A 48,350-nucleotide genomic window follows, 5' to 3' on the forward strand; every position below is an offset into this window, starting at 1 on the left:
ATCGAGGAGACCCTGCTGGCCGCGCGCGGCCCGGAGCTCCTGCTCGCGGTCGACAACGTGAAGTCCCTCGGCGACGAGGAGATGAAGGTGACCCTGGACGCCACCGGGCACCTCACCAGGATCACCAAGCTCATGGACCCGGCTGAGGCCGCGGGCGAGTACATCGGCGCCACCCTCATCGAGGGCTCGATCGCCGGCCGCCTCGCCGACGCGCTGAAGGCCACCTGGGAGCGCGACCCGCAGCTCTACTACGAGGACGGCTACCAGGAGCTGGTGAACCGCGGCGGCAAGGTCGCCACGGCCCCCATCGGCAAGGTCGACTGGGTCGAGGTCGACGACCACACCGACCTGGAGCGCGCCCGGGAGATCGCATGCCGCTACTAGCCCGGATGCTGCCCTCACCCCTCACCATCGACGTCCGCCGCGGGGCCATCGCCTCGCTCGGTTCGGTCCTCTCCGACCGGCGGATCGCGACGGAGGGGCGCATCGCCGTGGCCGTGGGGCCCGGCCAAGGGGCCCAGATCGCCGCCGACCTCGACCTGCCCAACTGCGAGGTGTTCCAGGTCGAGGGCGGCAGCGTGGACACCGCCGCCGACCTCGGCAAGAAGCTGCGGGCCGGCGCCTACGAGGCGGTGGCCGGCATCGGCGGCGGCAAGACGATCGACGTCACCAAGTACGCGGCCTCCATGGCCGGCGTGCCGATGGTCGCGGTCGCCACCAACCTGGCGCACGACGGGATCTGCTCCCCGACGGCGTCGCTGGAGCACGAGAGCGGCAAGGGCACCTACGGCGTGTCCATGCCGATCGCCGTCGTCATCGACGTCGACTACGTGCGCGCCGCGCCGCAGCGCCTGGTGCGCTCCGGCATCGGCGACGTGATCAGCAACCTGTCGGCGATCGCCGACTGGGAGCTGGCAGGCCGCGAGCAGGGCGAGCCGGTCGACGGCATGGCCGTCACCTTCGCCCGGGTCGCCGCGGAAGCGGTGCTGCACCGGCGCGACTCGGTGGAGGACCAGGAGTTCCTGACCGTCCTCGCCGAGGCGCTGGTGCTCTCCGGCATGGCGATGTCGGTCGCCGGGTCGTCCCGGCCGGCCAGCGGCGCCTGCCACGAGATCCTGCACGCGATCACGCACCTCCACCCGGGGGTGAGCAACCACGGCGAGCTGGCCGGCATCGGCGCGCTGTTCGCGTCGTTCCTGCGCGAGCGGTACCTGCCCGAGTCCGGCGGCCCGCGCGTCGCCGACCTGCGGGACTGCCTGCTCCGCCACGGGCTGCCCACCCTCCCCGCCGACGTGGGCCTGGACCTGGACCAGTTCGTCCAGGCGGTCGCGCACGCACCGGCCACCCGCCCCGGGCGCTACACCGTGCTCGAGCACCTCGACCTGTCCGAAGCCGAGATCGCGCGGATCGCGGGTGAGTATGTCGAAGCCGTCGGTCGCTGAAGTCCGCGCCGGCGGGCAGCCGGCCGGGATCAAGGAGCGCGTCAACGAGGAGCACTGGGCCGGCCGCCTCTACATGCGCGACCTCTCGCCCTACCTCAGCGCGTTCTTCATCCGGCTCGGCGTGCCGCCGAACCCCATCACCTACCTGATGATGGCGTTCGGCGTGCTCGCCGGCGTCGTGGTCGCCTTCGGCGGCCTGGGGGCGGCGATCGCCGCCTTCCTGATGGTGCAGATCTACCTGCTGCTGGACTGCAGCGACGGCGAGGTCGCGCGCTACACCGGGCGGACCAGTGTCGCCGGCATCTACCTGGACCGGATCGGCCACTACCTGTCCGAGGTTGCGCTGCTGATCGGCCTGGGCATCCGCGCCCAGGGCGAGTTCGCCGCGGGCGGATGGGTGATCGCGGGCATGGCGGCGGCGCTCGGCGCCGCCCTCATCAAGGTGGAGACGGACAACGTCGTGGTGGCCCGCGCGAAGGCGGGGCTGCCGGAGAAAATCTCCGAAGCGGCGATGGCGCCGCGCTCGGCGGGGCTGGGGCTGGCCCGCCGCGCTGCTGCCGCGCTCCGGTTCCACCGCGCGATCCAGGCGGTGGAGCTGTCCATCCTGGTGCTCGCCGCGGCCGTCGTGGACGCCTTCCTGGGCGACCTCGCGGCAACGCGCATCCTGATGGCGGTCTGCGTCGCCATCGCGGCACTGCAGACCGTGCTGCACCTGGTCAGCGTCCTGGCGTCGCGGCGCCTGGAGTAGCCGCTGCGCCGGCGCCGCCCTCCAGCGGCGGCGCGGGCGCCGCCGGCCGCGCTCCTGCGGCGCGGCACCGCCCGGCCCGCTCCCCGCTGCGCTCCGCAGCTCTGGCCGGCCGGCCGCGCCCCCGGCACGGAAGCAGCCGCACGCGCTCCGGTGCGCACCCCGGCACGCCCCGCAGTACCGCCGCGCGCCTTATCCGGCCGTTAGGGCGCGGCTGCGAAGGTAACCTTGGGTCCGACCGCTGCGCACGCCGCATTCAGCGGCACGCCACCCGGCGTCCGCCTGCGAGCCCGCGCGCGGCCTGCCCACCCAGACTCTTCCCTGGTCCCTGTCCGTTCGTCGATCGGTGGACATGCCTCGCCCTGCTTCGGAATCCACAGTCCCGGGAGCCGCCGTCTCCGAGCCCGCTCCGTCGGACCCGGTGCCCGACCCGGCCCGCGGGCCGGCCGGCGCGCGCCGCGACCGGCCGTCGATCTCCTGCATCGTGCTCACCATGGGCAACCGCCCGGCGGAGCTGCGCCGCGCGATCGACAGCGTGACCGAGCAGCGGGACGCTGAGATCGACGTCATCGTCGTCGGCAACGGTGCTGACCTGCCTGAACTGCCGGACGGCGTGTCCACCCTGCGGCTGGCCGAGAACGTCGGCATCCCCGAAGGGCGCAACCAGGGCGCCGCCGCCACCGATGGCGACATCCTGCTCTTCCTCGACGACGACGGCTGGTACCGCTCCCGCGACCTGGGCCGGCACATCGCCCGCCGGTTCGCCGAAGACCCGCGGCTGGGCGCGCTGTCGTTCCGCATCGCCGACCCGGACGGCGGCCCCGACCAGCGGCGGCACGTGCCGCGGCTGCGCGCCGGGGACCCGGCCCGGTCCAGCCGGGTCACCACGTTCCTGGGCGGCGCGTGCGCGATCCGCCGGACCGCCTTCGAGGCCGGCGGCGGGCTGCCGGGCGACTTCTTCTACGCCCACGAGGAGACCGACCTCGCGTGGCGGATCATCGATGCCGGCTACGACATCGAGTATGACGCCGAGGCGGTCATGTACCACCCGGCAGTGGCACCCACCCGGCACGCCGACTTCTTCCGGCTCAACGCCCGCAACCGCGTCTGGCTGGCCCGCCGCAACCTGCCGTGGCCGGTCGCGGCGGTCTACCTGGCCGACTGGGCCGTGCTCACCGTGCTGCGCGAGCGCTCGGCGGCGAAGCTGCGCCCGTGGTTCGCCGGCTTCCGCGAAGGCTGGCGAGAGGAGGCGGGGCCGCGTACCCCCATCTCCTGGTCCACGGTGTGGCGGATGACCCGGCTCGGCCGCCCGCCGGTCATCTGACCGGCAGCGGCGGGCGTCCGGCAGCCCGACACGGAAAGGCCCCGCAGGGCACGATCCCTGCGGGGCCTTCTGCTTCCGGCAGGCCGTCAGAACTCCGTGTAGACGTCGTCGAACTCGAACCGGGGCAGGCGCGGGAACTGCGGGTGGTCGGCGCCCGGGTTGCCGATGTTGACGACCATGAAGGTGCGGTGCTCGGTGCCGGCGAAGAACTCGGCGTCGATTCCGGCGGCGTCGAAGCCGGCCATCGGGCCGGCGGCGAGCCCCGCCGCGCGCACGCCGATGATGAAGTAGGCGGCCTGCAGGGCGGCGTTGAGGCCGCCGGCGCCGGTCCGCGCGGCCGGGTCGGCGAATGCGCCCGCGATCACCTCGCCGCGGCCCGGGAACACCTCTTCGCCGCGCAGGTGGAAGTCGTGGTCGGTGGCGAGCACCGCGACCAGCGGCGCCCCGACGGTCTTGGCCCGGTTCCCCTCGGCCATCAGCGGGCCGATCCGGCGGCGGCTCTCCTCGGAGCGGAGCAGGGCGACGCGCAGCGGCTGGATGTTCATCGCGGTCGGGCCGTACTTCACCAGGTCGTGCACGGCGCGCATCTGCGCGTCGCTGACCGGCTCTGCACTGAAGGTGTTCGCCGTGCGGGCCGCGCGGAACAGCAGGTCCTGCGCGTCCTTGCCGAGTGCGAGCAGGTCATCGGTTGACGCGTCGGCGGTGGTATCGGCGGCGGGGTCGTGCAGCAAAGCGGGATCTCCATCAGTGGCGGCCCACAGGGGCCGAGCGGTCACGGACGAAGATCAACAACATGCCGCCCCGGCGGGTTGTTCCAGGTCAGGGGCTCGTGTGACGACTGTCTCCGCGACTGCTGCGCCGGCACCGGCGCGGGGGCGGCCGGGGCGCTGCGCGCCTGGGCCGCCCAGCGCTCCAGCGCGCTGACGAATGCGGGCGCCTGGGTCGGCCAGTGGTAGTGCCCGCGGGCGATCGCGTGGCCCACCCGGGCGAACCGGGCCCGCAGTGCCGAGTCCCGGCGCAGCAGCAGCGCCGCACGGGACGCCTCGGCGGCGTCGCCGAACGGCACCACGATGCCGCACGGCCCCTCCGGCCGCCCCGCCACCAGTGCCTCGGCGACCGGCGACGGGGTGGTGATCACCGGCAGGCCGTGCGCCATGTACTCCACCACCTTGGTGGGCAGCGAGTGCCGGTAGTTGGGGGTGTCGTGCAGCAGGCTCACCCCGGCCAGCGCGCCCGCGGCGATCCGCAGCGCCTGGTCGTTGGGCACGAAGCCGTACCAGTGCACGGCCCCCTCCCGCTGGGCGTCCCGCAGCAGGCCGCGCACCTGCTCGTCGGCGGGCCCGATCACGTCGACCCGGATGCCGTGCGGGCGCAGCCGGCGGCCCAGCGCGACGATCTCCCGGGCACCGCGCGCCTCGGAGAGGTGGCCGAGGTAGACGACCCGCTCGTGGCCGGGCGGCCGGCCCGGGCGCTCCGGTACCCGGGTGGTGTTCGGCACCACCGGGTGGTCGAGCCGGAACCGGTCCCGGTAGCCGTCCTCGGCGAGCAGCAGGTGCATGGCGCTCTCGGCGCGGCGCTCGAACGAGCGGACCACCGGGCCGAGCGGCCGGCGGAGCGGCTGCGGCAGCCACGGCTTGGTCAGCAGCGCCGCGGCGGCGTCCTCGTGGACGTCCCAGACCACCGCGGGCCCGCCGGCGCGGCGCCGCGGCAGCGCCAGCATCAGCTCGGGGTCGTGGAAGAGCAGGACGTCGGCGTGCTCGGCGTGCTCGGCGATGGCGGCCCGCGCGGCGCGCAGCGCCCGAAGCCGCCGGCGGCCGGCCGCCCGGGGCACGTCGACCGCGGTGAGCTCGGGCCACGGCGCGACGCGGCGTTCCCGGAACGGCGCGATGTAGGTGACCTCGTGCCCGGCGTCCAACAGCGCGCGGATCTGCCGGTGCAGGATGCGGGCGTCCTCCGGGTGGTGCACCACGGTGGCCACGAGTACGTGCATGGATTCACCGTAAGCAGCAGGGGAGAACGGAGAGTGAAGCGCTGGCATACGCCCGCCTTCGACCCCGAAGCGCCTCGGGGCGGGACCCCGTGCGCGCAGCCCGGCGGGCGGTCGCGGCCGGCACCGGATAGCGCAGCGGGCCGCACCCCGTCCGGGATGCGGCCCGCCGCGGTGCAGTGGGCGGTGCTGGCGCGGCGCAGCGGCACCGCGCCGAACAGCGGCCGGGGGCGTGTTCGGCGGGTGGCGCCGGCGCGCGCAGCAGGGCAGGTGTCCGCCTGGAACTAGAGGACCTGGACGCCTTCGCGCTCGATCGGGGCGGTGGTGCGGTCGGCCGCCGGGCCGTCGGAGTCCAGCCGCCGCATGACGCCGCGGGTGTCCAGCAGCAGCCGGGCGTGCTCGGCGAGCAGCTTCGGCCGGTAGTCCGCGTGGTCGGTCAGCAGGATCGTCAGGTCCGCCTCGGCGAGCGCCCGCTCCAGGTCCTCGCCGGCGTGCGGCACGTCCGCGCCGTTCACCGACCACTCGGCGACGTAGGGGTCGTGGAAGGTGATCTGGGCGCCCTTCGCGGCGAGCTTCCTGGCGACCGGGCGGGCCGGCGACTCCCGCTGGTCGGCGATGCCGGCCTTGTAGGTGACGCCGAGCAGCAGCACCCGGGAGCGGGACAGCGCCAGCCCGGTGTCGTTGAGCAGCTCCTGGGCGCGCTGGGCCACGTAGGAGGGCATCCGGGCGTTGATCTCCTGGGCCAGCTCGACGAAGCGGAACGGGTAGCCGAGAGTCTTCACCTTGTAGGAGAGGTAGTTCGGGTCGATCGGGATGCAGTGTCCGCCCACGCCCGGCCCCGGGTAGAACGCCTGGAAGCCGAACGGCTTGGTGGCGGCGCACGCGATGGAGTCCCACAGGTCGACGCCGAGCTCCTGGCAGAACACCGCCATCTCGTTGACCAGCGCGATGTTCACGTGGCGGTAGGTGTTCTCCAGCAGCTTGGCCATCTCCGCCTCGCGGGTGCCGCGGGCCCGCACGACCCGGTCCACGAAGCGGCCGTACAGCTCTGCGGCGCGGCGGCTGCACTCCTCGGTCAGGCCGCCGACGACCTTGGGGGTGTTGGCCACCCCGAAGGACGGGTTGCCCGGGTCGATGCGCTCCGGCGAGAAGGCGAGGTGGAAGTCGGCGCCGGCCACCAGGCCGCCCTCCTCCAGGATGGGCCGCACGACCTCTTCGGTGGTACCGGGGTAGGTGGTCGACTCCAGCACGACCAGCGTGCCGGGCGTCAGCCGGGTGGCGGCCGAGCGCGCTGCGGCGGTGACCGCGCCCAGGTCGGGGCCGCCCTCGTCGGACAGCGGCGTGGGGACGCAGATCACCACGGCGCCGGCGCCGGACAGCGCATCGGGGTCGCGGGTGGCGGTGAACCCGCCGTCCAGCATGGCGCCGACGTCGGCGTCGGACAGGTCGTCGATGTGCGAGCGTCCGCCGTTCAGCCCGTCCACCACGGCCGGGTCCAGGTCCAGGCCGGTGACGGCCAGCCCGGCGCGGACGGCTTCGTGGGCGAGTGGAAGCCCGACATAGCCGAGGCCGATGACAACGAGGTCGGTCGTTCCGGTGCTGCGCGGAGTGGCGACGTCCACGTGGCCCCTCACCTTCGTAGAGCGCTGCGAGTGCAGTTCGAGCGGTTCGGACAGTTGGGAGGTTCGTGCGCACCGCGCGATTCAGCGGGGAGCCGCGATGCGCGGATCAAGCGGAGACGTGCGAATGCAGACGGGCGGATCGGGCGGCGAATGCGGATTTCTTCCGCACGGCGGTGTTGATTTCTCCCGCGATGCGTAGACGCCCGAGAGTAGTTCCGAGTTGGCACCATCCCCACGGTCTGGCCTGGTTCGGACAGGTGCGACCGAACCATCCCGGTGTCCCGGTGCCGACTGTAGAGCGATTTCTCCCGGTGGTGGAGCGGTGTTCCGAATGAATCGACGGAATTCACCGCGGAGTCGCTTCCGGTTTCACGCTGCTTTCGGTGTCAACGGAAGTTCACTTGCGTTTCACGAGCCGGGTATAGGCCCGTTCGTAATTGCGGGCAGCGGCCGCCCAGGTGCGGTCGGTGCCGATCCGCTCCCGCCCGGCGGTGCCCAGCCGCGTCCGCAGCGCCGGATCTGCGGCGAGCCGCGCCAGCGCGTCCGCGAGCGCCGCCGGGTCCTCCGGCGGCACCAGGAGGCCGGTCGCGCCGGGCTCGACGGCCTCGCGCAGCGCAGGCAGGTCCGAGGCGACCACCGGCAGGCCGCCGGCCATCGCCTCCACCGGCTTGAGCGGGGTCACCAGCCGCGCCACCCGGTCGTCCCGCCGCGGCACCGCGAACACGTCGAGCGCCGCGTGGTGGGCGCGCACCTGGTCGGCCGGGACCCGGCCGGGGAAGTAGGCGGCGCCGCCCAGCCCGGCCTCGGCGGCGCGGCGCCGCAGCGCCGGCAGTTCCGGACCGTCCCCGACAACGACCAGCGCCGCGTCCACCTCGCGGGCGCGCAGCAGCGCCACCGCGTCGACGAGTGTGTCCAGGCCCTCGTAGGAGTAGCAGGACGTCGTCGTGCCCACGGTGAACGTGTCCGGGCCCGCGCCGGCCGCGGCCCGCACCGGGCCGCCGTCCGGAAGCGGCTCCAGGAACGGCTCCGCGACCGCGTTCGGCACCACCAGCACCCGGTCGGGGTCGATACCGCGGGCGGTGATCGCGTCGCGCATGGCCGAGCCGAGCGTCACCACCAGGTCTGCGGCCGCCATGCAGGCCGTCTCCGCGGCCCGCTCGGCCCGGTAGTAGGCGTCGCCGGTAGACCTGGCCGGATCCCGGGACAGCCACGACTCCTCCAGGAAGCCGCGCACCTCGTAGACGACCGGCAGGCCGCGGGCGCGGCCCAGCTCCAGCGCGAGCCGTGCGTTCCGGTGCCCGCTGGCGGCGTGCAGCACGTCCGGCTGCAGCCGGTCCACGAGCGCGCCGGCGAGCTTCACCGCCGCCGCGTGCTCGGCGGCGGCATGCCCCGCGGCGCCCGGCAGCGCCGCGCCGCGCGGCGCCCGCCAGCCCAGCAGCCGGTGGTAGCAGACGCCCTCCACCTCCACCCGCGGCCGCGGGTCCGCGCTGCCCGCGCTCACCGGGTGGCCGGGCCACGTCGCCACCTGTGCGTCGATGCCGAGCGCGCGCTGGGCCGCCGCGATCCGCTGGGTCCGCTGCGTGTAGCCGGCGTTGGTCGCCGGAAGGGCGTTGGTGACCAGGTGGAGGGCACGGAGCGTACCCGCCCGGTCAGTTCCGGGTGATCGCCCGACGTTCACCGTGCGGTAGCGCCGCGTTCTCCGCCCCCGGTCTACGGTGGCCGAGGCTGCCTCGCCAGAAACGGGAGGCAGCGGGTCGGGCGCCCGGCGCCCGGCAACCAGGTCCGAGCGCAGCGCCAGCGCGGCCCGGCGGCGGCCCTTCGGCAGCGCCGACACCAGCGCGTCCGCCGTCGCGGTGTCGCGCAGGGCGAGGGCGAACGCGGCCATCCGGGCCAGTGACCGGGGGGAGGAGCCATGGGCGGCTCGGCGCAGCAGTGCCGCCGCTGCGGCGGTGTCCCCGGCGTCGGCCAGGGCGTGGGCGCGGGCGAGCGGCCCGCCGCGCGCTGCGGCTCCGCGCACCCGGCGGCGCACCCCGGCGGGCAGCACCCGCAGGGCCAGCAGCCCGGCGCGGGCCGGTTCGTCGCGGAGATGGCGGACGGCCAGCGAGGCCGCGTAGGAGGCGGCCCGGGTGCGCTGCAGCGGTCCGGGCCTCGTCACGGTGGTCTGCACGGTGGGCATCGAACCACCCCGGGATGGACGGCGGGTGACCGCGCGCCGTCCGACGCACGACATCCGAGAGGAACGCAGTGTCACCGAAGAACCCAGTGGCACCCGGCAACCCGACGTCAGTGAGGAACACAGTGTCATCAGCGGGGTCCGCAGCCGGGCCGGCAGCAGTGGCGGGCCCGTTCCTGCACGTGGTGGGCGCGCGGCCGAACTTCGTGAAGGCCGCCCCGGTGGTCGCCGCCCTTGAGCGGCGCGGCGCCGAACAGCGCGTCGTGCACACCGGGCAGCACTACGACGAGCGCATGTCCGGGGTGTTCTTCCGCGACCTGGGGCTGCCGCGCCCCGACACCGACCTCGGTGTCGGCTCCGGCAGCCAGGCCGAGCAGACCGCGGCTCTGCTGACCGGGCTGGAGGACGAGCTCGTCCGGCAGCGCCCCGGCACGGTCGTCGTCTACGGCGACGTCAACTCCACGGTGGCGGCCGCCTTGGCGGCCGCGAAGCTGTCGGTGCCGGTCGCCCACGTCGAGGCCGGGCTGCGCTCCTTCGACCGGACGATGCCCGAGGAGGTCAACCGGCGGGTCACCGACGCGCTGAGCGACGTCTGCTTCGCGACCAGTCCGGAAGCGGTCGGCCACCTCGCCGCCGAAGGGGTCCCGGTCGACCGGGTCCACCTGGTCGGCAACCCGATGATCGACACCCTGCTTACCCACCTCGACCGGTTCGACACCGACGGGCTGCGCGCCCGCATCGGACTGCCCGAGCGCTACGTCGCCGCCACGCTGCACCGGCCGGCCAACGTCGACCGGCCGGACGCGGTGGCGCGGCTGGTCGCGGCGGTGCACGAGGTCGCCGACGCGGTCGACGTCGTCATGCCGGTCCACCCGCGCGGCCGGGACGCGTTCGCGGCCGCGGGCCTGGACAGCCACCCGCGGGTGCACCTGCTGGAGCCGCTCGGCTACATCGACTTCGTCGCCCTGGTGCGCGGCGCCGCGGCCGTGGTCACCGACTCCGGCGGCGTACAGGAAGAGACGACTATCCTCGGGGTGCCGTGCCTGACGCTGCGCCCCAACACCGAGCGGCCGGTGACCGTCAGCCACGGCACCAACCGGCTCGTCCCGCCGGACGAGCTCGGCGACCTGCCCCGGCTGGCCGCCAAGGCCCTCGAGGACGGGGCCGGCACCGGCGCCGTTCCGCCGCTGTGGGACGGCCGGGCCGGCGAGCGCATCGCCGCCGTGCTCACCGGCACGCCGGTACCGGCGGCGCCGGCGCAGAGCGTGCCGGCCGCGGAAGCCGGTGCGCACGCCGCGCCCCGAGACATCCCCCGAACCGACGCAGCGAGGTAGGCGAGACGTGAAACGGCGCGAACAGAGCCAGACCGAGCAGCTGCGCCGCGCCCTCTCCGAGCGAGAGGCCCAGCTGCAGGAGGCCCAGGCGCGGCTGGCCGCCCTGGAAGGATCCACGTCGCTGCAGGTGGGGCGCGCGCTGACCGCGGCGGCCAAGAAGCCCGGCCGCGGCCTGGTGCGGCTGCCCGGCGACCTGTTCCGGCTGTGGCGCCGCGCGGGCGGCACCGTGCAGGCCACTGGCCGCCGCCGGCCCGACCCGGTGCGCTCGTATGAGACCGAGCGCCAGGAGGTGCGGCTGCTCAGCGGCACCATCGGCGTCCGCGACGACCGGCTCGCCGTCGCCGGCGTGCTCTCCCCGGAGATCGCCGCCGACGTCGACCCGTACCTGCGCGTCGTGCCGCTCCGCCCGCAGGACGCCCAGCCCGTGTTCGAGTCGGTCGACGTCGACGCGGTCCTGGTCTCGGCATCGGCGGCGCTGCCCGGCGTGGGCAGCTCCTGGGCGCACGCCGGCGATCCGGCCGCCGCCGACCGGACCCGCGTCCTCGCCTGGGTGCTGGAGGCGGCCGCGGCGCGCGGCGTGCCGACGGTGCTCATCGTGGACGCGCCGGCGCCGCCGGCCCTGCTCAACCTCGGCTTCGACACGGTCCACCACGGCGACGCCGGAGTTCCGCTGCACCGGTTCAACCCGATCGCCGCGGACGGCGAGCGCGCCGAAGGACCGGTCCGGGCCCCCTCGCCGTGGCCGCTCGGCCCGGTGGCCGGCCGGCTCGCCGACCGGATCGGCGCCGCCGAGGCCGCGGTGGGCTGGGAGGAGCTGCCGGCGCTGCTGCGCGGCGCCACCACCGCCGTCGTGGCGGACGAGGCAGCCGCCGACCGGGCGCTGGTCTGCGGTGCCCGGGCGCTGGTGCTCGGCGGCAGCGGCGCCGCGGACGCGCGCGGCACCGGTGTTCCCGCCGACGTCGGCGCGCTCCGCTCCGACGCGGCCGAGCGCGAACTCGCGCGGCTGCAGGAGGCCGGCCCGCTGTCGCCCGCCGAAGTGCGCTCGGTGCTCCGCTCGGTGTTCTTCACCGACGCGGTCCCGGTCCGGCTCGCCGAGGTGTTCGCCGGCCTGGAGGCGGCCGCCGGCGCCGATATGCCGCTGGCCGGCCGCCGCGCCGCCGTGCTCGCCGAGCCGTTCGACGACACCGAGGCGCTCGCCCTCGCCGACGACGTGCTCAGCCAGACGCACCCGCCGGCCGAGGTCGTCGTGGCGCGCAGCGCCGAACCCTTCACCGGGGTCCAGCGTCTGCGCAGCTTCGGCATGGCGGTCCGCGTCGCCGACGTGCCGGCCGAGGCGCCGCTGGCGCGGCGCCGCGCGGCGCTCGCCGCAGCCGCCACGGCGCCCTGGTCGCTGCTGTGGAGCGGCGCACTGGGGCCGGGCGGTGCCGACCGGCTCGCCGACCTGGTGTGCGCCGCGGAGTGCTCGGGCGCCGACGCGGTCGGCGAGGCGGCCGGCGGAGCCGGCGGCGCGCACGCCTTCACCGGAGCGCTCGCGCCCGAACTGGTGCGGACCCGGCTGGTGGAGCGCGGGCTCGACCCGCAGACGTGGAACCGGCACGGTGCACGGCTGCTCGCCCTGGGGGTGGCGCCGTGACGGCGGCCGGGAGTGGAAGAGCGGAGAGGGCGGACGTGGTGAAGGAGTACAGCGGGGGCAGCCCACGGCGCGCCCTCGTCTACGGTGACGTGGACATGAACGTCATCGACGGGTCCGCGGTGTGGGCCCAGTCGACGGTGCAGGCGCTGGCCGCCGCGGGATGCCGGGTGACCCTGCTGCTGAAGGCGGAGGTCACCACCGACCGGCTGATCGCGCCGCTGGCGGATCTGGACGGCGTCGACGTCGTCCGGCCGCACGAGCAGGGGCTGGTGCGCGACGCCGGGCCGCGCGGCCTCACCCCGGAGCAGGCCGTCGGCCTGATCACCGGGCTGGACGCCGACGCGCGCTTCGACCTGGTCGTGGTCCGCGGGCGCCGGCTCGCCGTCGCGGCGGCGCAGGAGAGCGCGCTGGCCGGCCGGCTGTGGACGTACCTGACCGACGTGCCGCAGAGCGTGCCGGAGCTGACCGCCGGCGCGGTCTCCGAACTCACCGACATCGCGGTCGCCTCCCGCTACCTGCTCTGCCAGACCGAGGACCTGCGCTGCTTCCTGGAGTCGGCGGTTCCCGCGGCCGGGGGAAAGAGCGTGCTGACGCCGCCGGTCGTGGTCGTGCCGGACGATGCCGGCGCTGCCACCGCGGGCCCCGGCGGCGCCCCCGCCGCGGACGCGGCCGCCGGTGCCGCCGGTGCCGCTGACGGGCCGGTCGGCGAGCGGCGCCGTGCGCTCCGCCTCGTCTACACCGGAAAGTTCGCGCCGCGCTGGAACACCCTGGAGATGGCCGAGCTGCCCGCCGCGCTCGCCGACCGCGGGATCACCGCCGAGCTCGACATGGTCGGCGACAAGATCCACGGCGACCAGCCCGAGTGGGCGCGGGCCATGCAGCGCGCCCTGGAGGGCACGTCCGGCCTCACCTGGCACGGCGGTATGGCCCGCGCTGACGCCCAGCGCATCGCCGCGGCGGCCGACGTCGGCCTGTCCTGGCGCGACCCGTCGCTGGACGCCAGCCTCGAACTGTCGACGAAGGTGCTGGAGATGGGCGCCTCCGGGCTGCCCGTCGTCCTCAACCGCACGCCGGCGCACGAGGACCTGCTCGGCGCCGACTACCCGCTGTTCGCCGAGCCCGGCTCGGAGACCGGCGACGTCGCCGACGTGATCGCCCTGGCCACCGACCCGGAGCTGCGCGCCCTCGCGGCCGGCCGGTGCGCCGCGGCCGCCGCCGGCTTCCGGCTGGAACGGGCCGCGGAGCGGTTCGCCGCCCTGCTGGACGCGGCCTGCCCGCAGGGCCCGCCCGGAACCGACCCGCTCCGGCCGCTCAAGGTCGTCATCGCCGGGCACGACCTGAAGTTCTTTACCCGGCTCGCCGACCACCTCACCGCGCTGCCCGGGCTCGACGTCCGGCTGGACGAGTGGGAGTCGCTGCGCGCCCACGACGCCTACCGCAGCAAGGAACTCGCTGCCTGGGCGGACGTGGTGATCTGCGAGTGGTGCGGACCCAACGCGCTGTTCTACGCCAAGCACAAGCGCCAGGGGCAGCGCCTCCTGGTCCGGCTGCACCGGTTCGAGCTGTACGCGGAGTGGCCGCGCCGGCTCGACATCGAGAAGGTGGACGCGGTCATCTGCGTCAGCCCCTACTACGCCGACCTCACCCGGGAACGGGCCGGCTGGCCGCAGGACAAGGTCGTCACCCTGCCCAACTGGGTCGATGCCGCCCAGCTCGACCGGCCGAAGCTGCCCGGCGCCGAGTTCGCGCTCGGCATGATCGGCATCGCGCCGTCCCGCAAGCGGCTCGACCGCGGCCTGGAGGTGCTGCGCGAGCTGCGCCGCCGCGACCGGCGGTTCACCCTCGCGGTGAAGTCGAAGCAGCCGTGGGACTACTGGTGGATCTGGAACCGGCCCGAGGAGCGCGCCTACTACGAGCGCACCTACCGGGAGATCCGCCGCGACCCGCTGCTCTCCGACGGCGTCATCTTCGACCCGTTCGGTCCGGACGTCGCCGCGTGGCTGCGCCGCATCGGGTTCGCCCTCTCCACCAGCGACGACGAGAGCTTCCACCTGGCTCCCGCGGAGTGCGCCGCCTCCGGCGGCGTGCCGGCGGTGCTGGCCTGGCCGGGCGCGGACACCATCTACGGGCCGCGCTGGCTGCACCAGGACACCGCGGCGATGGCCGACGCGATCTACCGGACCGTCGCCGAGGGCCGCTTCGACGAGGCGCGCGCGGCCGCCAAGGCGGAGGTCACCGGCAACTACGCGCTGGACGCCGTCTGCGACATGTGGACCCGCCTCATCGTCGACGGCACTGCGCCCGAGCCGGTGCAGCTGCCCGCGCCCGAGCCGGCCGCCGTCTGAGCCGCAGAGCACTCCGCGGCACACGCAACGGGGCGGGCCCGGCACCGGAAATCCGGTGCCGGGCCCGCCCCGTTACGTGCTGTGCTGCCGCGGGAGGCCGCAGGGCCGGGGGTCAGCAGGCGGTCTGCGCGTCCGCTGCGCTCTTGCCGTCCGAGCCGGCGCCCCCGCCGCCTCCGCCGCTGCCTCCGCCGCCGGCTCCCTCCTTGAAGCCGTCCCAGTCCTGGGAGACCACGAGCTGCAGCGTGTCGCCGAGCACCGCGTTCTCCTCGGTGGTGGCGTTGGTCAGCTTCGCTGCGACGGCCTCGGCCTCCGCCTCCTTGCCCGGCGGGTAGTAGACGGTGGTGGCCGCAGGCACCTCGCCCATCGGGTTGCCGGTGCCGGCGGGCTGGAAGCCCATCCCGACCAGCCCGGCGGAGACCTCGTCGGCGAGGCCGGTGATGTCAGTGCCGTTCAGCACCTCCACCGAGATCGCGGACGGGTCCACGTCCGGCGCGTCGCCACCGCCGCCGGAGCCGCCGCTCTCGCCGCCTCCGCCGCTCTCGCCGCCGCCTTCGCCGCCACCGCCGCTGGAGTCGTCCTTGCTGCCGCCGCTGATCTCGTCGCTGGCGACCGACTCCCACAGCTCGGTGGCGTCCGGCTCATGCCAGGCGATCCGGTTCGGGTCGGCCGGGTGCGGCGTGTTGGGCACGGTGACGAACTCGATGTCGCCGAGGTCGACCTCGCGCATCGCCACCGCGATATCGCCCATCGCGGAGACGGTGAGCTTGTCGTCGGTGGTGAGTGAGTCGGCCACCGACCCGAGGAAGCCGTTGAGCGAGGTCGGACTGGACAGGATGTCGCCGCTCATGACCTCCTGCAGCATGGCGCCCATGAACTCCTGCTGCCGGTCGATCCGGGACAGGTCGCTGCCGTCGCCCTGGCCCTTGCGGGAGCGTACGAAGCCGAGCGCTTCCTCCCCGTCGAGCTTCTGCTCGCCGGCGTCCAGGTCGAGGTGGCCGGCGTTGGGGTCGTTGATCGGCTCGGGCACGCACATGGTGACGCCGCCCAGGGCGTTCACCATCTCCTTGAAGCCGATGAAGTCCAGGCTGACGAAGTGGTCGATGTGGACGTTGGTCAGGCCCTCGACCGTCTTCCACAGGCATTGCACGCCGCCGTTGTTCATCGCCTCGCCGACCATGGCGGTGTGCGCGTCCTGGCCCGGCTTGTCGTCGGTCGGGTTGCAGGCCGGCTGGTCCACCACCGAGTCGCGCGGGATGTTCACCAGGGTGGCGCTGTCTTTGGCCGGCGACACGTGGGCGATGGCGAGCGTGTCGGGGCGCTCGCCCTCGGCGTCGCCGTAGTCGGCGTTGTCACCGCTGCGCACGTCGGAGCCGATGACCAGGATGTTGACGACACCGTCGAGCCGGGTGGGACGGTCGCCGAAGGCGTCGGTGTCGATGCTCTCCTGGTCGATCTTGTTGTAGATGTTCCAGTAGATGCCGTAGCCGGTGAGCATGCTGCAGATGAGCAGGCCGGTGGTTACGACCGCGATGATGCGGCGCGGCGAGAGCGCCCGCCGCGCTGCGGCGTGTCCCCGCGAGGACGCACGTGGTGAGGGGCGATTTCGTGGCATCGGGAACCAAAGGGTGAGACGTCAGGACAGGGGCCGGATGTCGCCCGAGGGCGGGGGGAGTGCCTCCGACAAGCTGGCGGGGGACGCACCGAGGAGGGCGGTGGCGTGCTCCATATCGAGCCGTGATTGCAGGTTATCCGAATCGATACCCGGGGTGAGGATGAGCGGAGTCTCGCTGACCAGGGCGGCGAGGAGGGCGTCTGCGAGCGCTGCGGGGGGCAGCTCCGCGGACGCCGCGGCGGTGTCCGCGCCGTCCGCACCGCCGGCTGCGGTGAGGATCGCCACACGGTCGTCCGCGGTCAGGGCCCACTTCTGGGCGCGTTCCCGGGCCGCGGCCGCCAGCTCGGCTCCGGTGCTGGCCGCCGGAAGGCTGCCGCTGGCCACCTCCAGGGCCAGCGCGGACGCCGCCGGCGGGGGGCCGGTGAAGGCGTCCGGATACACGCGCACCTCGTCGGCGTAGTCGAGCGCCGCGGGCGGGCAGTCCGGCAGCGGTGCGCCCAGCGGGTGCAGCGACACCGCGACGGCCTCCTGCGCCGGGCCGTCCAGCGCCGCCTCGATGCGCCCGCCGTGGGTGACCTCGATGTCCGCCTCCGGGAGCGCCGCCCCCGAGGCCCCGGGCAGCACCGGGACGACTCCCGTGTTCCAGCAGGAGACCAGCCACACCAGGGTCTGCCAGTGCGCCGGAAGTACGATCGCGACGCGGTCGCCCGGCGCTGCGCCGAGGCCGTCGAGCAGCAGGTGGGAGGTCTTGGCGACCCAGTTGCCGAAGGTGGCGCAGGAGAGCTCCACCCGGCCTGAAGTCCGGGCGTCATAGGCCGTGACGAACGGGCGGTCGGGGGCCCGGGCTGCAGCGCGCCAGAGCTCGGCAGGGGTGTCCGCGGACAAAGTGGGGTCCTTCGCTGGTGCGGGTCGCCTCGCGGGCTCACGGGGGGCGAGACGTCGCACATGCTACTCGCCGGTCGCACCAGTGGTCACAGTCTGCCCATGCCGCCGGACCCGGAGTTGTTGCGCGGGGCGGCGGATCGCGGTCCGGTACCTTCGCTCGGGGGTGCCCGCCGGGTGCCCCGCCCGGATCGCGGGAAGCACTCGCGGACGGCGCCGGCAGCGCCGGCGCGCCACCGCCCGGCACCGCACCGGGCGGCGCGGAAGTGCCGGTTCGGCGGGGCGGCCCTGCCGCGGCGCCGGATGAACCGGCAGACTCGGTACCGGCGGCGCGGCACTGCGCCGCATGAGGGGGCGGTACGACGGCGTTCCGCGCGCCGCTGCTCCGGCCCGGCGCCCGCGGCCGCACCCGAATATCCGCACCGACCGCCCATCCAGAACACCGCCGGGCCCCGCAGCGGGCCGGCGCCTGCCGACGAAGGACCCGCCGTGAGCGAGCCCCGCCCTCTGACCGACGCCGACCCGCGCCGGATCGGCCCGTTCCGCCTGCTCGGCCGGCTCGGCGAGGGCGGCCAGGGAACGGTCTACCTGGCCGAGGCGCCGGACGGCGCCCGGGTCGCGGTGAAGACCCTCGCGCCGTCCGCGCTCGACGCCCCCGACCAGCGCCGCCGGTTCCAGCGCGAGGCCGAAGCCGCGCGCACCGTCGCGTCCTTCTGCACCGCCGCCGTGCTCGCCGCGGACTTCGACGCATCGCCGCCCTACATCGCCAGCGAGTACGTCGAGGGCCCGTCGCTCGGCGCCGCGGTGCGCGACCGCGGCCCGATCACCGGCTCCGACCTGGACCGGCTGGCCGTCAACATCGCGACCGCCCTGGTCGCCATCCACGAGGCCGGCATCGTGCACCGCGACCTCAAGCCGGACAACGTGCTCCTCGCCCAGGGCGGCGCGCGCGTCATCGACTTCGGCATCGCCCAGCTGCCGGTGTCGGCGGCGACCCGAACCTCCAGCACCGTCGGCACGCCGGCGTTCATGGCGCCCGAGCAGATCGACGGATCCGGCGCAGGCCCGGGCACCGACGTCTTCGCATGGGGCTGCGCGGTGGCCTACGCCGCCACCGGACGGCTGCCGTTCGCCGGGCAGACCGTGCCCGAGGTGCTGCACCGCATCGTCTCCGGAGCCCCCGACCTGGCCGGCGTTCCGGCGCGGCTGCTCGGCCCCGTTCAGGCCGCGCTCGCCAAAGACCCGGCGCAGCGGCCGCCGTCCCAGGACCTGCTGATGATGCTGCTCGGCCGCAAGGCTCCGCCGCCGGCCGCGGTGCCGGTGGAGTCGGCGCCGACCCGGGTTGAGGGGGCGAGCGCCGCGGACACTCGGGTCGCGCCGAAGAGGCGCGGCCGCCCGCTGCTCATCGCCGCTGGCGTCCTCGCGCTGGCGGCCCTCGTCGCCGCCGCGGCCTACCTGATCGGGCTCCGCGGCGGGGGCCCCGCGCCGGGCGCGTCGCCGACCGAAGGGGCCGGCGGCGGGGAGAGCGGCACCTCGGCCTCCCCGTCCCCGTCGCCGTCGCCCACCGGCCCCAGCTCGGAGCCGATGGTCGTCCCCGAGTTCACCACCGAGTTCGAGGGCGACTGGGAAGCGGTCCAGGGCACCGCCCTGTGGGAGATGCCGCTCAGCGAAGGCGAGCGCACCGCCACCCTGGAGAACGACGACGACGGCGACTGCTTCTACGACCTCACCCTGACCGAGGGCTACGCCGACCCCACCGAGGGATACACCGCCGAGGTCACCGACCGCGGCGAGGGCGAAGAGTGCACCGCCCCGGCCGCAGAGACCGCCCGGATCACCCTCGACGGCGGCGTCCTGGCCGTCGACCTGGAACAGGTGGACGGCGGCACCGCCTCCTTCCAGATGCGCGCCCAGGCCGACTGACCCCGGGCACCGGACCCGCCGCCGTCCCAGACACCGGACCGCGGCTGCCTCCGTCTGGTGCCGGCGCGCTCAGCGGGCAGCGACCCGGAGCGGCTAGGGCCTATCGGGTGGACACCTGCCCTGCTGCACGGCGCCCTGGCCCGCCCCTCGCGGCGTTCTCCTCTCCTCGAAGAGGAAAACCCGCCCTGACTCCCTCGTCGGCCGTGCGACGGGTGCACCGCCGACACCGCTCGCGGTGAACGCCATCCACCCGGCAGGCCCCGGTGCCGTCAGCGGACGGACGCCCGCCCGGCCGCGGAGGCCGCGGGGCACACTGGACGCCGGTCTGCGGGCGGCCAATGCGGCGCGCCCGCGTTTCCGGAGAGCGGCCGGACGACCTCCCCCCGTGCGTCTCCGGACGGGTCCCGCTGCTCCGTCAGGGGCCGCGTGGGGTGGCCCGGGCCGACCGCGGAGTGGGGGCGGTGCGGGCTCTACGCGGCGCAGTTCGCCTCCGGTGCACCCGTCCTGGGGTGTCTGCCCCTCCGCCCGCTCGGGGCGCAGGCGGAGGGGATTCCCTGCACTGCTGCGGGCAGGCGGGGCACGGCGGACGCCGGCCTGCCCCGGCCATGCGGGGGTCGGGAGAGCCGGGCGGCTCCGTGCCTCTCTTCCCCCGCTGGCGCAGCTCGGAGCCCGGGGCTGGGAGGCCGGAGCGCTGCGCGCGGACCGGCGGCGCGGTGCATCCGGCGGGCGGTCCGCCCGGCCGCGCCGATTGCGTGCGCGGGCGGGGGACGGCATCGCCCGCGATCCGGCCTGCCAGCGGGGCGGGGCGCCCGCACCGCGGCTGCGCAGTGCGCGGGGCGGGGGAGCGGCAGGCTCCCGACGGTGCCCGGAGCCGGCGGGCCCGCGGCGGCGCGACTTCCGCTCCGATGCGCGCCCATGCGGCCTGAGCGTGCACGGACTGGCACACTCGCCTGCATGCCGTCGTACCCGGGCCGCGTCTTCGCGGCCGCCACCGTGCTGCCGGCCGCCGGGCTGGCGGCGTGGCTCGCGGTGGCCTTCCCGCTCCTGCTCGCCGGCGTGTTCACCCCCGTCCTCGGCGCCGTGCTCGGCGGCCCCGCGGTCGCCGCGGCGCTGTACGCGGCGGCCCGCTGGACTCCTGCGCTGCCCGCGCGCTCCGGTCAGGCCGCGCCTGAACCGTGGTGGCCGGTTCTGCTCACCGGCGCCATCGCACTGGCGTTCGCCGCCGTGCAGCTCCTCTACCACGCCGAAGCGCTCGTCGTCCGCCGCGATCCGTCCTCCTACGCCCAGTTCGCGATCTGGATCGCGGGCGAGGGGTCGCTGCCGATCCCGCAGGGCCGGGACCTGATCGCCGGCAACGATCCCGGGCTCACCTACGAGAGCCTCGCCTTCTACGCCGTGGGCGACGAGATCTGGCCGCAGTTCCTCGCTGGGGCGCCGCTCGTCTACGCGATCGGGCACTGGATCGCCGGACCGGCCGGCATGGTGCTGGTCCCGCCGATCGTCGGGGGCCTCGCGGTGCTGACGTTCGGCGGGCTCACGGCGCGGCTGGTCGGCGCGGGCTGGGCGCCGCTCGCGGCCGGTCTGCTCGCCGTCACCCTGCCCGAGCAGATCACCGCCCGCTCCACCTACAGCGAACCCGTCGCCCAGGTGCTCCTGCTGGGCGCACTCAGCCTCGCGATCGACGCCCTCGCGCGCAGCGCGCCGCTCCGCGGCCGCTGGGGGCTGCCGCACGCGCTGGCCGGCGCGGCCGGCTTCGTCTTCGGGCTCGGCCTGCTGGTGCGCATCGACGCGCTGCGCGACCTGCTTCCCGTCGTCGTCTTCCTCGGCATCTGCCTCCTGGCCCGCCGCGCGCAGGCGGTGCCGATGGCCCTCGGCCTCGCGGCCGGCACCTGCTACGGCCTGATCGCCGGATTCGGCCTGTCGCGGCCCTACCTCGACCACCTCTCCGACTCCCTCGACCCGCTCCTCGCGATCTGCGCCGCGGTCCTCGTCGCCACCGCCGTCGCGACCGCGGCGCTGTGGCGGCGCGGCCTGCCGCCCCCCGGCCGACCGCGGTGGCTCCCGACCGCTGCGGCGGTCCTCGTCGCGGCGGCCGCCGCCGGGCTCGCGCTGCGGCCGCTGCTGCTGCCGGAGTACGGCCACGGCGACCAGGCCACCGCCGACTTCGTCGGCCAGCTGCAGCGGATCGAAGGGCTCGCCTACGAGCCGGACCGCAACTACTACGACATGAGCCTGTACTGGGTCGGCTGGTACGCCGGCCCGGTCACCGTCGTCGCGGCCACCGCGGGCGCCGCGCTGCTCGTCCGCCGCATCCTGCAGGGCAGGGCCCCGGACTGGGTGCTGCCGACGATGGTGCTGGCCTGGTCGGTGGCCGCCACGCTGGCGCGGCCGGCGATCACCCCCGACCACCCGTGGGCGAGCCGCCGCCTCGTCGTGCTGGTGCTGCCCGCGTTCATCCTGTTCGCCGTCTGGTTCGCGGACTGGGTGGGCCGCCGGATCGCGCTCCCCGGCCCCACCGCTGCCGTCGCGGCCCTGCTGCTGGTGGTGCCGGCGGCCGTCACCGCCGCCGGCGCGATGGGCTACCGCTCCGACGCGGGCAGCGTGGACGCCGCCGACCGGCTCTGCCGCGCGCTGCCACCGGATGCCTCGGTGGTGCTGGTCGACGGGGTCGGCCACTATTACGGCCAGCTCATCCGCGGCATGTGCCGGGTGCCGGTGGCGTCGGCGGCGGCCGATCTGGACGCGGTCGCGCGCGCCGTCGACGGCATCCGCGCCCGCGACCGGACGCCGGTCCTCGCGGCGGAGAACCAGGAGGCGCTGCTGGGCTTCGTGCCGGCGGACAAGACCCAGCACGTGTTCCGTGTCGAAGCGGAGCAGGACCCCAGCACGCTGATGGAACCGCCGACGGGCTCGTGGGCGTTCACCGGCAACATCTGGATCGCCGTCGAGCCCAAGCGCGCCCCGGCCCCGGGCGACGAGCGCCCCGCGCCGGCGCGGGGCGCCGCATCCGGCGGTACCGCGGAGACCGAGACAGGAGTGGACCGACCGTGACCCTGGACCCTGACGCGCGCCGGGAGACGGCGCTCAGCGAGGCCGGCCGCGCCGCGCCCGGAGCCGAGGACGCCGCCGCCATACAGGTCTCCGCGGCCGGCGCAGCCGCGCCGGCCGATGCGGCCGCGCAGGACAGCCCGGCCGGGGCGGTGGAGGGCGGTGCACCGCCGACGGTGAGCATCGTGCTGCCCTGCTTCAACGAAGAGGCGCACGTCATCGACGAGGTCGAGCGCATCTGCGCCGCGATGGACGCTTCGCCTTACCGGTACGAGCTGCTCGCCGTCGACGACGCCTCCACCGACGCCACCCTGGAGCGGCTGCGCGCCGCCGAGCAGCGCTTCCCGCACCTCGAAGTCGTCGCCTTCGGCCACAACGGCGGCGCCGGCACCGTACGCCGGCTCGGTACCCAGCGGGCCCGCGGCTCCATCGTGGTGTGGACCGACGCCGACATGAGCTATCCGAACGAGCGCATCCCCGAGCTCGTCGGGATGCTGCAGCAGGACGCCGGCCTCGACCAGGTCGTCGGTGCGCGGGTCACCGAGGCGGGGACGCACAAGGTGCTGCGGGTGCCCGCCAAGTGGGTGGTGCGCAAGATCGCCGAGCGGCTCACCAACAGCCGCATCCCCGACCTCAACTCGGGCCTGCGGGCGTTCCGCCGCAGCGTGTCGCTGCCCTATCTGCGGCTGCTGCCGCCCGGGTTCTCCTGCGTCACCACGATCACCCTGGCCTTCCTGTCCAACCAGCACCGCATCGCCTACGTGCCGATCGATTATGCGAAGCGGTCCGGTTCGTCGAAGTTCCACTTCATCCGGGACGCCTACCGCTACCTGCTGCAGGTGCTGCGGATGGTGATGTACTTCAACCCGCTCACCGTGCTGATGCCGCCGGCGCTGTGGCTGTTCGGCATCGGCACCGCCAAGTTCGTCTTCGACCAGGTGCGCAACCCGCTCTACATCCCCAACAACACGGTGATGCTCCTCATGACGGGGCTGCTGATCGGCGCGATGGCGCTGCTCGCCGACCTCATCGTGCGGTCGCGGAACGGAGCGTGAGGCGGTGCGCATCGTGCTCGCCGGACCCGCCCACCCCTACAAGGGCGGCGGCGCCCGGCACACCACCGAGCTGGCGCACCGCCTGGCGCGAGCGGGCCACCCGACCGTGCTGGAGACCTGGCGCGCCCAGTACCCGGCCGCGCTCTACCCGGGCGTGCAGACCATCAGCGAACCGGAAGGGCCCGAGTACCGGCCCCTCCGCCGCGACCTGGCCTGGTACCGCCCGGACAGCTGGGTGCGGGCCGGGCTGCGCGCGGGCCGCGCGGCCGACCTAGTCGCGGCCGCGGTGCTCACCCCGGTCCAGGCGCCGGCCTACACCGCGCTGCTCGCCGCGGCCCGGCGCCGCGCCCGGACCGCCGTCGTCGCGCACAACGTCCTGCCGCACGAGCCGCGGCCGGGCGACTCCGCGCTGATGGCCGCCCTGCTCGGCCGCGCCGACACCGTCATCGTGCACTCCGCGGAGCAGGCCGAACTGGCCCGCGGCCTCGTGCCCGGCGCCGACGTGCGCGTCGCCGAACTCCCGCCGCATCTGCCCGCGCCGGCGGATGCGGGCACCGCCGCATCCGGGGACGGTGCGGGGGCGGAGCCCGGCGGGGCCGCAGCGGCCGGAACAGCGCCGGAGAGCCGTCCGCCGCACTTCCTCTTCTTCGGCATCGTCCGCCCCTACAAGGGCGTCGACGTGCTGCTGCGGGCCTTCGCTGCCGGGGCGGGCCCGGATGCGCGGCTCACCGTCGCCGGGGAGTTCTGGGGCGGCTCCGGGGAGCTGGCCGCCCTCGCGCGAGCGCTGGGCATCGCCGACCGGGTGGAGCTGCGCGAGGGCTACGTCCCGGCGGCCGAGGTGCCCGCGCTGTTCGCCGGGGCCGACGCGCTGGTGCTCCCGTACCGGACCGCCACCGCCACCCAGAACGTGTGGCTCGCCCGCGCCCACGGCCTGCCGGTGATCGCCACCCGCGCCGGAACCCTGCCGGACCGGATCGCCGACGGCGCGGACGGGCTGCTCTGCGCGCCCGGAGACCCCGGCGACCTCGCCCGCGCCCTGGAGGCCTTCCGCGACCCCGCCACCGCCGCGCGCCTCCGCTCCGGGGCCCAGAAGGCGGCTCCGGCCGCCGAAGCCGACCGCCTCTGGTCGGCGTACGTCCGCGCCCTCACCGCGCCCTAGGGCGTACCCGCCCGCGCAGTGCAGTGGGCGCCGGCGGATCAGCGGCGGCGGGCCGCGGCCGCGGCGACGGCCGCGCAGAGGAGGTCGGCGACCGTCATGACCAGTCGGGACAGGGCGGCGACGACGAGCGCGGCGCCCGGATCGAGGAGCGGGGCGAGGGCGACCACGAGGACCAGTTCGCGCACGCCGAGGCCGGCCGGCGCGATCACGAAGAGCACGCCCAGCGTCCACGCCAGCGCGTAGGCGCCGGTCGCGGCGGCGAACAGGGCGGCCCCGCCGGGGGCGGAGCCGGTTCCACCGTCGGCGGCGCCGGCGGCGAGGACGCCGATGTGCACGGCGAGCGGCACCCAGGCCGCCAGGGTCCAGCCGATCGCGGCCGCCATCGGCCCCGCCCCGATCTGCAGCGACGCGATGTCGCTGGCGGGGCGCCGGAGCAGCCGGAGCGCGGCGCGCAGGCAGCGCGTCACCACCGCGGGGTGCAGGGCGGCCAGGAGCACGGGCGCGAGGGCGAGCGCCCACCACCAGCGGCGCGCGGCGTCGGCGGAGGTGAAGGGGAGCGTGCCGGCGGCCACGGCGAGGTTCACAGTGAGTGTCACGGCGACGGCCAGCACCGTGGCGGAGGCCCCGAGATGGCGGGCCACCTCCCGGTCCCGGGCCAGCTCCACCTGCGCGGCGAACGCCCACACCGACCCCGGCAGGTACTTGCCGAGCTGGCCGACGAAGACGATCCGGGCCGCCTGAGCCGCCGGCAGCGGCGCGCCGAGGCCGGCCAGCAGCGCGCGCCAGGCGAGCATCTGGCCGGCCAGCCCGAGCGCGGCGGCGCCCACCGCGGCCACCGGTACCCATCCGGGCAGCGCGGCCAGCGCCGCGCCGGCCTCGTCCCACCGGGCCCACAGCGCAACGGCGGCGCAGGCGAGGACGACCGCGAGCACCGCGAACCGCACCCGCCGGTCGCCCCGCAGCCGGCCGATTCCCCGGCGCACTCGCTCCAGCACGCCGGCCAGCGTATCGAGCCGGCCCCGCCCGGCCGGGTACCCCGCGCTCCGGCAGGGCCACCGTCTCCGCCGGCCGCGGCGCCATGCGCCGGCCAGGCAGCCCGGGGCGCCCCGATGCGTCCGGCAGCAGACGGCGAGCGGACCGGGCGGGATGCAGCGCGAAGCGGGTATGCACGCCGCCGTTCGGAGGGGGTGGCGAGCGGGCGGGCCACCGCGGGCGGACGGGAGTGCCGTCCCGCGAGCCGGGCGCGCCCGGAAGGTGCGCGGCAGCGGACGCGAGCCGCGGCCCGGTCGGGCAGCAGGGCGGAGCGGTACGCAGGGGGCCGGCCGCGGGGGTTGTCCTGCAGTGGGAGGGCCGGAGCGCCTTCTCCGAGCCTGCGGAGCGAGCTGCGCACTGGCGCAGGGAACGGTCAGTCCGGGCGCTTGCCGAGAACGCCCGGCGGCGGACGCCGCGTCCGCGGGTCGGGGCGGGGACGCAGCGGCGGGGTATCTCCGCCGCCGGGCGGGCGGGCTCCCGGAGCTGCCTCCCGCGCCGGGATGCAGCGCGGAGAAGTACGCACGCCGCTGTTGGGTGGGGCGGCCGGGCGGGTGGGCCGGCACGAGGGTCCCGACCCGGGGCCGGCACGGACCGGGCAGGCGGAGCGGGGGGACCCGGTAGCACGGGCGCTGCTGGAAGTTGCGCGACGGCACACCCGGGCTGCGGCCCGGGCGGGAAGGGGGCGCTTGGGGTCCTGCCGCGGGGGAGTGCCTTCCCGCGCGCCAGATACGGGATGTGCCGGTCAAGAGGTGCTGGGACGGTCAGCCCAGGCACTTCCGGAAGGTGCGCGGCAGTGGGCGTGCGGGCTGAAGCGGGTGCAGGGGGCCGGCGGAGCGGGTGGGCCGCCACCGGTGGAGGCGGAGCGCCGTCCCGCGCCGGCCGGTGCGGGCCCGGGGGTCCGGGGCGGCCGCAGGCACGCGGCAGTGGTGCGGAGCGTGGTCCGCGCTGGGCGCGGCGCCGAGGGCGTGTGTGGTGGGTGGCGTTTGTCGCGAGCGGTGTCGGCGGTGCACCCGCCGCACGGCCGGCGAGGGGGTCAGGGCGGGGTTTTCCTCCTCGATTGAGGAGAACGCCGCGACGGGCGCGCCAGGGCGGCGCGCAGCAGGGCAGTGGTCCACCTAACACGCCCTAGGGTTGGGGCCGTGGGAATCACTGACGCCGTTGCCTTCGCCGGACACCGGGTGCATATCTGCCGCCAGCGGGAGGCATCGACCCTGCTCGACTGGCTCGGCCGCGATCTGCGCGGTCGAACCGTCCTCGACGTGGCCGGCGGCGACGGCTACTGGGCCGGCCAGGCGCGCCGCCGCGGGGCGCACGCGCTCTCGGTGGATCTGGCGCGCGGCAAGATGCTCCGCGGCGCGCGGCTGCGCGACGCCCCGGGCCTCATCGAAGGCGACGCCTTGGCGCTGCCGCTCCGCGACGCCTCGGTGGACGCCGTGCTGTCCGTCTGCGCCATCGAGCACTTCGCCGACGGCGGCGCCGCGCTGGACGAGATCGCGCGGGTCCTCAAACCCGGGGGAACGCTCGCCATGTCGGCGGACTGCCTGTCCCGGCGGGGGGAGTGGCCGCACCTGTTCACCGCGCACAGCCGCCGCTACGACGTGCGCAGCACCTACACCCACGAAACCCTCACGGCGCTGCTGGCTGAGCGCGGACTCGCAGTCCGTGAGCACAGCTACCAGTTCCGATCCCGCGCCGCCGAGCGCGCCTACCTGACGCTGTCGGCGTACGGCGGCCGCTACGGCTTCAACGCGGCCGCGCCGCTCATCCCCCTGATCGCGCTCTCCGACCGCACGTCGCCCAACACCCGCGGCAGCATCGTCCTGCTCCGCGCGGAGAAGCCTGCGGCCCCCGATCCGGACCGCTCCGCCGCCGCTGCCGCCCGGCAGGCAGACTGACCGCTCTGCGGACAGGCGGGCCGGCTGCGGCCGGATCCGGCCGCAGCCGGCCCGCGGGCACACCCGGCCGGCCATTGCCGCGTCCCACTGCGGGTACCGGCCAGGCGGCGCCCAGCGCGGCCCGGCAGGCGCGCCCCGAACGGCTTCGGCCGGGCAGGGGCCCGCCCCGTGCGGCCTCCGTGCCCCGTGCTGCGCAGCGCTGCCGGCGCCGGGCTTCGCTCCGCCCGTTCGGCGCAGGGCCGCGCCGCGGCAAAGCGGACGATGCGTGCGCTACACCGCACTCCGGGCGGGCGCGGCGCTGCGACACGGTGGGATGGCACACCGATTGCGGCGCTGTTAAGGCTCCTTTAACCGTTGGGCGGTACCGTGACCGCCGGGCGGGCAATACGGGGGTATCGCTGTGCTAACCGAATGCAATCGGATCGACGTCGACGATGTGCTCCACCTGCGGGCTGCAGCATTCGGCGCGGCCGGCGGAGGGCCGGACCTCGTCATGGTGCCGTCCGGCGGCGGGGATCCGGTCGAGTGCGCCGTCGAGTGGGACGGGGCGGACGGAACCGCGAAGCTTCCGGCGGACCGCATCACCGCCGGCTCGTGGGAGGTCGGCTGGACCCGCGGCGGCCGCAGCGGCCCCGTCACCACCACCGATCCCGGCCTGAACCTCGGCGACCGCGCGGCAGCTCTGGAACAGCCCCGCAGCATCCGGCTCACCCCGGGCCGCGCCGCTGACGGCCGCATGCTCGTCCATGCCGAGCCCGTCGCCCCCTATGCCGAAGTGCAGTGGATCGACACCGCGGCCGCCGCCGAAGGGGTCACCGTCTCCGGGGTGCTCGCCTACGCCGCCGACCCCACCGCGGCGGAGGGAGGGGAGCCGGTGGTCGTCGTCCGCCAGCGCGAACTGGACGGGCTCCTCGTCCTGCCCGCCCGGCTCCACCGGCGCGCCTTCTCCTGCACGATCCCGCTGGCTCCGATCGCGGAGCGGTACCGCCCCGAGCGGCCGCACAACGAGTGGGACCTCTGGCTCGCGCCGAGCGGCCTCGCGGGCCCGGCAGGTCCGGCCCCCGACCCGGCCGCGGAGCTGCGGATCGCCGCGCACTTCGACGATGTCGCCGGTAAGAAGCGCAAGGCCGTCTACCCGGAGACCGCTTTCCCCGCCGGCGAGTCCGGCCTGGACGGCTCGGTGCGCGTCGGCCCCTACTTCACCGTCGCCGACGAGCTCTCCCTCCTCGCTGCCGCCGAGCCCCCCGCGGCCGCCGAAGCGGACCCGCCCTGGCAGGACACCGGCGCCGGAGTGGCGCAGCCGCTCGCCGCGGGCGAGGGCGCCGAACCCGCAGTGCCCGGCGGGGCCGGCGCCCCCGCGGACAGCGCGGCGCCTCCGAACGGTGCGGCGCCCCGTGCCCGCGCCGCCTTCCGGGCGGCGCGCGGCAGGGCCCGCGGAGGTGCAGGAGACGGCCGCGGCGCGGCATGGGAGCACGCCACATGAAGATCGCCTTCGTCATCGCCAACGCCTACGGCATGGGCGGCACCGTCCGCACCGTGTTCACCGTCGCCGGCGGGCTCGCCGCGCGGCACGACGTCGAGATCGTCAGCCTCGTCCGCCACCGCGAGGAGCCGTTCTTCACCGTGCCCGACGGCGTTCGGGTCACCTCGCTCGCCCGCGTCGGCGAGTCGGCCCGCCCGGCCGACCGGGACTCGGGAAAGCAGGCACGGCGGATCATCCCCCAGCCTGAGCGCCGCCGGAACAAGAGCTTCACCACCGCAGCGGTCGCGGCGCTCCGCCGCTACCTGCGCACCACCCGCGCCGACGCGGTGATCGGCACCCGGCCCGGCATCAACCTGCTGCTGGCCTCGTGGACGCCGCGGCACGTGCTCGCCCTGGGCCAAGAGCACGTCAATCTGGGTGAGCACGCGCCCGAGGTGCGCGCCGCCATAGCGCGGCTCTACCCGCGGCTCGACGGGCTGACCGTGCTCACCAACGCCGACTGCGCCGCCTACAGCCGCCTGTTCGGCCGGGACGCACCGGCACCGACCGTGCTGCCCAACCCGCTGCCGCCCGGCCCGCAGCCGCGCAGCACCCAGGCCAACCCGATCATCGCGGCCGCCGGCCGGCTGTCGCCGATCAAGCAGTACCCCAAGCTGCTCGACGCGTTCGCCCCGGTCGCCGCCGACCATCCGGAGTGGCGGCTGCGCATCTACGGCGGCGGGCGGCAGGCCGAAGAGCTGCGCGCCGCCATCGCCCGCCGCGGCCTCGGCAACCAGGTGCAGCTCATGGGCCGCACCGCGGACCTGTCGACTGAGCTCGCCAAGGCGTCGCTGCTGGCGGTGAGCTCCCGGGTCGAGGGCTTCGGCATGACCCTCATCGAGGGGTTCGCCGCGGGGCTGCCCGCGGTCAGCTTCGACTGCCCGCACGGGCCCCGCGAGATCATCTCCGACGGCCGCAACGGCCTGCTCGTGGCCGATCAGGACGTCGACGCGCTCAGCGCCGCGCTCCGCCGGATGGTGGCCGACGACGCGCTGCGCCGCCGGATGTCCGCCGGAGCGCTGGAATCCTCCTCCACGTATGCGCTCGAAGGGGTCCTCGCCCGGTGGGAGCACTTTCTCGCCGATCGCGCGAAGCGGCGGGCGGTTCATCGGAATTTGCCCCGGTTTGTTCCTGCGTTGAGTCGGCGCTGGAGGGCGGCTATCTAGGGTCGTCGCAGGCCGGCCAGCACGCCCGGCCGCACCGCGACGGGGGGAGCCGCACGCATGCTGGTCGAGGCGAGCCGGGTACGCGACGACGACGTACTCGAACTGATCACGGCGGCCCCGCCCCAGCGACGGGCGTCCCTCACCTTCGTGCCGACCAAGTCCGCGGCGGAGCGCGGCGTCCGCCGGGTGCGGCGCCGGGCCCGCATCGACGGGCGCCGAGTGGAGGTCGACCTCTCCGGCCTCCCGGACGGCACCTGGGTGCTGCGGTGGACCACCGGCGGCCCGCTCAGCCGCGTCTGGGACCCGATCGAGACCGCCGACCCCTGCTTCAGTGAACTCGACGCGCTCTCCTACGCGCGCCGGCACCGCACCCGCACCTTCACCGCGGTGCGGACCGGCGGCGGCCGGCTGCGGGTGCGCGCCGCCACCGCGCGCCCGCACGCGGAGCTGCGTACGGTCGACGCCGACGGCAGCGGGCTGACCGTGTCCGGCTTCCTCGCCTACGTGCCCGAGGTGCCGCCGGGCGCGGCGGTGGAGCTGGTGGCCGCCGCGGGCGGCGCCGAACGCCGGCTGCCGGTCCTGCTGGACGGGCGCGACTTCACCTGCACCATCCCCGCCGCGGTGTTCGCGCCCGGCGCGGTACTGGGCCCTGCGGCCGACGAGGCCGCCGCCGTTGAGCGGGCGAGGCCGGTGTGGACGCTCACCGTCCACGGCGCCGCCGCCGCTCCGCTGCCCTGTGCGGTGCGCTGCGACGGTGTGGCCGACAAGCGGCACAAGGCGTCGTTCCCGCGGTGTATCGCGGCGCTGCCCAACGGACGCGCCGTCGCCTTCCGCCCCGCCTTCGCCGCCGGCGACCGCCTCGTCGTCCGCGCCGAGCCCGCCGCACCCCAGGGGGCGCCGAGCGCCGCGTACGCCACGGGCGCGGAGCCCGAGCGCCACCGGCCCGCGGTTCCGACCGCACGTTCCGACTCCGACCCGGCCCCCGCCCCGCCCCGCCCGCACCGCGCTCCGGAGCCCAGCGCCCCGACCCGGGCCGGCTCGGCGAGCCAGCCCCAGCGGGCCGCCGCACGGACGGCAGCGGCCTCCGCGCCGGGAGGCAGCGCCTCCTTCGCCCTGCCGCGCACGCTCGCGATCAGGCCGGTGGCCCAGGCCGTCCCCGCCTCGCCGAGCGCACCGCCGAAGGGCGGCGGATCCACCGCGGCCGCGCCGGCTCCGGAGGCCGGGGGCGCAGCGCCCGGCCGCAGCGCTGCCCGGCCGGCGCCAACCGCCCGATCCGGGCCGGGCGCTCTCGGTCCCGCGGCGCCGAGGCGGCCGCACCCGGGCAACCTGCGGAAGGACGGCGGGTCTGGTCCCGCCGCTTCCGCCGCGCCGGCACAGGACGGCGCGAGCGGGCCGGCCCCGTTGGCAGCGGACTCCGGTCTTCCCGGCGGGCGCCCCGGCGAACACGCGGGCTCCGGTGCCGACGGCCGGGTCGAACCGTCTGCGCTGGGCCGTGCTGGTGCCCGGCCGGCCCCGACCGCCCGCTCTCGGCCTGGCGCCTTCGGCCCCGCTGGGCCGAGCCTGCAGTCCAGCGATCCGCTGCAGTCTGACCGGTCTCGCTCGGGCTCGGCCGGGCGCGCGGAACCGGCGCCGGCTGCGCGGCCGCCGGAAGGCGGCGGCGGGTCGCCGCGTGGCGGCCGCGCCGGATCGGCTCCGCACGCCGGCGGTCCCCCGGGGGACGGGCTTCCGCCGGCCGTTCCGCAACGGGGCGCCCGGTCTGAGCGGGTTCCCCCGGACGGCCGCACCGGGCCGGACCGCACCGGCCGGGACAGCGCCGGGCCGGGCCGCAAGGCGGGGGAGGCGGGCCGGTGAAGGTCGCCTTCCTGATCGCCAACGCCTACGGCATGGGCGGCACGATCCGCTCCACCGTCAACCTCGCCGCCGGGCTGGCGGCGCGGCAGCACGACGTGGAGATCGTGAGCCTCGCCCAGGGCGCCGCGCGCCCGTTCTTCCCGGTCGACCCGGCGGTCGGGATGCGCTCGCTCACCTGCGCGGCGAGCTGGCGGGACCGGCCCGAGCCCGATCGGGCCACCGCCGCGCTGGAGCGGGAGCCGGCCGAGGCCGTGCCCGCCTCCGAGGCCGAGCGCAGCACCGCGGTGTTCAACGCCGCCACCGAGCGCGCCGTCCGCGAGTACCTCCGCCGCACCGGCGCCGACGTGGTCGTCGGAACCCGGCCCGGCGTCAACTCGCTGCTGGCCGCCTTCGGCCGCCCCGGCACGGTGCGCATCGGCCAGGAGCACCTCAACCTGGTCCAGCAGCGGCCCGACGTGCTGGACCACGTGCGCACCGTGCACCGCAGCCTCACCGCGATGACGGTGCTGACCGACGCCGACCGCCGCGCCTACGAGGACTACCTCGGACTCGGCCGGGACAGCCCGTGGCTGGCCACCATGGACAACCCGCTGGCCGACGGCGTCTACGCCCGGTCCCGGCTGCAGAACCCGGTGGTCGCCGCCGCCGGCCGGCTCATCCCGGTGAAGCAGTTCCCCGTGCTCATCCGCGCCTTCGCCCCGGTGGCGCGGCAGCACCCGGAGTGGCGGCTGCGGATCTACGGCACCGGACCGCGCCGGGCCGACGCCGAACGTGCGATCGCTGCATCCGGGCTGCACGGCCGCGTGCTGCTCATGGGGCGCACCGCGCACACCGCGGCTGAATTCGCCAAAGCCTCCGCCGTCGCCATCTCCTCGCGCCGCGAGGGCCTGCCGATGACGATCTGCGAGGCGTTCGCCGCCGGCGTCCCGGTGGCCAGCTTCGACTGCCCGCACGGCCCCGCCGCGATGATCGACCACCGCCGCACCGGCCTCCTCGTCGACGACCAGGACACCGACGGGCTCTCGGCGGCGCTCCTGCAACTGGTGCAGGACCGCAACGAGCGGCTGCGCATGGGCAGCGCCGCGCTGGAGGCGGCCGACCGGTGGCGGCCGGGTACCGTGGCGCAGCGCTGGGAGGAGCTGGTCGAGCGGGTCTCCGGCGGCGCCGTCAGCGCCGTCACTGCGCGGGCGGCTGCTCCGGCGGCTCGGTGAGGTCCAGCTGGCGGCGGATCCGCTGCAGCGTCTCGTAGCCGATCTCGCCCTCGCGGTAGAGCCGGTCCACGGTGGTGCGCTGCGCGGTGCGGACCTCCGTCTTCACGTAGGCCACATCGTGCAGCTGCTGCCGCAGTCCGTCCCGGTCAGCGCTGCCGGCGTCCAGGTGCTCCAGGTGGCGCCGCGCCTGGCGCACGCCCTCGGCGAGCCGGCGGCGCACCGGGTCCGTCTGCTCGGGCTCCAGGTCCTCGTCGTCGAGCATCTCGTCCAGCCGGGCGAGGCCGGCCCGGCCCATCGCCTCCTTGGCGAGCGCGTACTCCCGGTCCCGGTCCTCGCCGCCGGCGAGCCCGGTCTTGCGCAGCACCCACGGCAGCGTCGTGCCCTGCCCGATCAGCGTGCCGAGTACCACCACCGCCGCGAAGAACAGCAGCAGGCTGCGGTCGGTGAACGGCGCGCCGTTCACCGTCACCGGCAGCGACAGCGCGATCGCCAGCGAGATCGCGCCGCGCATTCCGCTCCAGCCGATGACGATCTGGAACCGTGCCGACTCCGGCGGCACCCGCAGCCGGCCCGGTGCCATCCGGAGCAGCCACGGCACCGCCAGCTCCCAGAGCAGCCGCACGGCGACCGCGGTCGCCAGCACCGCGGCCGCGCCGATCACCAGCCGCGGCAGCGGGACGCCGGCGACGGCCGCGAACACCTCGTGCAGCTGGAGCCCGAGCAGGACGAACAGCGTCGACTCGAGGAGCATGACCAGGCCGCGCCAGATCGTCGTGCCGGTCACCCGCACCGCCGGCGGCAGCAGGCCCTCGCCGTGCGTCCCCAGGTAGAAGCCCGCGACGACGGCCGACAGCACGCCGGAGAATCCGAGCGCCTCGGCCGGAACGTAGGCCACGAACGGCGTCATCAGCGAGAGCACCAGCTGCGCGTTGGCGTCGCCGAACCTCTTCCGCGCCCAGGTCACCGCCACCGCGATAAGCCCGCCGAACAGCAGGCCGCCCACCACGACGCGGAGCAGCTCCAGCACGCCGTCGGCCACCGACAGCGGCGTCATCATCGCCGTCACGGCGAGGGAGAACAGGGTGAGCGCCACCCCGTCGTTGATCAGGCTCTCCCCCTCCAGCCGGGTGAGGACCCTCCGCGGCGCGCCGATCCGCTTGAGGATCGCCGCGGACGCCACCGCGTCGGTCGGCGCCACCGCAGCGCCCACCGCGATCGCCGCCGGCCAGCCGGCGTGCGGCAGCACCAGGTGGATGACGCCCGCTACCGCGAATGCGCTGACCAGGGTGGTGAGCACGGCCAGCGCGATGATGGGCCGCGCCTCGGAGCGCATGTCCCGCGGCGAGGAGAAGAACGCCGCGTTGTAGATCAGCGGCGGCAGGAACAGCAGCAGGATCACGTCCGGCGAGACGTGCAGGTCGTCCACGCCCGGCACGAAGCTGACCGCGACGCCCAGCACGACGAGCACCACCGCGTCGGGCAGGCGCAGGCGGCCGGCCAGCAGCCGGCCGCCGAACACCACCAGCAGGATCACCAGCCCTACGAGGACCAGGTGCTCGTCGGACACGGGCGCCTCCAGCGCGGGCAGGGCCCGCCTGGGAAGGCGGACCGCTCAGCGGACCTCGATGAACGCCTCCGCCGACCGCGGCGGCCGCTCCGGAGCCGGGCCGGCTGCGTGCCCGACCGCCACCGAGCCCATGGGCTGCCAGCCGTCCGGAAGGTCCAGGACGGAGCGCACCGTGTCGGCGCAGAACATCGTCGACGACACCCAGGCCGACCCCAGGCCCTCCATCGCCAGCGCGATGAGCAGGTTCTGCACGCCGGCGCCCATGGCCACCAGGAACATCGACCGCTCAGCCGCCGACCTGCGCGGATCGGGGTAGGGGTGGGCACCGTCGGCCACGAGGAACGGTAGCACCAGCGACGGCGCGTTCCGCAGCACGTCGCCGCGCCGGGTGCGTCGCGCGATCGCCTCCGCGGAGAAGCCGTCGCCGCGCAGGTCGGCCTCCCACGCCTCGCGCATCGCATCCAGCAGGCGGGTACGCCGCTCCGCGTCCTCCAGCAGCACGAACCGCCACGGGGTGGTGTGGTGCGGCGCGGGCGCCGTCACCGCCGCGGCAACCGCGCGCCGCACCGCGGCCGGATCGACCGGGTCGGCGGTGAAACTGCGGACCGTTCGCCGGGCCGGCACGACGTCGCGCGACCCGTACCGGAAGAGGTCCTCGTCGGCCGGGCGGACCAGCGCGGCTGCACCGGGGCCGTCCTCGGCCGTGACCAGCCGGCCGAGCCCGCCGATCACCGCCACCGGAGTGCGCGCCGCCTTGCCCTTCACCAGCTCCGCTGCCGCCGCCAGCTCGTCGGCGGCGGCGTTCAGCGTCACCTCCAGCACGGTGCCGTGGTCGTCGGCGGTGCCGCGCAGGTCTTCCAGCGGCGCCACGCCCGCCGCGCCGATCGCGACGTCGGTCTGGCCCACCCGCCACGGCCGGCCGAACGTGTCGCTGACGACGACCCCGAGCTGCACGCCGAACCGCTCCTGCAGGCCGGCCCGGACCGCCCGCGCCGACGCGTCCGGGTCCTCCGGCAGCAGTAGGACGCTGCCCGGCTCCACATTGGAGGCGTCCACCCCGGCCGCCGCCGTCACCAGCCCGGTGCGGGTCTGCACGATGCGGGTGGCGCCGCGGCGGGCGACGACCCGGTCGGTCTCGGCGTCGATCGCGGCCTCGCGGTCCATCCGCCGGGCCCGCCCCTCCGCCTTGCTGACCACTTTCGAGGTGACCACCACGATGTCGCCGTCCCGCGGTGCGGCGCCCGCCGCGGATGCCGCACCGGCGATCAGCGCGGCCAGGTCGTCGCCGGACTGCACCTCCGGCAGAGCCGGTAGGGCGCGCACCTCGAACGCGGCGCGGGTGCGCTCTCCGGAGAGGTCGCCAGCGGTGTCCGGTGCGGTCATGCGCCCTCCCCGCGGTGCGCGGCGATCCGCTGCGCCAGATCGAGTGCGTGCCGGGCGATCGCCTCGGTCTCCGCCGGCCCGCTCATGTACAGCGGCCGCGACTCGACCTCGATCCCGTCGAGGCCGGGCGCGTCTCCGACGGCGGCAGTGTCCGATTCATCCACCAGCCAGCCGTCCAGCAGCTGGGGACCGTAGTGCGCGGCGACGGCCGCGGCCGAGGTCTCGACACCGATCGCGGTCAGGCACGCGTCGGCCATGCCGCGCACCGGAGCGCCGCCGATGATGGGGGAGACCCCGACGACGACCGCCTTCTCCAGTGCCTCCCGGATCCCCGGCACCCCGAGGATCGAGCCGACGCTGACGACCGGGTTCGACGGCGGCAGCAGCACGGCGTCGGCCTCGGCGACCGCCTCCAGCACGCCCGGCCCCGGCCGCGACTCCTCCGCGCCCACCGACACGATCGACTCCGCGGGAAGCGCCGCGCCGTGCCGGATCCACCACTCCTGGAAGTGGATCGCCCGGCGCCGGCCGGTCTCCGGGTCGGCGACGACGATGTGCGTCTCCACCTGGTCGTCGGTCATCGGCAGCAGCCGCACGCCGGGCTGCCACCGGTCGCACAGCGCCGCGGTGACCGCAGACAGCGGGAAGCCGGCCGCCAGCATCTGCGAGCGCACGATGTGGGTGGCGGTGTCCCGGTCGCCCAGCCCGAACCAGTCGGGCTGCATGCCGTAGGCGAGCAGCTCCTCCTTCACGGTGAACGACTCCGCGGCGCGGCCCCAGCCGCGCTCCGCGTCGATGCCGCCGCCCAGCGTGTACATCACGGTGTCCAGATCCGGACAAACCCGCATTCCGAACAGGGTGATGTCGTCGCCGGTGTTCCCGATCACGGTGATCTCGCCCGCGCCCGGCGCCCCGGCCGCTCCGTCCGGTGCAGCGGCGCCGCCGCGCCCGGCGCCGTCCGCACCGCCCGGAGCGCCGCTCTGAGCTGCGCCGCGGTCATCACCGCCGGTCACGTCCGCGGCGCCGCCGCCCTGTCCCGTCTCGATTCCCAGCGCCGAGGTGAGTCCGCGCAGGAACCGCGCGCCTCCGATACCGCCGGCCGGTACGACTATCCGCATACGGACAAGTCTGGCAGGCTGGAGCGGCGTGCGTGCGGTGGCCCCTGGGGCGAGTGGTGCGCGATCCGCAGTTGGACGCACCCCCCGCCGCGCCGCCCCCGGCATTCGCCGGGCGGATCCGGACGCCGGTGTTGGCAGACTGGCGTTATGCAAAGCTTCCACCGACGCGACAGCGACGCAGCGGAGGGGAACCTCTCTTGAACAACGAAGCAATCAACCGCTTGCGGATACCCGCAGCCTGGGCGCTGCTCGGCGCTGTGGCGGCGACGATGGTCGCAGGCATGATCAGCATTTTCAGTGGCATGGGCGGACCCGGAGGATCCGCCGGCTTGTCCTTCGCGGCCGGCGGGGGCTCTGTTTTCAGCCCGGTCAACGTCCTGCTGGTGGTCGTGGCGGTGCTGCTCGCCGTCACCGCTCCGCAGCGGTCCACGGCCAATTCCGGCATCGTCGTCTTCGCGCTGGTGCTGCTCGGTGTCGGCGCGCTGTTCGCGCTCATCACCCTCATCATGAGCTTCGTGGCCGCGGCTGACGGAGGGATCGCACTCGCGTTCACGCAGCTCTTCGAGATCGGCGGCGCCGCCGCGGTGATCGTGTTCGCAGCGCTCTTCCTGTTCCGGGTCTTCAACGACCCGAACCTGGTGCCGCGCCCGCAGCCGCAGGCGATGCCGCAGCAGGGCATGCCGCAGGGCTACGCGCCGGCGACCGGTGCACAGCAGTCGTTCGCCGACCCCTACGCCCAGCAGGGCTACGCCGACCCCGCGCAGGCGTACGGGACCGGTGCCCAGGCCGCCTACGGCGACGCCTACCAGCAGCAGTACGTGCAGGGCGACCCCTACCAGCAGGCGGCCTACGCCGACCCGCAGCAGGCCTACGCCGACCCTGCGGCGCAGCAGCAGGCCGCCTACGGCGATGCCTACCAGCAGCAGGCGCAGGCGTACGGGACCGGCGGGCAGCCGGCGTACGGCGATGCCTACCAGCAGCAGGCGCAGGCGTACGGCACCGGCGGCCAGCCGGCGTACGGCGACGCCTACCAGCAGGCGGCCTACGCCGACCCGCAGCAGGCCTACGCCGACCCTGCGGCGCAGCAGCAGGCCGCCTACGGCGACGCCTACCAGCAGCAGGGCCAGCAGGCCTACGACGCCTACGGCCAGCAGCAGGCGCAGGCGTATGGCACCGGCGGGCAGCCGGCCTACGGCGACGCCTACCAGCAGCAGGCGCAGGCGTACGGCACCGGCGGGCAGCCGGCCTACGGCGACGCGTACCAGCAGCAGGCGCAGGCGTACGGGACCGGCGGGCAGCCGGCGTACGGCGACGCGTACCAGCAGCAGGCGCAGCAGGGCCAGTACGACCCCTACGCCCAGCAGCAGGCCTACGACCCGTCGCAGTACGCGCCGCAGGCGGACCCCGCCCACGACGCCGGCGACCAGGCGCGGCCGGCCGGCGAGTCCTCCGGTGACCAGCAGTCCTGGTACCGCGACGACAACCAGCGCTGACGCTCGGGGGTGCGGTACCGCCAGGTCCCGCACCCCCGGCGCTGGGCTGGGCGCCCCAAGCGGCGCATGCAACCAGTTCTTCTCCGCGGGTCCCCCGCGCCGCGCATCGGCCACGGATGGAGCGGCCCGCTCCCGCCCGCCCCGGTCCCCGCGGCGGATGCGGGTCTCCCGGAGGCCCCCGCGGCCGGCGCGATCGCTCCCTCCGCAGCTGCCGCCGCTCTCCTGCAGCGGCGGTTCCGCGGCCCGTCCTCCCCGGCTGCGCCGTGCCGGATGTCCGGCAGTACCGGCGAACGGCCCCGCGGAGCGCCCGGCCCGCACGCTCGGCGCGAGGGGAGGCGGGACACGCCGCCCGGCGCACCCGCTCCGCCCGGTCCGCGCAGTGCATCCACTCTGCCCCGTTCGCCCCGTGCGCGGGCGGTCCGATCGCTACTGTCCCGTGTCGGAGACCGCCGTTGGCAGACCGTTACATGGTATTCAATGGAATACGGCGCAACGCGCTTGACGTGTAGCGACTCGCGCGCGTGTAATTTCAGGGTGTGTTTCCACCCTCCCGGGGGTCGAATGGGAGGGGACATCTATGGGGGGCAATAGGAGGTGCGCATGAGCGAGGTCATCCCGCTGGCGCACGGCGCAGACGACGATCTGGGCTGGCAGGAGCGCGCACTGTGCGCTCAGACGGACCCGGAGGCGTTCTTCCCCGAGAAGGGCGGCTCCACCCGCGAGGCCAAGAAGGTCTGCCAGTCCTGCGAGGTCCGGGCCGAGTGCCTGGAATACGCGCTGGAGCACGACGAGCGCTTCGGTATCTGGGGGGGACTCTCCGAGCGCGAGCGCCGCCGGCTCAAGAAAGCCGCGGGCGGGGATTTCGATTTCCTCGCCGACATGCTGTAGCCGCCATCGGCGATCGGCGCCCCGGGGTGTTCGCCCCGGGGCGCCGCCATTCTTATCCGGATTTGATCCGCGCACCGTACCCGCGCCTGTTCCGCCGCCGCGGCCTTCCCGGGACAAACCGCCCCGGACGGAAACCGGTGCCGCAGTCCGTTCGCACCATTCGCCGTGTTCTTCGGTGCGGCTTCTCCGCACCGCGTGCTCGCTCGCCGCCCGGTCCGGCCGGGGTTCCGCGGCGGCGAGCGCCCCGCCGCCGCTCTCCCCGGCACCCGCCGCACCCCGGTGTCCGCGACCGGCACACCCGTGCGGCCCGTGTGGCGTAAGGTGATCTGCCGATACTCTCCCCGAGCACCCTCAGATTCCCCGAAACGCCCTGTTCTGCCCTGTTCTGCAACCCCGAGAGACCCACTGGCCGTGCAACCCCAGGACCCCGCCCTCCAGATCGTGACGGCCGTCATCGTCGCGCACGACGGTGCGCGCTGGCTGCAGGAGACCGTGGAGGCCGTCCGCGAGCAGACCCGGCCCGTGCAGCGCGTGACCGGGGTCGACGTCGGCAGCCGCGACCGTACCGGCGAGATCCTCGCCTCCTACATCGCCGCCGACGCCGTCACCGAGGTGCCGCGCAGCACCGGATTCGGCGACGCCGTCCGGGCGGCGCTCGCCCTGCCCCGGCTCCGCGAGCCGTTCCCCGGCGCAGCCGAGGGCGCACGCGAGTGGATCTGGCTGATCCACGACGACTGCACGCCTGCGCCCGATGCGCTGGAGAAACTCCTCGAATCCGCCGCCGGCGACCCGCGCGCCGCCGTCCTCGGCCCGAAGCTGCGCGACTTCTACGACCGCCGCCTCCTCGTCGAGGCCGGCGTCACCATCGACGGCGCCGGCCGCCGCGAGACCGGCCTGGAGCCCCGCGAGTTCGACCACGGCCAGCACGACGGCGACCGCCAGGTCCTCGCCGTGTCCAGCGCCGGCATGCTGGTCCGCCGGGACGTGTGGGACGCGCTCGGCGGCTTCGACCCGGCGCTCTTGCTCTTCCGCGACGACATCGACTTCTGCTGGCGGGTCGGCTCGGCCGGGCACCGCGTGGTGCTCGCCACCGGCGCCGTCGCCTACCACGCCGAAGCCGCCGGCCGCCGGCGCCGCCCGATCGCCGTCGGCAGCGGCCACCCGCGGCGGCTGGACCGGCGCAACGCCCTCTACGTCCTGCTGGCCAACCTGCCGTTCGGCGGGATGGTCGGGGCCCTGCTGCGCAACGCCTTCGGCTCCGCGCTGCGGGTGCTCATGCTCATCGCGGCCAAGCAGCCTGCGGGTGCGCTGGACGAGGCGGTCGCCTTCACGTCCGTACTGCTGCGCCCGGCCCGGCTCGCCGCCGCCCGGTTCCGGCGGCTGCGCAACCGCAAGCGCACCTACAGCGCGATCCGCCCGTTCCTCGCGCGCGGCGTCGCGCTGCGCCAGTTCTCCGCGGCCGTGGTCGGCCTGCTCTCCGGCGACCGCGCGGTCGGCGACGCGACAGGCCGCCACCAGGCCGTGCGGGACGGCGGCGGAACCTCTCCCGGCAGCGACGACGCCGTCCTGGGCGACGAGCACGGGCTGCTCCGCCGCTCCCTGTCCCGGCCCGGCGTGCTGCTGGTGCTCGCGCTGACCGCGGTGGCGCTCATCGGCGGCCGCGGCCTGCTCGCGCCCGGGATCCTCGCCGGCGGCGCGCTCGCTCCGGTCACCGGCGGCGCCTCCGATCTGTGGGACCTCTTCCTGTCCGGCGCTCCGGCCACCGGCATCGGCGCGGACGGGCCGGCGCCGCCGTCCACCGGAATCCTCGCCGTGCTGTCGACGCTCGCCTTCGGCAAGCCGTGGCTGGCGGTCACCGCGATCCTGCTCGGCTGCATCCCGCTGGCCGGCCTCAGCGCCTACCTGCTGGCCCGCCAGGTGCTGCACTTCCGGCCGGCGCAGCTGTGGATGGCCGGAAGCTACGCACTGCTGCCCGTGGCCACCGGCGCCATCGCGCAGGGCAGGGTCGGCACCGCGCTGGTACACGCGCTCCTGCCGGTCCTCGGCATCCTCGGCGCCCGCATGCTCAACCAGCCGCCGAAGCGGTCCCGCCGCGCCGCCTGGGGCCTCGGGCTCCTCCTCGCGGTGGCCACCGCGTTCGTCCCGCTGGTGTGGCTGCTCGCCGTCGCGGTGGGCGCGGTCGTCGCCCTCACCTTCGGCCACCTCGGCCGGCGGCTCTACGTCAGCATCGGCATCGCCGTCGGCGCGCCGCTGCTGCTTCTGCTGCCCTGGTCGGCGGAGCTCCTGGTGCACCCGTCGCTCTGGCTCACCGAGTACGGCCTGCACGGACCCGAGCTGTCCGCGCCCGGCGCCGCTGCGCACGAGCTGCTGATGCTCTCGCCCGGCGGCACCGGCACCCCGCCCGCCTGGGTCACCGCCGGCTTCCTCACTGCGTCGCTGGCCGCGCTGCTCCTGCTGCGCCGGCGCATGATGATCGCGGTGGGCTGGAGTATCGCGCTGTTCGGCGTCGCCGTCGCGATCCTGGTCAGCCGCATCTGGGTGGAGCCGGCCTACGGCGGCCCGGAAGCGCCGGGCTGGCCCGGTGTCGCGCTCGCCTTCGCCGGCACCGCGCTGCTGCTCACCGCCGCCGTCTCCGCGCACTCATTCGGCGTGCTCTGGTCGGCCGGCGGGCTCCGCCGGCTGTTCGCCGGCGGAGCCGCCGTGCTCGCGCTGAGCACCCCGGTCGGCGCCGCCGGCGCCTGGATGTGGAACGGCGCAGACGGCCCGCTGCGCGGCGGCGCCGGACCCGCCGTACCCGGCCAGGTCGCCGCGGCGGCCGGCGATCCGGCGGCGGCCACCGCGCTGGTGCTGCGGCCCACCGCCGAGGGCCCGCTCCGGTATGCACTGCTCCGCCCGGGAGAGCCGCGCACCGGCGCCGAGCAGATCGGCGCTGACGCAACCGCCGGCGGCCACCTGTCCACCGCGGTCGCCTCGCTGGCTGCCGGCCGCGGCGGCAGTGAGGTCGGCGAGCTCGCGTTCTTCGGGGTCGGCAGTGTCGTCGTGCCCCGCCCCGATGCGGGCGGCGACGCCGACGTCACCCTCGTCGACACCCTGGACGGCACCCCCGGCCTGGACCGCCGCATGCTCAACGACGAGTTCGGGCTGTGGCGGGTGAGCGGCGACCCCGGGCGGCTGCGCATCCTGCCGCCGCCCGACGGCAGTACCGGATCCAGCGGCACGGGCACCGACTCCGGCGTCGACACCGCATCCGGCAGCGGTGGCGGTCCGGACGGCGGTGCCGCCGAGGACGCCGGAGACCCCGACGGCCCGGTGGCGCTGGACATCGACCCCGACGGTGAGACCGCCGCGGTGCCCGAGGGCGAATCCGGCCGCACACTGGCGCTGGCCGAACCGTTCGCGGCGGGCTGGACCGCCACCCTCGACGGGGAGGAGCTGCGCCCGGCCGAGAGCCGGACCGGAACCACCCTGTTCCCGCTGCCGGCCGGCGGGGGCACCGTCGCGCTGGAGCACTCCTCGGCGGTCCGCGACACCTGGCTCGCCGTCCAGCTGCTGCTGATCGCCACCGCCCTGGTGCTCGCCTCGCCCGGCGCCCGCACCCCGGACGACGACCGCCGCGCCGAAGAGATCCGCGCCGCGGCACGCCCGCGCCGGCCGCGCGGGACCCGCAGGAAGGGGGGCCGCGGAGCGTGAAGCTCATCGTGGAGAACCGGTTCGCACTGCTCGGCCTCGTCGCGCTGGCGCTGGCCGCGCTGTTCGGGGTGGCGCTGGTGACCCGGTCGGACGCCGCGCCGGCCGGCGGTGAGGCCGAATGGGGCCGGGTCGAGTCGGCGCTGCGGGTGTGTCCGCCGGCGGTCGGCGGCACCGACACCGAGGCCGTGGGGTTCACCCCCTACGGCGGCGACGAGGACGGCGACCTGGAGGTGACCGAGAACCGGCCGGACGGCCGCCGCCTCGCGGCCGGCGAGCTGCCCGGCCAGCCGGTCAGCGCCGAGCCCGACGCCGACGACGGCCGGAGCACCGCGCTGCGTGCCAGCGGCGCGTTCGCGGCCGGCCTGGAGGCCGCCCAGACCAGCCTGGACGACGGCGACGACGCCACTGACCTGACCGCGGTGCGCTGCCCCGACCCCGGCATCAGCAGCTGGTTCACCGCCCCCTCGGGCGCGGAACTGGAGGAGCTCACGGCCCACCTGGCCAACATCGACGGCCGCACCGCGGTCGCCAGCGTCGACGTATACGCCGCCGACGGGCCGGTGATCGACGACGGTGTGCGCGGCGTGCAGGTGCCGCCGCACGGCGAGGAGGCCGTCGAACTCGGTGAACTCACCGAACTGGGCTCCTCGGGCCGCGCCGTGGCGGTGCACGTGCGCACCAACGCCGGCCGCGTGGCCGCCGGCCTGTACGCCGAGCGCGACGGGGACGGCTCCGAGTGGTCCGCGGCCACCGCGGGGCCCGCCCGCAGCCAGACCGTCGGCGGAGTGCCGGGCGGTGGCGGTTCGCGCACGCTGGTCGTCGCGGCGCCGGGCGACGAGCCCGCGACGGCCGATGTCCGCGTCTTCACCCCGGACGGCGAGGTCGAGCACGACGCGCTCACCGGACTGGACGTCCCGCCGGCCGCCTCGGCCGCGCTGAGCCTGGAGGGCCCGATCGACAAGGAGCCGGCGACCGTGGTCGTGGAGGCGGACCGGCCGGTTGTGGCCGGTGTGCTGTCCGAGCGCGAGGGCGGTGACGACAGCACCTCCACTGCCGCCGTGCCCCCGCTGCAGCCCGGCGCCGCCGCCACCGGAGTGGTCCCGTCGGTGCCCGAGGGGACCAAGCTGGAGCTGCTGCTCGGTGCGGTCGAGCAGGACGCGTCGGTGATCGTCACTCCGGTCGCCGACGACGGCACCACCGGCGACCCGGTCCGCGTCGAGGCCGGCGCGGGCACCACCGCCGCTCAGGAGGTCGAGGGCGCCGCCGGCTCGTCGGTGCTGGTCGAGGTGCGCGACGGCTCCGGTCCGGTCCACGCCGCGGCGGTCCTGACCCGCGGCAAGGGCGACGGCCGGTCAACGACCGTCCTCCCGATCCATCCCGCCCCGTCCCTGGTCCGGCTCCCGCCGGCCGTCAACTCCCTCACCGCCGTCGACCCGGCCGCTACCGGCCGGCCCGCGGGCTGACCGGCCGCCCCGCAGCGCCGGGCGCGGCCGGAAGCCCGCGCCGCGCCCGGAGCCATCCCGCATGCGGGGCGCCGACGGCCGATCCGGTGCCCGGGGCCGATGCCGAGGGTCCACTCCCGCACACGGGAGGCGGGGCGGTGTCGGTGCCCCTTGGCGACGGCCGCCGGTCCGTCCCGGCGTGCGCAGCGCGCAGGCGCCACCGCAGGTTGGCGGGGCGCCGGCGGAGAGTCGGTCCGCGCATGGGCGGGGCGCAGACACCGTCAGCGCGCCATGGCGCCGCCGGTCCGTCCCGGCGTGCACAGGGCGAAGCCAGCCATCCGCAGGGCCACATCCGCGAGGACCGGTCCACGCCCCCCGTGCGCCGGGTGCAGAACCCCGGGCGGCTGCACCGCGCCGGCTGCGAGGGCCCATCGCTGTACGCGCGGGATGCCGGCCCGCGAGGCGGCGCCGCTGGGCTGCGCCGGGGGCTCATCCCCGCACGGGCGGGGTGCGGACTCCCGGAGCCAGGCGGCCGCCGCCAAGGCGGGACCATCCCCGCAGGGGCCGGATGCGGCCTTCGCGGCCTGCGGTGCAGCGGTTCCGTTGCGGAGGAGAGGCCAGAGGGCCCGCCGAGCCCCGGCATGTGCGGCCGCAGGACGGTTCCGCGGGAACCGTGTCCTCTCCGGGCCGTGCTTCACCCCCGCAGGCGGCAGGCATGTGCGGCACCGGAGCGGCGGCCTGGGCCGGCCCCTCGGCGGCGGGCAGGGGACAAGCGCCCCGGAGCGGACCGGGGCGGCGGGGCACGGTGGGCGGCCGTGCCGGTGGTCACGTCTGGCCGCGGGTCTCCGGATCGACCGTCTCCGGCTCCAGCCCGAGGAGGTTGGCGACCTCTTCGACGACGGTCTCGTAGACCATCAGTGCCATCTCCTCGGGGTCGGTGGTGCGGATCTCCACCGGCCTCCGGTACACGGTGATGCGGGCCCGGCCGTCGCGGCCGGTCTCCAGCCGCGAATACGGGATACCGTCCTCGGCGGTGACCCCCGGTGGAACCCGCGGAACGTCCTCGACCAGGAACTCCACGGCGGCCAGTTCGCGGGACCAGACCCGTTCCAGGCGCTCGACCGCGTCCAGCACGAGGTCGTCGAAGACCTGCGCGCGGGAACGGGTGATGGGCGCCTCGGGCGGAGTCAGCGGTCCGCGGATCCCGCGGCCCCGCCGGTCCCGGCGCCGGAAGCGGTCGGCTTGAGCCCTGTGTAGACGCACTCGTCGCACGTTTCGAGAGTATGCCATCGGCGCGCGAAGCGCAGCAGTGCCCCGGTGCTGGCATCCGGTCGGGGAAAGGCATAGGGTCGGTCCTCGTGAGCGTTGCCCGACGCTGCTCGCGAACCGCGTGCAGACAGCCAGCCGTCTTCACGCTCACCTATGTCTACGCTGACTCCACCGCGGTCCTCGGTCCGCTCGCCGCCTACGTCGAACCGCACTGCTACGACCTGTGCGCGATGCACGCAGAGCGGCTCACCGCCCCGCGCGGCTGGGAGGTCGTCCGGCTTCCGGCCGACTCCACCGGCGGTCCGGGCAGCGACGACCTCGAAGCGCTCGCGAACGCCGTCCGCGAAGCAGCGCGCCCCAAGGCGCCGCAGCGCGGAATGCCGGCCGGCGAGAGCGCCCCGCGCCCCGAGCCCTCCGGCGGCCACGGCAAGGGCCACCTCCGCGTGGTCCGGCCGGAAACCGATTCCTGACCCGCCCGCGGGGCGCCGAGCCTTCACCCGCGGTTTCCCCGGGCGCCGCGTCCCGCACCCCGCCCCTGCCCGGTGCAGCGCGGCCGGGCACCGGGGATGCAGCTCCGTCCCGGACTCCGCGGCCGGGTTCTTGTACGTTGGTCTTCCGCGGCGGTCCCGGCGCGTCCCCGCTGCCCGTGCGGCACCGCCGCGGCCGGCGGCGTGCGGCCGGCCGGCCCGTCGCCGGTGAACCTTGCAGGCAGCAGACGCACATCCGGACAGATGGGTTGGTGCAGTGGCGGAGAACGGCGCACAGAACACGGGCGGCCCCGGCGGCCTCGGTGCGATCTTCAAGGCGTACGACGTCCGCGGCATCGTGCCGGACACGCTCGGCCCCGAGGTGGCGCGCGCCATCGGTGCCGCGTTCGCGAAGGTCGCCGACGCTCCGTCCATCGTCGTCGCGCACGACATGCGGCCCTCCTCGCCCGGCCTGGTGCACGCCTTCGCCGAGGGTGCCACCGCCCAGGGCGTCGACGTGGTCTCCGCCGGCCTCGCCTCCACCGACCTGCTCTACTTCGCGTCCGGGCATCTCGGTATGCCGGGCGCGATGTTTACGGCCAGCCACAACCCGGCCCAGTACAACGGCATCAAGATGTGCCGGGCCGGCGCGGCGCCGATCGGCGAGGACTCCGGCCTCGCCGACATCCGCCGGATCGCCGAGGAGGGTATCCCGGAGCCCGCCGCGCAGCAGGGCACCGTCACCGAGCAGGACCTGCTCCAGCCCTACGCCGAGTTCCTCCGCTCGCTGGTCGACCTCTCCGCCATCCGGCCGCTCAAGGTCGTCGTCGACGCCGGCAACGGCATGGCGGGCCTGACCGCGCCGGCCGTGCTCGGCGACGCGCTGCTGCCCGCGCTGCCGCTGGAGATCGTGCCGCTCTACTTCGAGCTCGACGGCTCGTTCCCCAACCACCCGGCCAACCCGCTCGACCCGGCCAACCTCGTCGACCTGCAGGAGCGGGTGCGGGCCACCGGCGCCGACATCGGCCTCGCCTTCGACGGCGACGCCGACCGCTGCTTCGTCGTCGACGAGAACGGCGGCGCCGTGCCGCCGTCCGCGATCACCGCGCTGGTCGCCGTGCAGGAGCTCGCCAAGGAGCCGGGCGCCACGGTGATCCACAACCTGATCACCTCGCAGGCGGTACCCGAGATCGTGCGCGAGCACGGCGGTGTTCCGGTGCGCACCCGCGTCGGCCACTCCTTCATCAAGGCGTCCATGGCCGAAACCGGCGCCGTGTTCGGCGGAGAGCACTCGGCGCACTACTACTTCCGGGACTTCTGGCGCGCCGACACCGGCATGCTCGCCGCGCTCCACGTGCTGCGCGTGCTCGGCAGCGACGCGCGCGCGCTGTCCGAGGTCGCCGCCGAATACACTCGGTACGCCGCCTCCGGGGAGATTAACTCCGAGGTGGCCGACCAGCAGGGGCGGGCCGCTGCCGTCGAGGAGGCGTTCGCGGGCCGCGACGGCGCGCAGGCCGACCACCTGGACGGCCTCACCGTCACCCTCGGCGACGGAAGCTGGTTCAACCTGCGGGCCTCCAACACCGAGCCGCTGCTGCGGCTGAACGTGGAGGCGCCGGACACTGCCGCGATGGAGCGCCTGCGCGACGAGGTCCTGTCCATCGTGCGGGCCTGACCGGCGCTCCGCAGGCGGCTGGACCGGCCGCAGCACCCACCGCCGCACCGACCGAAGAAACGGGACGACCATGAGCGCGAAGATCGACGACTGGCTGCTGGAGATCCTGGCCTGCCCGAAGAGCAAGAAGCCCCTGCGCCTCGACGCCGAGGCCGGCGAGCTGGTCTGCGATGAGAGCGGGCTCGCCTACCCGATCCGGGACGGCATCCCGGTGCTGCTGGTCGACGAGGCGCGCGAGATCGGCTGATGCCCGGCCCTGCCGCGTTCGACGAGGCCCTGCTCGATGCGCCGGACGCCGGCGGCCCTGCCGCCCGCGCCGCTGCCGGGGCCGCCGCCGCGCTGCGCACCGCGCGCACCGCGGTCACCGAGGCGCTCGCCGCCGCCGGCGCGCTGCCCC

General features: G+C 75.6%; 33 protein-coding genes and 1 pseudogene (1 of these 34 running past the window's edge). 23 read left to right on the forward strand and 11 right to left on the reverse strand.

Annotated elements, in window-relative coordinates; genetic code table 11:
- From ACYVGT_RS14880 to ACYVGT_RS14895, 4 genes are all read left to right on the forward strand, one after another.
- Positions 1–384, forward strand: partial view of a phosphocholine cytidylyltransferase family protein gene (locus tag ACYVGT_RS14880; protein ID WP_460858444.1) — the 3' portion only. Its footprint begins 348 nt before the window's first position; only the last 384 of its 732 coding nucleotides appear in the window; the start codon falls outside the window, past its left edge; the stop codon is at positions 382–384.
- A gap of 5 nt (positions 385–389) precedes the next feature.
- Positions 390–1,442 (forward strand): iron-containing alcohol dehydrogenase family protein, encoded by a 1,053-nt coding sequence (locus ACYVGT_RS14885; RefSeq protein ID WP_460858527.1) that lies wholly within the window; start codon positions 390–392, stop codon positions 1,440–1,442.
- Positions 1,420–2,190 (forward strand): CDP-alcohol phosphatidyltransferase family protein, encoded by a 771-nt coding sequence (locus ACYVGT_RS14890; RefSeq protein ID WP_460858530.1) that lies wholly within the window; start codon positions 1,420–1,422, stop codon positions 2,188–2,190. The genes ACYVGT_RS14885 and ACYVGT_RS14890 overlap by 23 nt, the downstream gene beginning before the upstream one ends.
- 418 nt (positions 2,191–2,608) lie before the next feature.
- Positions 2,609–3,511, forward strand: coding sequence for a glycosyltransferase family 2 protein (locus ACYVGT_RS14895; RefSeq protein ID WP_460858446.1), 903 nt, complete (start codon positions 2,609–2,611; stop codon positions 3,509–3,511).
- Positions 3,512–3,597: 86 nt separating this feature from the next.
- Here the strand turns inward: ACYVGT_RS14895 and ACYVGT_RS14900 are convergent, their stop codons facing one another.
- The 4 genes from ACYVGT_RS14900 to ACYVGT_RS14915 form a co-directional block, all read right to left on the reverse strand.
- Positions 3,598–4,242 carry a malonic semialdehyde reductase gene (locus tag ACYVGT_RS14900; protein WP_460858448.1) on the reverse strand — a complete coding sequence of 215 codons (645 nt, stop codon included), beginning with the start codon at positions 4,240–4,242 and terminating at the stop codon, positions 3,598–3,600.
- A 41-nt stretch (positions 4,243–4,283) separates the two neighbouring features.
- Positions 4,284–5,501 carry a glycosyltransferase family 4 protein gene (locus ACYVGT_RS14905; RefSeq protein ID WP_460858450.1) on the reverse strand — a complete coding sequence of 406 codons (1,218 nt, stop codon included), beginning with the start codon at positions 5,499–5,501 and terminating at the stop codon, positions 4,284–4,286.
- Between the two features lie 281 nt (positions 5,502–5,782).
- Entirely contained in the window at positions 5,783–7,120 is a 1,338-nt protein-coding gene (locus tag ACYVGT_RS14910; RefSeq protein WP_460858452.1) for a nucleotide sugar dehydrogenase, read from the reverse strand.
- A gap of 397 nt (positions 7,121–7,517) precedes the next feature.
- Complete coding sequence (locus ACYVGT_RS14915) at positions 7,518–9,296, reverse strand: glycosyltransferase (protein ID WP_460858454.1); 1,779 nt, start codon at positions 9,294–9,296, stop codon at positions 7,518–7,520.
- 173 nt (positions 9,297–9,469) lie between these two features.
- Between ACYVGT_RS14915 and wecB the strand changes: the two are divergent.
- The 3 genes and pseudogenes from wecB to ACYVGT_RS14930 form a co-directional block, all read left to right on the forward strand.
- Positions 9,470–10,522, forward strand: a pseudogene (gene wecB, locus ACYVGT_RS14920) (non-hydrolyzing UDP-N-acetylglucosamine 2-epimerase); the annotation flags it as partial.
- Positions 10,523–10,634: 112 nt separating this feature from the next.
- Positions 10,635–12,260, forward strand: a complete 1,626-nt coding sequence (locus tag ACYVGT_RS14925) for a hypothetical protein (RefSeq protein ID WP_460858456.1) — start codon at positions 10,635–10,637, stop codon at positions 12,258–12,260.
- A gap of 95 nt (positions 12,261–12,355) precedes the next feature.
- Complete coding sequence (locus ACYVGT_RS14930; RefSeq protein ID WP_460858532.1) at positions 12,356–14,605, forward strand: glycosyltransferase; 2,250 nt, start codon at positions 12,356–12,358, stop codon at positions 14,603–14,605.
- A gap of 112 nt (positions 14,606–14,717) precedes the next feature.
- On the opposite strand, the gene ACYVGT_RS14935 is transcribed toward ACYVGT_RS14930, so the two are convergent.
- Positions 14,718–16,217, reverse strand: coding sequence for an LCP family protein (locus ACYVGT_RS14935; protein WP_460858457.1), 1,500 nt, complete (start codon positions 16,215–16,217; stop codon positions 14,718–14,720).
- Positions 16,218–16,238: 21 nt separating this feature from the next.
- On the reverse strand, positions 16,239–17,102 hold the full coding sequence (locus ACYVGT_RS14940) for a TIGR03089 family protein (protein ID WP_460858459.1): 864 nt from the start codon (positions 17,100–17,102) through the stop codon (positions 16,239–16,241).
- A 486-nt stretch (positions 17,103–17,588) separates the two neighbouring features.
- Here ACYVGT_RS14940 and ACYVGT_RS14945 point away from each other — a divergent pair, with 486 nt between their 5' ends.
- From ACYVGT_RS14945 to ACYVGT_RS14960, 4 genes are all read left to right on the forward strand, one after another.
- On the forward strand, positions 17,589–19,022 hold the full coding sequence (locus tag ACYVGT_RS14945) for a serine/threonine-protein kinase (RefSeq protein WP_460858461.1): 1,434 nt from the start codon (positions 17,589–17,591) through the stop codon (positions 19,020–19,022).
- A 954-nt stretch (positions 19,023–19,976) separates the two neighbouring features.
- On the forward strand, positions 19,977–22,073 hold the full coding sequence (locus tag ACYVGT_RS14950; protein WP_460858463.1) for a hypothetical protein: 2,097 nt from the start codon (positions 19,977–19,979) through the stop codon (positions 22,071–22,073).
- 149 nt (positions 22,074–22,222) lie between these two features.
- Positions 22,223–23,125 carry a glycosyltransferase family 2 protein gene (locus ACYVGT_RS14955; protein ID WP_460858534.1) on the forward strand — a complete coding sequence of 301 codons (903 nt, stop codon included), beginning with the start codon at positions 22,223–22,225 and terminating at the stop codon, positions 23,123–23,125.
- Between the two features lie 4 nt (positions 23,126–23,129).
- Complete coding sequence (locus ACYVGT_RS14960) at positions 23,130–24,284, forward strand: glycosyltransferase family 4 protein (protein WP_460858466.1); 1,155 nt, start codon at positions 23,130–23,132, stop codon at positions 24,282–24,284.
- A 38-nt stretch (positions 24,285–24,322) separates the two neighbouring features.
- On the opposite strand, the gene ACYVGT_RS14965 is transcribed toward ACYVGT_RS14960, so the two are convergent.
- Positions 24,323–25,276 carry a lysylphosphatidylglycerol synthase domain-containing protein gene (locus ACYVGT_RS14965; protein ID WP_460858537.1) on the reverse strand — a complete coding sequence of 318 codons (954 nt, stop codon included), beginning with the start codon at positions 25,274–25,276 and terminating at the stop codon, positions 24,323–24,325.
- 1,179 nt (positions 25,277–26,455) lie between these two features.
- Between ACYVGT_RS14965 and ACYVGT_RS14970 the strand changes: the two genes are divergently transcribed.
- The 5 genes from ACYVGT_RS14970 to ACYVGT_RS14990 all read left to right on the forward strand — a co-directional run bounded on the left by ACYVGT_RS14970 (position 26,456) and on the right by ACYVGT_RS14990 (position 32,961).
- Complete coding sequence (locus tag ACYVGT_RS14970; RefSeq protein ID WP_460858469.1) at positions 26,456–27,211, forward strand: class I SAM-dependent methyltransferase; 756 nt, start codon at positions 26,456–26,458, stop codon at positions 27,209–27,211.
- A gap of 400 nt (positions 27,212–27,611) precedes the next feature.
- Entirely contained in the window at positions 27,612–28,694 is a 1,083-nt protein-coding gene (locus ACYVGT_RS14975; protein WP_460858472.1) for a hypothetical protein, read from the forward strand.
- Entirely contained in the window at positions 28,691–29,899 is a 1,209-nt protein-coding gene (locus tag ACYVGT_RS14980; RefSeq protein WP_460858475.1) for a glycosyltransferase family 4 protein, read from the forward strand. The genes ACYVGT_RS14975 and ACYVGT_RS14980 overlap by 4 nt, the downstream gene beginning before the upstream one ends.
- 57 nt (positions 29,900–29,956) lie before the next feature.
- Positions 29,957–31,750: a DNA polymerase III subunit gamma/tau domain-containing protein gene (locus tag ACYVGT_RS14985; RefSeq protein ID WP_460858478.1), complete on the forward strand. Its 1,794-nt coding sequence runs from the start codon at positions 29,957–29,959 to the stop codon at positions 31,748–31,750.
- Entirely contained in the window at positions 31,747–32,961 is a 1,215-nt protein-coding gene (locus ACYVGT_RS14990; RefSeq protein WP_460858480.1) for a glycosyltransferase family 4 protein, read from the forward strand. The genes ACYVGT_RS14985 and ACYVGT_RS14990 overlap by 4 nt, the downstream gene beginning before the upstream one ends.
- Here the strand turns inward: ACYVGT_RS14990 and ACYVGT_RS14995 are convergent.
- The 3 genes from ACYVGT_RS14995 to cofD are packed head-to-tail and all read right to left on the reverse strand — an operon-like array spanning position 32,927 to position 37,029.
- Positions 32,927–34,528, reverse strand: a complete 1,602-nt coding sequence (locus ACYVGT_RS14995; RefSeq protein ID WP_460858482.1) for a Na+/H+ antiporter — start codon at positions 34,526–34,528, stop codon at positions 32,927–32,929. The genes ACYVGT_RS14990 and ACYVGT_RS14995 overlap by 35 nt on opposite strands.
- A 45-nt stretch (positions 34,529–34,573) precedes the next feature.
- The gene (locus tag ACYVGT_RS15000) at positions 34,574–35,911 is read right to left on the reverse strand and encodes a coenzyme F420-0:L-glutamate ligase (protein WP_460858487.1); all 1,338 of its coding nucleotides are present in this window, start codon (positions 35,909–35,911) and stop codon (positions 34,574–34,576) included.
- Entirely contained in the window at positions 35,908–37,029 is a 1,122-nt protein-coding gene (gene cofD / locus ACYVGT_RS15005) for a 2-phospho-L-lactate transferase (protein ID WP_460858490.1), read from the reverse strand. Before cofD ends, ACYVGT_RS15000 begins: the two co-directional genes overlap by 4 nt.
- 197 nt (positions 37,030–37,226) lie before the next feature.
- Between cofD and ACYVGT_RS15010 the strand changes: the two genes are divergently transcribed.
- The 4 genes from ACYVGT_RS15010 to ACYVGT_RS15025 all read left to right on the forward strand — a co-directional run bounded on the left by ACYVGT_RS15010 (position 37,227) and on the right by ACYVGT_RS15025 (position 44,563).
- Positions 37,227–38,522 carry a hypothetical protein gene (locus ACYVGT_RS15010; protein WP_460858493.1) on the forward strand — a complete coding sequence of 432 codons (1,296 nt, stop codon included), beginning with the start codon at positions 37,227–37,229 and terminating at the stop codon, positions 38,520–38,522.
- A gap of 600 nt (positions 38,523–39,122) precedes the next feature.
- Entirely contained in the window at positions 39,123–39,410 is a 288-nt protein-coding gene (locus ACYVGT_RS15015; protein WP_017595089.1) for a WhiB family transcriptional regulator, read from the forward strand.
- Positions 39,411–39,821: 411 nt separating this feature from the next.
- On the forward strand, positions 39,822–43,100 hold the full coding sequence (locus tag ACYVGT_RS15020) for a glycosyltransferase (RefSeq protein ID WP_460858496.1): 3,279 nt from the start codon (positions 39,822–39,824) through the stop codon (positions 43,098–43,100).
- Positions 43,097–44,563 (forward strand): DUF5719 family protein, encoded by a 1,467-nt coding sequence (locus ACYVGT_RS15025; RefSeq protein WP_460858498.1) that lies wholly within the window; start codon positions 43,097–43,099, stop codon positions 44,561–44,563. Before ACYVGT_RS15020 ends, ACYVGT_RS15025 begins: the two co-directional genes overlap by 4 nt.
- Before the next feature lie 804 nt (positions 44,564–45,367).
- On the opposite strand, the gene ACYVGT_RS15030 is transcribed toward ACYVGT_RS15025, so the two are convergent.
- Positions 45,368–45,805, reverse strand: coding sequence for a metallopeptidase family protein (locus ACYVGT_RS15030; RefSeq protein ID WP_460858500.1), 438 nt, complete (start codon positions 45,803–45,805; stop codon positions 45,368–45,370).
- Between the two features lie 95 nt (positions 45,806–45,900).
- Here ACYVGT_RS15030 and ACYVGT_RS15035 point away from each other — a divergent pair, with 95 nt between their 5' ends.
- From ACYVGT_RS15035 to ACYVGT_RS15045, 3 genes are all read left to right on the forward strand, one after another.
- Positions 45,901–46,281, forward strand: coding sequence for a DUF3499 domain-containing protein (locus tag ACYVGT_RS15035; protein WP_460858502.1), 381 nt, complete (start codon positions 45,901–45,903; stop codon positions 46,279–46,281).
- Between the two features lie 274 nt (positions 46,282–46,555).
- Entirely contained in the window at positions 46,556–47,953 is a 1,398-nt protein-coding gene (locus ACYVGT_RS15040; protein ID WP_460858505.1) for a phosphomannomutase/phosphoglucomutase, read from the forward strand.
- 70 nt (positions 47,954–48,023) lie between these two features.
- Complete coding sequence (locus tag ACYVGT_RS15045; RefSeq protein ID WP_460858507.1) at positions 48,024–48,200, forward strand: Trm112 family protein; 177 nt, start codon at positions 48,024–48,026, stop codon at positions 48,198–48,200.
- Positions 48,201–48,350: the final 150 nt, after the last annotated feature.

This window comes from Nocardiopsis coralliicola (assembly GCF_054779695.1).

Bases quoted from the DNA above. Each gene is read 5' to 3' on its own strand.
- ACYVGT_RS15000 (WP_460858487.1), bottom strand. From the start codon at position 35,911: ATGACCGCACCGGACACCGCTGGCGACCTCTCCGGAGAGCGCACCCGC.
- ACYVGT_RS14915 (WP_460858454.1), bottom strand. From the start codon at position 9,296: ATGCCCACCGTGCAGACCACCGTGACGAGGCCCGGACCGCTGCAGCGC.
- ACYVGT_RS14885 (WP_460858527.1), top strand. From the start codon at position 390: ATGCTGCCCTCACCCCTCACCATCGACGTCCGCCGCGGGGCCATCGCC.
- ACYVGT_RS14890 (WP_460858530.1), top strand. From the start codon at position 1,420: ATGTCGAAGCCGTCGGTCGCTGAAGTCCGCGCCGGCGGGCAGCCGGCC.
- ACYVGT_RS15045 (WP_460858507.1), top strand. From the start codon at position 48,024: ATGAGCGCGAAGATCGACGACTGGCTGCTGGAGATCCTGGCCTGCCCG.
- cofD (WP_460858490.1), bottom strand. From the start codon at position 37,029: ATGCGGATAGTCGTACCGGCCGGCGGTATCGGAGGCGCGCGGTTCCTG.
- ACYVGT_RS14950 (WP_460858463.1), top strand. From the start codon at position 19,977: ATGCCGTCGTACCCGGGCCGCGTCTTCGCGGCCGCCACCGTGCTGCCG.
- ACYVGT_RS14935 (WP_460858457.1), bottom strand. From the start codon at position 16,217: ATGCCACGAAATCGCCCCTCACCACGTGCGTCCTCGCGGGGACACGCC.
- ACYVGT_RS14905 (WP_460858450.1), bottom strand. From the start codon at position 5,501: ATGCACGTACTCGTGGCCACCGTGGTGCACCACCCGGAGGACGCCCGC.
- ACYVGT_RS14980 (WP_460858475.1), top strand. From the start codon at position 28,691: ATGAAGATCGCCTTCGTCATCGCCAACGCCTACGGCATGGGCGGCACC.
- ACYVGT_RS14985 (WP_460858478.1), top strand. From the start codon at position 29,957: ATGCTGGTCGAGGCGAGCCGGGTACGCGACGACGACGTACTCGAACTG.
- ACYVGT_RS15015 (WP_017595089.1), top strand. From the start codon at position 39,123: ATGAGCGAGGTCATCCCGCTGGCGCACGGCGCAGACGACGATCTGGGC.
- ACYVGT_RS14930 (WP_460858532.1), top strand. From the start codon at position 12,356: ATGAACGTCATCGACGGGTCCGCGGTGTGGGCCCAGTCGACGGTGCAG.